The organism is Shewanella decolorationis S12 (assembly GCF_000485795.1).
Taxonomy (GTDB): Bacteria; Pseudomonadota; Gammaproteobacteria; order Enterobacterales; family Shewanellaceae; genus Shewanella; species Shewanella decolorationis.
In genome coordinates, this window is sequence record NZ_AXZL01000058.1 from 57,672 (window position 1) to 115,342 (window position 57,671).

57 protein-coding genes and 2 tRNA genes (1 of these 59 only partly in view) are annotated in these 57,671 nt (G+C 46.5%); 23 read left to right on the forward strand and 36 right to left on the reverse strand.

Annotated features, from left to right (window positions below):
- Positions 1-50: 50 nt before the first annotated feature.
- Both SHD_RS07290 and SHD_RS07295 read right to left on the reverse strand, forming a co-directional pair.
- A complete protein-coding gene (locus SHD_RS07290; RefSeq protein WP_039977794.1) occupies positions 51-1,163 on the reverse strand; it encodes a PilT/PilU family type 4a pilus ATPase in 1,113 nt (370 codons plus the stop codon).
- Between the two features lie 9 nt (positions 1,164-1,172).
- A complete protein-coding gene (locus tag SHD_RS07295) occupies positions 1,173-2,210 on the reverse strand; it encodes a type IV pilus twitching motility protein PilT (protein WP_023266515.1) in 1,038 nt (345 codons plus the stop codon).
- A 35-nt stretch (positions 2,211-2,245) separates the two neighbouring features.
- Here SHD_RS07295 and SHD_RS07300 point away from each other — a divergent pair, with 35 nt between their 5' ends.
- Complete coding sequence (locus tag SHD_RS07300; protein WP_023266516.1) at positions 2,246-2,962, forward strand: YggS family pyridoxal phosphate-dependent enzyme; 717 nt, start codon at positions 2,246-2,248, stop codon at positions 2,960-2,962.
- On the opposite strand, the gene SHD_RS22365 is transcribed toward SHD_RS07300, so the two are convergent.
- On the reverse strand, positions 2,959-3,090 hold the full coding sequence (locus SHD_RS22365) for a hypothetical protein (protein WP_023266517.1): 132 nt from the start codon (positions 3,088-3,090) through the stop codon (positions 2,959-2,961). The genes SHD_RS07300 and SHD_RS22365 overlap by 4 nt on opposite strands.
- A gap of 96 nt (positions 3,091-3,186) precedes the next feature.
- On the opposite strand from SHD_RS22365, the gene proC reads away from it, so the two are divergent.
- From proC to SHD_RS07335, 7 genes are all read left to right on the forward strand, one after another.
- Positions 3,187-4,005: a pyrroline-5-carboxylate reductase gene (gene proC / locus SHD_RS07305; protein ID WP_023266518.1), complete on the forward strand. Its 819-nt coding sequence runs from the start codon at positions 3,187-3,189 to the stop codon at positions 4,003-4,005.
- 85 nt (positions 4,006-4,090) lie between these two features.
- Positions 4,091-4,639, forward strand: coding sequence for a YggT family protein (locus SHD_RS07310; RefSeq protein WP_023266519.1), 549 nt, complete (start codon positions 4,091-4,093; stop codon positions 4,637-4,639).
- Positions 4,639-4,929, forward strand: coding sequence for a DUF167 family protein YggU (gene yggU / locus SHD_RS07315; protein ID WP_011621978.1), 291 nt, complete (start codon positions 4,639-4,641; stop codon positions 4,927-4,929). Before SHD_RS07310 ends, yggU begins: the two co-directional genes overlap by 1 nt.
- A gap of 68 nt (positions 4,930-4,997) precedes the next feature.
- Positions 4,998-5,432, forward strand: coding sequence for a DUF4426 domain-containing protein (locus SHD_RS07320; protein WP_039977795.1), 435 nt, complete (start codon positions 4,998-5,000; stop codon positions 5,430-5,432).
- 156 nt (positions 5,433-5,588) lie between these two features.
- The gene (rdgB, locus tag SHD_RS07325; RefSeq protein WP_011625625.1) at positions 5,589-6,206 is read left to right on the forward strand and encodes an RdgB/HAM1 family non-canonical purine NTP pyrophosphatase; all 618 of its coding nucleotides are present in this window, start codon (positions 5,589-5,591) and stop codon (positions 6,204-6,206) included.
- Entirely contained in the window at positions 6,206-7,363 is a 1,158-nt protein-coding gene (gene hemW / locus SHD_RS07330; protein WP_023266521.1) for a radical SAM family heme chaperone HemW, read from the forward strand. Before rdgB ends, hemW begins: the two co-directional genes overlap by 1 nt.
- 152 nt (positions 7,364-7,515) lie before the next feature.
- Positions 7,516-9,363: a DUF885 domain-containing protein gene (locus SHD_RS07335; RefSeq protein WP_023266522.1), complete on the forward strand. Its 1,848-nt coding sequence runs from the start codon at positions 7,516-7,518 to the stop codon at positions 9,361-9,363.
- Between the two features lie 624 nt (positions 9,364-9,987).
- On the opposite strand, the gene SHD_RS07340 is transcribed toward SHD_RS07335, so the two are convergent.
- The 5 genes from SHD_RS07340 to trmB all read right to left on the reverse strand — a co-directional run bounded on the left by SHD_RS07340 (position 9,988) and on the right by trmB (position 14,349).
- Positions 9,988-10,929, reverse strand: a complete 942-nt coding sequence (locus tag SHD_RS07340) for a LysR family transcriptional regulator (protein WP_023266523.1) — start codon at positions 10,927-10,929, stop codon at positions 9,988-9,990.
- 418 nt (positions 10,930-11,347) lie between these two features.
- Positions 11,348-12,169, reverse strand: coding sequence for a YggN family protein (locus SHD_RS07345; RefSeq protein ID WP_023266524.1), 822 nt, complete (start codon positions 12,167-12,169; stop codon positions 11,348-11,350).
- Positions 12,170-12,346: 177 nt separating this feature from the next.
- Positions 12,347-13,261, reverse strand: coding sequence for a glutaminase B (gene glsB, locus SHD_RS07350; protein WP_023266525.1), 915 nt, complete (start codon positions 13,259-13,261; stop codon positions 12,347-12,349).
- Positions 13,261-13,587 (reverse strand): YggL family protein, encoded by a 327-nt coding sequence (locus SHD_RS07355; protein WP_023266526.1) that lies wholly within the window; start codon positions 13,585-13,587, stop codon positions 13,261-13,263. The genes glsB and SHD_RS07355 overlap by 1 nt, the downstream gene beginning before the upstream one ends.
- Before the next feature lie 45 nt (positions 13,588-13,632).
- The gene (gene trmB, locus SHD_RS07360; RefSeq protein ID WP_023266527.1) at positions 13,633-14,349 is read right to left on the reverse strand and encodes a tRNA (guanosine(46)-N7)-methyltransferase TrmB; all 717 of its coding nucleotides are present in this window, start codon (positions 14,347-14,349) and stop codon (positions 13,633-13,635) included.
- Positions 14,350-14,528: 179 nt separating this feature from the next.
- On the opposite strand from trmB, the gene mutY reads away from it, so the two are divergent.
- Complete coding sequence (mutY, locus tag SHD_RS07365) at positions 14,529-15,641, forward strand: A/G-specific adenine glycosylase (protein ID WP_023266528.1); 1,113 nt, start codon at positions 14,529-14,531, stop codon at positions 15,639-15,641.
- A 9-nt stretch (positions 15,642-15,650) separates the two neighbouring features.
- Positions 15,651-15,929, forward strand: coding sequence for an oxidative damage protection protein (locus SHD_RS07370; protein WP_023266529.1), 279 nt, complete (start codon positions 15,651-15,653; stop codon positions 15,927-15,929).
- 83 nt (positions 15,930-16,012) lie between these two features.
- Here the strand turns inward: SHD_RS07370 and SHD_RS07375 are convergent, their stop codons facing one another.
- Complete coding sequence (locus tag SHD_RS07375) at positions 16,013-16,588, reverse strand: YceI family protein (RefSeq protein ID WP_023266530.1); 576 nt, start codon at positions 16,586-16,588, stop codon at positions 16,013-16,015.
- Between the two features lie 4 nt (positions 16,589-16,592).
- On the reverse strand, positions 16,593-17,144 hold the full coding sequence (locus tag SHD_RS07380; RefSeq protein ID WP_023266531.1) for a cytochrome b: 552 nt from the start codon (positions 17,142-17,144) through the stop codon (positions 16,593-16,595).
- Positions 17,145-17,531: 387 nt separating this feature from the next.
- Here SHD_RS07380 and SHD_RS07385 point away from each other — a divergent pair.
- Both SHD_RS07385 and SHD_RS07390 read left to right on the forward strand, forming a co-directional pair.
- Positions 17,532-17,607 (forward strand) — tRNA-Phe (locus tag SHD_RS07385).
- Positions 17,608-17,613: 6 nt separating this feature from the next.
- Positions 17,614-17,689, forward strand: a tRNA-Thr gene (locus SHD_RS07390).
- 56 nt (positions 17,690-17,745) lie between these two features.
- Here the strand turns inward: SHD_RS07390 and SHD_RS07395 are convergent.
- Positions 17,746-17,931, reverse strand: coding sequence for a hypothetical protein (locus SHD_RS07395; RefSeq protein ID WP_039977797.1), 186 nt, complete (start codon positions 17,929-17,931; stop codon positions 17,746-17,748).
- 153 nt (positions 17,932-18,084) lie between these two features.
- Between SHD_RS07395 and SHD_RS07400 the strand changes: the two genes are divergently transcribed.
- Positions 18,085-18,429: a DUF3634 family protein gene (locus tag SHD_RS07400; RefSeq protein ID WP_023266532.1), complete on the forward strand. Its 345-nt coding sequence runs from the start codon at positions 18,085-18,087 to the stop codon at positions 18,427-18,429.
- Positions 18,430-18,505: 76 nt separating this feature from the next.
- On the opposite strand, the gene SHD_RS07405 is transcribed toward SHD_RS07400, so the two are convergent.
- From SHD_RS07405 to SHD_RS07460, 12 genes are all read right to left on the reverse strand, one after another.
- On the reverse strand, positions 18,506-18,787 hold the full coding sequence (locus SHD_RS07405; RefSeq protein ID WP_023266533.1) for a hypothetical protein: 282 nt from the start codon (positions 18,785-18,787) through the stop codon (positions 18,506-18,508).
- A 29-nt stretch (positions 18,788-18,816) separates the two neighbouring features.
- Positions 18,817-19,365, reverse strand: coding sequence for a DUF3833 domain-containing protein (locus SHD_RS07410; protein WP_023266534.1), 549 nt, complete (start codon positions 19,363-19,365; stop codon positions 18,817-18,819).
- Complete coding sequence (locus SHD_RS07415) at positions 19,353-19,925, reverse strand: chalcone isomerase family protein (RefSeq protein ID WP_039977799.1); 573 nt, start codon at positions 19,923-19,925, stop codon at positions 19,353-19,355. The genes SHD_RS07410 and SHD_RS07415 overlap by 13 nt, the downstream gene beginning before the upstream one ends.
- A gap of 24 nt (positions 19,926-19,949) precedes the next feature.
- A complete protein-coding gene (locus tag SHD_RS07420) occupies positions 19,950-20,516 on the reverse strand; it encodes a DUF2878 domain-containing protein (RefSeq protein ID WP_235056955.1) in 567 nt (188 codons plus the stop codon).
- Between the two features lie 20 nt (positions 20,517-20,536).
- The gene (locus tag SHD_RS07425; protein WP_023266537.1) at positions 20,537-21,793 is read right to left on the reverse strand and encodes an SAM-dependent methyltransferase; all 1,257 of its coding nucleotides are present in this window, start codon (positions 21,791-21,793) and stop codon (positions 20,537-20,539) included.
- A 1-nt stretch (position 21,794) separates the two neighbouring features.
- A complete protein-coding gene (locus tag SHD_RS07430; RefSeq protein WP_023266538.1) occupies positions 21,795-22,586 on the reverse strand; it encodes a DUF1365 domain-containing protein in 792 nt (263 codons plus the stop codon).
- Positions 22,583-23,833, reverse strand: coding sequence for an NAD(P)/FAD-dependent oxidoreductase (locus SHD_RS07435; protein WP_023266539.1), 1,251 nt, complete (start codon positions 23,831-23,833; stop codon positions 22,583-22,585). Before SHD_RS07435 ends, SHD_RS07430 begins: the two co-directional genes overlap by 4 nt.
- Entirely contained in the window at positions 23,830-24,630 is an 801-nt protein-coding gene (locus tag SHD_RS07440) for an SDR family NAD(P)-dependent oxidoreductase (RefSeq protein ID WP_023266540.1), read from the reverse strand. Before SHD_RS07440 ends, SHD_RS07435 begins: the two co-directional genes overlap by 4 nt.
- Positions 24,630-25,076 carry a nuclear transport factor 2 family protein gene (locus tag SHD_RS07445; RefSeq protein ID WP_023266541.1) on the reverse strand — a complete coding sequence of 149 codons (447 nt, stop codon included), beginning with the start codon at positions 25,074-25,076 and terminating at the stop codon, positions 24,630-24,632. Before SHD_RS07445 ends, SHD_RS07440 begins: the two co-directional genes overlap by 1 nt.
- 45 nt (positions 25,077-25,121) lie before the next feature.
- A complete protein-coding gene (gene phrB, locus SHD_RS07450) occupies positions 25,122-26,603 on the reverse strand; it encodes a deoxyribodipyrimidine photo-lyase (protein ID WP_023266542.1) in 1,482 nt (493 codons plus the stop codon).
- On the reverse strand, positions 26,593-27,651 hold the full coding sequence (locus SHD_RS07455) for a MerR family transcriptional regulator (RefSeq protein ID WP_023266543.1): 1,059 nt from the start codon (positions 27,649-27,651) through the stop codon (positions 26,593-26,595). The genes phrB and SHD_RS07455 overlap by 11 nt, the downstream gene beginning before the upstream one ends.
- Positions 27,652-27,727: 76 nt before the next feature.
- Positions 27,728-28,681, reverse strand: coding sequence for a YbgA family protein (locus SHD_RS07460; RefSeq protein ID WP_023266544.1), 954 nt, complete (start codon positions 28,679-28,681; stop codon positions 27,728-27,730).
- A 202-nt stretch (positions 28,682-28,883) separates the two neighbouring features.
- Here SHD_RS07460 and SHD_RS07465 point away from each other — a divergent pair, with 202 nt between their 5' ends.
- Positions 28,884-29,393: a hypothetical protein gene (locus tag SHD_RS07465; RefSeq protein WP_023266545.1), complete on the forward strand. Its 510-nt coding sequence runs from the start codon at positions 28,884-28,886 to the stop codon at positions 29,391-29,393.
- A 128-nt stretch (positions 29,394-29,521) separates the two neighbouring features.
- Here the strand turns inward: SHD_RS07465 and SHD_RS07470 are convergent, their stop codons facing one another.
- Positions 29,522-30,751 carry a DEAD/DEAH box helicase gene (locus tag SHD_RS07470; RefSeq protein WP_023266546.1) on the reverse strand — a complete coding sequence of 410 codons (1,230 nt, stop codon included), beginning with the start codon at positions 30,749-30,751 and terminating at the stop codon, positions 29,522-29,524.
- A 127-nt stretch (positions 30,752-30,878) separates the two neighbouring features.
- Entirely contained in the window at positions 30,879-33,515 is a 2,637-nt protein-coding gene (locus SHD_RS07475; RefSeq protein ID WP_023266547.1) for a bifunctional diguanylate cyclase/phosphodiesterase, read from the reverse strand.
- Between the two features lie 433 nt (positions 33,516-33,948).
- On the opposite strand from SHD_RS07475, the gene SHD_RS07480 reads away from it, so the two are divergent.
- Positions 33,949-36,360, forward strand: coding sequence for a Lon protease family protein (locus SHD_RS07480; RefSeq protein WP_023266548.1), 2,412 nt, complete (start codon positions 33,949-33,951; stop codon positions 36,358-36,360).
- A gap of 70 nt (positions 36,361-36,430) precedes the next feature.
- On the opposite strand, the gene SHD_RS07485 is transcribed toward SHD_RS07480, so the two are convergent.
- A complete protein-coding gene (locus SHD_RS07485) occupies positions 36,431-37,498 on the reverse strand; it encodes an alkene reductase (RefSeq protein WP_023266549.1) in 1,068 nt (355 codons plus the stop codon).
- Between the two features lie 129 nt (positions 37,499-37,627).
- On the opposite strand from SHD_RS07485, the gene SHD_RS07490 reads away from it, so the two are divergent.
- Entirely contained in the window at positions 37,628-38,209 is a 582-nt protein-coding gene (locus SHD_RS07490) for a TetR/AcrR family transcriptional regulator (protein ID WP_023266550.1), read from the forward strand.
- Positions 38,210-38,330: 121 nt separating this feature from the next.
- Here the strand turns inward: SHD_RS07490 and SHD_RS07495 are convergent, their stop codons facing one another.
- Both SHD_RS07495 and SHD_RS07500 read right to left on the reverse strand, forming a co-directional pair.
- Positions 38,331-38,555, reverse strand: a complete 225-nt coding sequence (locus tag SHD_RS07495) for a TIGR02922 family protein (RefSeq protein ID WP_023266551.1) — start codon at positions 38,553-38,555, stop codon at positions 38,331-38,333.
- Positions 38,556-38,895: 340 nt separating this feature from the next.
- Entirely contained in the window at positions 38,896-40,464 is a 1,569-nt protein-coding gene (locus tag SHD_RS07500) for a methyl-accepting chemotaxis protein (protein WP_023266552.1), read from the reverse strand.
- Positions 40,465-41,098: 634 nt separating this feature from the next.
- On the opposite strand from SHD_RS07500, the gene SHD_RS07505 reads away from it, so the two are divergent.
- Complete coding sequence (locus SHD_RS07505) at positions 41,099-41,821, forward strand: YebC/PmpR family DNA-binding transcriptional regulator (protein ID WP_023266553.1); 723 nt, start codon at positions 41,099-41,101, stop codon at positions 41,819-41,821.
- Between the two features lie 55 nt (positions 41,822-41,876).
- On the opposite strand, the gene SHD_RS07510 is transcribed toward SHD_RS07505, so the two are convergent.
- Positions 41,877-42,422: a cysteine hydrolase family protein gene (locus tag SHD_RS07510; protein ID WP_039977803.1), complete on the reverse strand. Its 546-nt coding sequence runs from the start codon at positions 42,420-42,422 to the stop codon at positions 41,877-41,879.
- Positions 42,423-42,796: 374 nt separating this feature from the next.
- Here SHD_RS07510 and SHD_RS07515 point away from each other — a divergent pair, with 374 nt between their 5' ends.
- Together SHD_RS07515 and SHD_RS07520 are read left to right on the forward strand one after the other, a co-directional pair.
- On the forward strand, positions 42,797-43,924 hold the full coding sequence (locus SHD_RS07515) for a sensor histidine kinase (RefSeq protein ID WP_023266555.1): 1,128 nt from the start codon (positions 42,797-42,799) through the stop codon (positions 43,922-43,924).
- 46 nt (positions 43,925-43,970) lie between these two features.
- Positions 43,971-44,648 carry a response regulator transcription factor gene (locus tag SHD_RS07520; RefSeq protein WP_023266556.1) on the forward strand — a complete coding sequence of 226 codons (678 nt, stop codon included), beginning with the start codon at positions 43,971-43,973 and terminating at the stop codon, positions 44,646-44,648.
- A 112-nt stretch (positions 44,649-44,760) separates the two neighbouring features.
- On the opposite strand, the gene hpf is transcribed toward SHD_RS07520, so the two are convergent.
- Positions 44,761-45,117, reverse strand: coding sequence for a ribosome hibernation-promoting factor, HPF/YfiA family (gene hpf, locus SHD_RS07525; RefSeq protein WP_023266557.1), 357 nt, complete (start codon positions 45,115-45,117; stop codon positions 44,761-44,763).
- Between the two features lie 230 nt (positions 45,118-45,347).
- A complete protein-coding gene (locus SHD_RS07530) occupies positions 45,348-46,916 on the reverse strand; it encodes a methyl-accepting chemotaxis protein (RefSeq protein ID WP_023266558.1) in 1,569 nt (522 codons plus the stop codon).
- 394 nt (positions 46,917-47,310) lie between these two features.
- Here SHD_RS07530 and SHD_RS07535 point away from each other — a divergent pair, with 394 nt between their 5' ends.
- The 4 genes from SHD_RS07535 to SHD_RS07550 all read left to right on the forward strand — a co-directional run bounded on the left by SHD_RS07535 (position 47,311) and on the right by SHD_RS07550 (position 50,253).
- Positions 47,311-47,685 (forward strand): DUF3649 domain-containing protein, encoded by a 375-nt coding sequence (locus SHD_RS07535; RefSeq protein ID WP_023266559.1) that lies wholly within the window; start codon positions 47,311-47,313, stop codon positions 47,683-47,685.
- A gap of 1 nt (position 47,686) precedes the next feature.
- Positions 47,687-49,369 carry a PepSY-associated TM helix domain-containing protein gene (locus SHD_RS07540; RefSeq protein WP_023266560.1) on the forward strand — a complete coding sequence of 561 codons (1,683 nt, stop codon included), beginning with the start codon at positions 47,687-47,689 and terminating at the stop codon, positions 49,367-49,369.
- Positions 49,366-49,716 carry a DUF3325 domain-containing protein gene (locus tag SHD_RS07545; RefSeq protein ID WP_023266561.1) on the forward strand — a complete coding sequence of 117 codons (351 nt, stop codon included), beginning with the start codon at positions 49,366-49,368 and terminating at the stop codon, positions 49,714-49,716. The genes SHD_RS07540 and SHD_RS07545 overlap by 4 nt, the downstream gene beginning before the upstream one ends.
- 99 nt (positions 49,717-49,815) lie before the next feature.
- Positions 49,816-50,253 carry an OsmC family protein gene (locus SHD_RS07550; RefSeq protein ID WP_039977806.1) on the forward strand — a complete coding sequence of 146 codons (438 nt, stop codon included), beginning with the start codon at positions 49,816-49,818 and terminating at the stop codon, positions 50,251-50,253.
- Positions 50,254-50,482: 229 nt separating this feature from the next.
- On the opposite strand, the gene SHD_RS07555 is transcribed toward SHD_RS07550, so the two are convergent.
- From SHD_RS07555 to thrB, 5 genes are all read right to left on the reverse strand, one after another.
- On the reverse strand, positions 50,483-53,767 hold the full coding sequence (locus tag SHD_RS07555; RefSeq protein WP_023266563.1) for a S41 family peptidase: 3,285 nt from the start codon (positions 53,765-53,767) through the stop codon (positions 50,483-50,485).
- Positions 53,768-53,956: 189 nt separating this feature from the next.
- Positions 53,957-54,841, reverse strand: a complete 885-nt coding sequence (locus SHD_RS07560) for a substrate-binding periplasmic protein (RefSeq protein WP_023266564.1) — start codon at positions 54,839-54,841, stop codon at positions 53,957-53,959.
- 141 nt (positions 54,842-54,982) lie between these two features.
- The gene (locus SHD_RS07565; RefSeq protein WP_084294856.1) at positions 54,983-55,276 is read right to left on the reverse strand and encodes a hypothetical protein; all 294 of its coding nucleotides are present in this window, start codon (positions 55,274-55,276) and stop codon (positions 54,983-54,985) included.
- Positions 55,277-55,540: 264 nt separating this feature from the next.
- Entirely contained in the window at positions 55,541-56,824 is a 1,284-nt protein-coding gene (thrC, locus tag SHD_RS07570; RefSeq protein ID WP_023266566.1) for a threonine synthase, read from the reverse strand.
- 66 nt (positions 56,825-56,890) lie between these two features.
- A protein-coding gene (thrB, locus tag SHD_RS07575) for a homoserine kinase (protein ID WP_023266567.1) crosses the window boundary here: on the reverse strand, positions 56,891-57,671 show its 3' portion. It continues 158 nt past the right edge of the window; only the last 781 of its 939 coding nucleotides appear in the window; its start codon lies beyond the right edge, outside the window — the gene reads right to left on this strand; it ends in the stop codon at positions 56,891-56,893.

Genomic DNA, 57,671 nt, shown 5'->3' on the forward strand with positions numbered 1-57,671 from the left:
GATAAAAAAAGCAGCTCAAGGGAGCTGCTTTAACATCACCGCGGACAGGATTAATCCATATCCAAGGTCACGCCTTCCATAAAGCTTGAACTGGCGGGCTCTTTATTTTGCAATTTGATCATTAAACGTAAGTCGTTTGGCGAGTCAGCATGGTGAAGCGCATCGGCATAGCTGATTTCCCCATCGATATAGAGTTGCAGCAAAGCTTGGTCGAAGGTCTGCATCCCCTGCTCATTCGATTTAGCCATGGTTTCTTTAAGCAAATGCAGCTCGTTTTTAGCAATCAAACTCGCGACACGTGGCGTATTGATCAAGACTTCAATCGCCGCCCGTCGTCCTGTGCCATCAACCTTAGGCACCAGTTGCTGCGCCACAATGCCGCGCAGGTTGAGTGACAAGTCGAATAACAACTGCTGGTGTTTACTCTCAGGCACTAAGTGCATGATCCGGTCTAACGCTTGGTTAGCGTTGTTCGCGTGCAATGTCGCCATACAGAGGTGACCCGTTTCGGCGAAAGAAAGCGCAAACTCCATGGTTTCTTGAGTACGGATCTCACCAATCAAAATCACATCGGGCGCCTGACGCAGCGAACTCTTCAGCGCCGCATCAAAGGACTCTGTATCAATTCCGACTTCTCGTTGGGTAATGATACTTTTGCGATGGTCATGCACAAATTCCACCGGGTCTTCGATGGTGAGGATATGACCACGGGCATGGGCATTACGATAACCCACTAATGCCGCCAAGGAGGTCGACTTACCAGTTCCCGTTCCCCCAACCATGATGATAAGACCCCGTTTACTCATCACCAGATCTTTTAAAATCGGTGGCAGTTTTAAGTCTTCCACCTCAGGGATTTTGGTCTCAATCCGGCGCATCACGCATCCTGGAGATTCACGCTGCCAGAATGCACTCACGCGAAAACGACCTAACTCCTTCACTGCAAAAGCAAAGTTACACTCGCGAGTGGTGTGAAACTCCTTCTTTTGCGCCTCAGTCATCACGGATTCAACAAAATCCAAAGACTGCGCGGGCGTGAAGGCACTCTCGGCTAATGGGCGTAACTCACCATCGATTTTGGCGCTCGGCGGAAAACCTGCGGTAATAAACAAGTCCGAGGCTTTACGCTCCACCATGACTTTTAAAAACGGACGGACATCCATCATAAATCCTTAAAAGGTCGCTTGTTTGTTTGAGCTCTTCGCCATGGCATCCTCACGGGTGATGAGACCACGGTTGACTAAGTTTTGCAGGCACTGTTCAAGCGTTTGCATGCCATGGGCCATCCCCGTTTGAATAGCTGAGTACATCTGCGCCACTTTATCTTCACGGATAAGGTTACGGATGGCGGGCGTTCCCATCATGATTTCGTGAGCTGCCACACGGCCACCACCGATTTTCTTAATCAGAGTTTGCGAAATAACCGCCTGTAATGATTCAGACAACATGGTACGCACCATGTCCTTTTCACCGGCAGGGAACACGTCAACCACACGGTCGATGGTCTTAGCCGCCGAGGTGGTGTGCAAGGTACCAAAAACTAAGTGACCCGTTTCGGCCGCCGTCATCGCCAGACGAATGGTTTCAAGGTCACGCATCTCACCGACGAGGATAACGTCAGGGTCTTCACGCAGTGCACTACGTAGCGCAGCGTTAAAGCTGTGGGTATGACGATGCACTTCCCGTTGGTTAATCAAACATTGCTTATTCTGGTGAACGAATTCGATAGGATCTTCAATGGTTAAGATATGGTCGTGGCGGTTCTCATTGATGTAATCCACCATGGCCGCAAGTGTGGTACTCTTACCAGAACCAGTAGGGCCAGTGACTAACACTAAGCCACGGGGAAAACTGGCGATTTTTTTAAAAATTTCAGGCGCACCTAGCTGCTCAAGTGACAATATATCACTAGGAATGGTACGAAATACCGCCGCCGCACCGCGGGATTGGTTAAAGGCGTTCACACGGAAACGCGCTAAATTAGGGACTTCGAACGAAAAGTCGATTTCTAAATGCTCTTCAAAGTCCTTACGCTGTTTATCATTCATAATGTCGTACACAAGGCTGTGTACCCCCTGATGATCGAGCGCGGGCAGGTTAATTTTTCTCACTTCACCGTCGACACGGATCATGGGAGATATCCCTGCAGAGAGGTGTAGATCCGAGGCTTTGTGTTTTACACTAAAGGCTAATAACTCAGTGATTTCCATAGTTTGGGATATCCTTGCAACCAGATAATTACATCATGACAACAATAGCAGACAGACTCGCCCTCGCCCAGAGCAGGATCGCGCAAGCGGCGCAAAAATGCGCACGCCTACCTCACAGTATTCGCTTACTTGCCGTCAGTAAGACTAAACCGATTGAAGATATTATAGCAGCCTATGATGCGGGCCAGCGTTGCTTTGGCGAGAACTATGTTCAAGAAGGTGTGACAAAAATTGAGGCGCTAAAGGGCACGCACCCTGATATTGAATGGCATTTTATTGGGCCACTGCAATCCAATAAAACCGCCTTAGTCGCCCAACATTTCGATTGGATGCACACCCTCTCGCGGGAGAAAATTGCCCAGCGCCTCAATGAGCAGCGCCCAGCGCACCTTACGCCGTTAAATGTCTGTATTCAAATCAATATCAGTGATGAAGATACAAAATCCGGTATCGATGCCGAGCAGATGCTGCCGCTGGCCCATAGCATCAGCCAATTACCCCATTTACAACTGCGGGGCTTAATGGCCATTCCCAGTGCCACCAATGACATTGCGCAGCAGACACGCGAACTCAGCGAGCTTAAGCAGTTATTCGATACGCTAAAGCAGCATTATCCCGAGGTAGATACTCTCTCCATGGGCATGAGCAATGATTTAGACGTCGCAATTGAGTGCGGCTCAACCATGGTGCGTATCGGCAGCGCCATCTTTGGTGAACGGGATTACGGTGCAAAAGAGACCACCAGCAATTAAGCGGTACGGGTTAATGCATCGGCATCACAAACGACAAAGGAAATGATACAGATAGCCAAAGGTGCGCCAGCAAAATCGGCTTTAGCCTTGTTTTTAGTGACTAAAGCCCAAATACTGTTAGAGAACATTAAATAGAAATTTTTATCCGGCCTAATAACGCTAATTCAATGATATTAATGCTGAATGTTATCCACTCAGCCTAGGCCAGACATTATGGGGTACACATGAGTCAACAAAAAATCTGCTTTATCGGTGCGGGCAATATGACCCGTAGTATTATCAGCGGCTTAATTCGCAGCGGCTACCCTGCTGCGCTAGTGCAAGCCACCAATCCTAGCCAAGGTAAACTCGATGCCCTCGCCGCCAACTTTGGTGTGCGTGTATCCCAAGACAATGTTAGCGCCGCCCAAGATGCCGATGTCATCGTATTATCCGTTAAACCGCAGTTGATGGAACAAGTCTGCCAAGCACTGCAAGGCATTGATATGTCTAACAAGCTTGTGATTACCATTGCTGCGGGCATCAAAGCAAGCCGCTATAGCGAATATCTGGCTCAACCCATCACGCTGGTTCGTACTATGCCAAACACGCCAATGCAAATCGGTGTCGGTATGACAGGTCTCTACGCGCCGCAGCCCCTCTCTGATGCCCAACAAGCCATTGCCGAGCGCTTGATGTCTAGCGGTGGTGAAATTGTGTGGGTGAATGACGAGTCAGAAATTAATCAAGTTATTGCCCTTGCTGGTAGCTCACCTGCCTATTTCTTCCTGCTCATGGAGTCTATGATTGATGCAGGCAAGCAAATGGGTATGGATGAAGCCAAAGCCAGAAGCTTAGTACAGCAAGCGGCCCTCGGTGCTGCTATGATGGCAAAGCAAAATCCTGAGCTTACGCTGGGTAATTTACGGGAGAATGTCACCTCTAAGGGCGGCACAACGGCGCAAGCTATCGCCACATTCGAAGCGGCGGATCTTCGTGGTGTGGTCAAAAATGCAATGGAAAACTGCATCAAACGTGCAGAAGAAATGGCCAATACTTTTTGATCCAGCTTGATCCAGCAATTGCTGGGTGACTTGCTAACTTTTAACGCGGGCGTTTTTAATCGGACTCATATAGGCAGAAATCTCGATGAATGCATTAACCTTTTTGATCAGCACACTCTTCGATTTGTATTTGATGGTGGTGATATTACGGATCTGGCTCCCCTTGGCCCGTGCCGATTTTTATAATCCCTTCAGTCAATTTGTGGTCAAAGCCACACACCCGTTGATCGCACCTATGCGTCGATTAATTCCTTCAATGGGAAGATTCGATACCTCTTCTTTTGTGCTCGCCCTATTAGTGGTGATGGTTAAAGTGCTGCTGTTAAGCCTTATCGCTGGCGGCGGTATTGATTTAGTGCTGTTCTTTGTGTTTGCACTTGTCACTGTCATCAAACAGGCGGGCATTTTACTCTTTTGGATGCTGATTATTCGCGCCATCTTAAGCTGGTTCAACCAAGGCTATAACCCAATTGTGATGATCATGGGACAACTGACAGAGCCCATTTTGGCCCCAGTGCGCCGCATCATTCCGCCCATTGGTGGCTTAGATTTGTCGGTAATGTTGGTGATTATCGGCATGAACTTTATCAACATGCTGTTGGCGCAATACGTACCATTTTGGGCCGTGATTTAATGAGCGCAGTCATAATGCAGCAAGGCGACTTGCTGCTTAATTTGTATATTCAACCTAAAGCGAGTCGAGATCAGATAGTCGGGCTACACGGCGATGAGTTAAAGGTCGCCATAACCGCCCCGCCGATTGATGGCAAGGCCAATGCTCATTTAAGCAAATATTTAGCCAAGGCCTTTAAAGTCCCTAAAAGCGATGTTCACATCCTTAAGGGCGAATTAGGACGCCATAAACAGGTACGCATCAGTGCCCCCAAAAACGTCCCCGCAGAAATCGCGACCCTGCTCGAATAAACACAGCGTTGGAAGTCTAGGTTCAGATACATATAATCAAGCAATCCCTCATACTAAGGTACAACATCATGTTACGTAATCTCCTTATTATGCTCGCCTTAACCGCAAGCCTGTGTGGCGCAGCTAATGCCGAGCAAAAAGAAACTGTCGGTAATTTCGATATTCATTACATGGCGCTGGGCAGCACCTTTTTAACACCCAGTATTGCGAAAACCTATGGCATCGAACGTAGTAGCTACAGAGGCATCATTAACATTGCCGTATTAGATACAAGTGAAGCAGGCTCTCCCGCAGTGCCCGTTGAAATCACCGGCGTGGCCAATAACCTACTCGATGCGCGTATCGATCTGAAATTTAGAGAAATCCGTGAAGGTGAGGCTATTTACTACATCGCAGAAGTGCCTTACCGCGACGATCAAGAAATCAATTTCAACATCGCCATCAAACACGGCAACCAACTCAACACCAATCTTCAGTTTAAGCAAAAGTTCTACGTCGAATAATTCCAACCTCATAGGCAGGATGATGTAATATCGTCCTGCCTTTTCTGTCCTTTACCGCCAAGCTTGGGTATCATTGCCGCATACAGTCCAATGACATCGCTCAATGTTCACACTCAGTGACATACAGCCAAGAGCGCCCAATCCAATAGGTATTCCATGCAACAAATCGTCCTCGCCAGTGGCAATAAAGGTAAACTTGCCGAATTCGATCAAATGCTCGCCGCCTATGGCGTAAAAGTGCTGCCACAAAGCCAATTTAATGTTAGCGAAGTGGCCGAAACGGGCACCACCTTTGTCGAAAACGCCATTATCAAAGCCAGACATGCGGCGCAAATTACCGGACTTGCCGCCATTGCCGATGACTCGGGATTAGAAGTCGATTTACTCCAAGGTGCACCGGGGATTTACTCTGCGCGCTATGCAGGGGAAAATGCCAAGGATCAAGATAATGTGTTAAAACTCTTAGACACATTAAAGGATAATCCTGCGCCACGTACGGCCAGATTCCAATGCGTATTAGTCTATATGCGCCATGCGAAGGACCCAACTCCCATCATTTGCCAAGCCTCGTGGGAAGGCCAAATCGATTTCGTGCAACGTGGTGATAACGGCCATGGTTACGATCCGATTTTTATCCCAGAACACCATGATTGCAGCGCCGCCCAAATGAGCAGTGACGAAAAAAATGCCTTGAGTCACCGTGGTAAAGCTTTAGTGCAACTGATTGCTGCCATGCAGGAAAAAGGCGTATTTACCGACGGGAACGCCCAATAATGTCAGTGAATGCGTCACCTCAGTTAACCCTGCCGCCGTTGAGCCTGTACATCCATATCCCTTGGTGTGTACAAAAATGCCCTTACTGCGACTTTAACTCCCATGGGCAAAATGGCGAATTACCCCAAAAGGCCTATGTGGATGCGCTGCTAGCGGACTTACGCCAAGATTTGCACTTAGTACAAGGCCGTAAGCTACACACTATTTTTATTGGTGGTGGAACGCCATCTCTGTTTGATGCCAATCAAATCAAACGGATATTGGATGGCGCCAATGCGCTCATTCCCTTCAGTGACGATATTGAAATCACCATGGAGGCCAACCCTGGCACCCTAGAGCACGATGACTTTAGTGCCTACCGCGCCGCAGGGGTCACCCGATTATCAATTGGTGTACAGAGTTTCTCTAAGGATAAGCTCAATCTGCTGGGACGGATCCACAATCAAAACGAAGCTCAAACCGCCGCCCAAAAAGCCAGCCAAGCGGGTTATTTAAGTTTTAACTTGGATTTGATGCACGGACTTCCGAATCAAAGTTTTGCTGAGGCCATGGCGGATATAGATACAGCTGCGGCGCTCAATCCGCCGCATTTGTCTTGGTATCAACTGACGATTGAGCCTAATACCCTGTTCTACTCAAAACCGCCGCAGTTGCCCGACGATGAAGATCTCTGGCAGATCTACGAACAAGGGCAACAAAAGTTAGCGGCACTCGGTTATGAGCAGTATGAAATCTCGGCCTATGCCAAACCCGGTTATCAATGCAGGCATAACCTTAACTATTGGCAGTTTGGCGATTATTTAGGTATTGGCTGCGGCGCCCATGGCAAAGTAACCTTGCCCGAAGAAAACCGTATTATTCGCACTGTCAAAATTAAGCACCCTAAGGGTTATTTAGCTGCCGATAGCTATCACTTCGAGCAGACTGAGGTCGCCGAAGAAGATCGCGCCCTCGAATACTTGATGAATCGTCTGCGCTTAATGACGCCTATCCCTAAGCAAGAGTTTGAAGACAGAACCGGTTTACACCGAGATACGTTGAAAGAGGGAATGGAAAAGGCCAAACAACGGGGTTTACTGACCGAATCGGCTGAACATTGGCAATTAACCAGTAAAGGTCACATGTTTGTGAACGATTTACTGACGCAATTTTGTTGATTCACTAATTAAATTTCCCATATAAATAATGTGTTAGCTTAGATTTCTCGATGAGACATCTTTTATAGCTAACACATTTTCTAACATTTATATTCATACATTTCTCCCCTGCTTCTTTAGAATTGCCTGAACATTGTTAAGGAAGCCTGATCATGCCAATAAAAACGAACATCAGCTTAGTCGCATTTACCCTCTCCGCCTTGCTAGCACTGCCCTCCTATGCAGTGCCGACCTTAAGTGACTCACATAATGTGGCCAGTGCAAGTGTTGCCGCCCAAAGCGAGTCAGAAAAAGCCAACGCCTTGTTTGAAGCCATCTTTATGGAAAACATCATGGCAAGCCCCATTGCGCAAACCTATATGGGTATAAAGCAGGACTATGATAAGTGGGACGACATTGGCGATGAGGCGGATGCCCGTGAGTTGGCACGCACCAAGAAACAGCTAGCCGAAGTGAATCAACTGGATGCGAGTAAGCTTGACCCACAAACTCGCCTAAGCCTGACATTACTCACCCAAAACCTGAATAACGATATCAAAGATTACCAGTGGCGTTACCATAACTACCCAGTTAATCAGATGTATGGCGGCCACTCGATGATCGCCTCCTTCCTGATTAATCAACACCAAATCACCGATGTCAGCGATGCTAAGGCCTATATCAGCCGCTTAAATGGCGTGCCCAAACGCCTAAGCCAACTGCAACAGGCGCTAGAAGTGCGCGCTGATAAAGGCATTATTGCCCCTAAATTTGTGTTTGGTTACGTGATTTCTGACAGCCAGAACATCATTAAAGGCGCCCCCTTCGATAAAAGCGAAGACAGTGCCTTGTTAGCGGATTTTCGCAAAAAAGTGAACGCACTCAGTATCACTGAAGCAGAAAAAGCCCAACTTATTGCCGATGCAGAAAAAGCACTAGTCTCGCAAGTTGAGCCTGCATACAAGACGCTTATCGCCTATATCAAAACCTTAGAAGCCAAGGCCGATACCCGCGATGGGGTTTGGAAACTCCCCGACGGCGAGGCGTTTTATAACAATGCCCTTGCGCGCACCACGACTACCCAGATGACGGCGGATGAAATCCATCAACTTGGTCTTGCCGAAGTGGAGCGCATCCATAATGAAATGCGCGCCATTATGAAAAAGGTGAATTTTAACGGCACCTTGCAAGAGTTCTTCGCCTTTATGCGCGATGATCCACAGTTCTATTATCCAAATACCACCGAAGGCAAGGCGGCATATTTAGCCGATGCAACCAAGCTTATCGATAATATGCGCTCACGCTTGGATGAAGTCTTTAAGGTCAAACCTAAGGCGGCCATGATAGTCAAACAGGTTGAGGGCTTTAGGGAAAAATCCGCGGGTAAAGCTTTCTATGAGCAACCGGCGCCCGATGGCTCTCGCCCTGGTAGCTACTATGCCAACCTCTACGATATGAAAGCCATGCCCAAATACCAGATGGAAGCACTGGCTTACCATGAGGGGATCCCTGGCCACCATATGCAAATCGCTATCTCGCAGGAGCTAAAGGATATTCCTAAGTTCCGTAAGTTTGGTGGCTATACCGCCTATATCGAAGGTTGGGGGCTCTACAGTGAGTCTTTCCCGAAGGAGATGGGCTTATATGCTGACCCTTACTCCGATTTTGGTCGACTGGCGATGGAGTTATGGCGAGCTTGCCGTTTAGTGGTCGATACCGGGATCCACGCCAAAAAATGGACCCGCGAACAAGGGATAGCTTATTACGTCGATAATACCCCTAACGCAAAATCCGATGCGAAGAAAATGGTCGAACGTCATATCGTTATGCCATCTCAAGCTACTGCCTATAAAGTTGGGATGATTAAGTTACTCGAACTGAGACACAAGGCGGAAAAACAACTGGGTGATAAGTTTGATATCCGGGATTTCCATACTTTAGTCTTGGCAAATGGTGCTTTGCCTTTAGATGTGCTGGAAGAGCAAGTCGATCAATGGATTGCTAGTGTTAACAAAGCCTAAGCTTGGAACCGTGGGAGGCTAACGCTAGCCTCCCTTAAAAACCGTTGCGAATAACATCCTTAAACCGCGGCCAATAAAAAAGCCACTTTTGAAGTGGCCTTTTTATTGGATTTATCACCGGCTTGGTCATAAAACCCTATCTCACTGTGGGTCACTATATTTGATGTATTAAGCAAGTAGCTAACACTCGGTGTGACTTTAGGGTACAGAGAGACAAAACTCGTTTCCCGCACTCAACCATCAGAAAAAAATTACCTCAGCCTAATGAGCTGAGGTAAACCAAAAACTAGGATGATGGTTTAAAAGCCAACATTGTTTTAGTTCGCAAACTTCTGCTGGCTGTGATCCGAAACTGCATTGCTGCCAACCTGTACGCTAATACCAAAAGGGGTCATTTCCAGTAAAAGTGTAGGACTCAGGTCATTCCGAATCATCTGATATCCATTGTATTCATTTAAGAACAGACTTCAATACAGGCTTCAAAAACTTGTTTCAGACAATGCTAAAAAATCAAACTGAAATGCAAAACAAAAACAACGCAACCTATTGATTAATAAAAATTAAAAATATCAACAAACGCTCCCAAAACGCATTAAACGCATTTTAAGAACAATGTTTCCAACATTACTGACGTTCACTGAAGAGTTCCGCATAGGGAATGTCCCAATAAGGCGGATTGCCAATATGGTCTTTAATAAACTCAATGAAGGCGCTCACCTTAGGCGCTAAGTGTTTACGGCGAGGATAAACGGCCTGTAACGGTAAATGATGAGTCAATTGCCAATCCCTCAGCAGCGGCACTAAGGTCCCCTTAGCGATTTCATCCTCCATCAAGTAACTAGCAAGATATACAACCCCTAAGCCACTAACCGCCGCTGATTTTAAAGCCGGAGCATTATCCACCCTAAAGTTACCAGAGACACCAATCTCACAGTAATCATCGCCTTTTTTAAACTGCCACATTCTGTGCTCATGCCACTCACCTTGATACACCAAGCAGTTATGGTCGACTAATTGTTCAGGGCGTGACGGTGCACCATGTTTAGCAATGTAATCGGGGGAGGCAACGAGGAGGAACTGACATTTCATCAAAGGACGCGCCACCATACCAAGCGGTAATTGCTCTGACATAGTCAGCAATAAGTCTAAACCTTCGCTGACCACATCAACTTTATGATCAAGCAAACTGACTTGTAGTTCGAGTTCAGGATGTTTAGCCATAAAAGAGGGTAAAGCAGGAATGATATGCATAGCGCCAAAGGACTGGGAAATCCCTACCTTTAACACGCCGCGGGTTGCGTCGTTTAAGTTATGCACGCTAGCAATGGCCTGTTCGGCATCGCGGAGTAACTCTTCACCTTGCAGATATAATAAATGCCCAGCTTCAGTCAAACTTAAGCTACGAGTAGTACGCTGGATCAATTGAACACCGAGTCTATGCTCGAGATCGGCGACCTGCGTACTGACCTTAGATTTAGAGATCCCAAGCCTTCTTGCAGCGGCACTAAAACTTCCGGCTCTAGCCACATGAGTAAAAATCGCAATAGGTTCTAATAGTTCTAACATGGAAAGTCGCCTTAAGCAGTTTCGACAGTGATTTAAACTTTCGGAATAGCATAGGAATGCGGCACAAATGCCATAGAGCATCCCCTAATGCCTTAATATCTCACAGCAAATGGGTTCGTTGTAGAGATTTAGCCCGAAAAAGTCCGCTAAAGTAGAGTTTTTTATCTGACTGAATTGCCAGCTTTTCATTATATTTTAAGAGTATACCAAACATTAGTCTTTAGACTGTAACATTCCATACTAAATAGCTGCAAGCATTGAGATTAATATCAATCTGCTTAATAAAAATTGTTCATTAAAAAGCCCCAGACACTTAACGTGCTGAGGCTTTATCATTTATATCACGGTATTTATGGTGTCAGTTAGGTTGGCTTAACCTGGCTCAAACCCGTTTAGACCTTAACTATCCTTGCGAGCATTATTCACGTAATTCGCGGTGAGTGTTTTGCGTCAACACATAGGGGGCTAATTCAGGTACTTCTTTACGCAGTTGATTTTCAAGCACTAGCAGGTTTTCAAAACGGTCACATAAACGGTCGGCTTTCGCTTCAATCCCCTTAGACTGGGACTCAATTTGCTGCTCAATATCATCGCCTAGCTTATCCATTTTTTGTGAAAATGCTTCCATCTTGGCTTCGAAGGATTCACCGTCGCCCGCAAGAATTTGGCCGCCGATATTCATCATCAAGGTGCCAATGGAGTTTTGCACGATTTGCTCCATTTCCCGTTCAAATTCATCGTTAAATGTGTTTTGCATCGACTCTTCAGTCGCACCAAGGTAAAAACTATCGCCCTGTTTGTAGGCTACGGCATCGACACGCTTCTGCACGCCCGCCATCATCTCATCAAACTTAGCACCTGCGGCATCGCCCATCAGCGGCGTTAATGCCATTCCCACAGCTTGAGACGCCAGTGCAACCGCTTCATTGACTAATTCAATCACCTCAGGCACCTGAGTAGACACCTCATCGGCATATTGGCTCACGAGCTTTTTCTGTTTATCGGTTAAGGTGACCTGCTTGCCTTCAACATATAACTTGTCGACCTCGATGCGATACTTCTCGGTGCCCTTCTCGCTCATCACTAATTTTTTAGGCTCGACTCTCACATCATAATTAAGGGAAACCTCACAGCGCTCATCAATTTGCGGCTCGGTTTTCGCTTGTACTGATTGCAAGCCAGAAGCGCCTAAAATAACGCCCGATAATGCCACTCCAGTTAATAGCGTATTTATCTTCATTGTTGTTCATCCTTTAATCTGAGGGATTCGACTAAGCTACATGCTAAAAGACGAACAGCAGAAGACATGCCAACTTTGTAACAATATGATTAGTATGGAGTTATAAAAATTAGCACCGATAGCAGATTAGTGAATTTCGCTAATAGTTAGCCTAACAGTGCTAATAGAAGAGTTAAATCAGAAGATTGAACGTCCGAGGCGCTGGCTAAGATGCTCAAGCATTGCCGTCCCCGCGAGGGAGTTGCCTTGGTTATCTAATTCGGGGGACCAAACACAGACCGAGAGTTCCCCGGGGATCACCGCAATAATACCGCCGCCAACACCGCTTTTACCCGGCATACCAACACGATAGGCAAACTCACCGGCACCGTCATATAAGCCAGAGGTTGCTAACAGGGCATTTAACTGCCGAGTCTGCACCTGCGAAATAAGCTCGGTACCATCTAAGGTTTTACCGCGATTGGCTAAATACAACATCGCCCGTGAGAGGTCGGCGCAATTCATTTTTAAGGCGCAATAATGAAAATAAGTGCGCAGTACTGTATCGACGTCACCTTGAAAATTACCGAAGGATTTCATCAGATAAGCGATGGCCGCATTACGTGCACTGTGCTGATATTCAGAATCAGCCACTTGCTTGTCGAAACAGACTTTATCGTTTTGACTCAGCGCCCTGACCAATTCCAACATCCGATGCTTAGGTGCCCCTAAACGGCTCTGCAATAAGTCGGCGATGACTAACGCGCCAGCATTAATAAAGGGATTGCGAGGTTTACCCCGCTCGAGCTCAACTTGGACTAATGAATTGAAGGAGTGTCCCGAGGGTTCTTTGCCGACGCGACTCCAAATTTCGGTTTCTTCATATAAAGTTAGCGCTAAGGTTAAGCTGAAAACTTTAGAAATACTTTGAATTGAAAATGGCTCAAGGTAATCGCCTGCGCCTATGGTTTCACCGTCGATAGTGGTCATGGCAATGCCCAATTTACCGGCATCAACATTGGCGAGCGCAGGGATATAATTAGCAACCTTTCCTTGGCCGAGCAAGGGTCGAACTTTGTCGACCACTTCCTCTAATAACGCCTGTTCTGGCATTAACTCCACCAGATATCGTACAGATCGCTAACTTCGAGTTGAGTCACTTTTTGACCCGCCCAGAATGCCTTCACAGCAGCGATATCTTCCTCGGTGCACTTACCGATAGTTTGGGTCGCAATAATACCTTCCCACTCGATATGACCACCACCGTGGAAACCTAACTTACGGGCTTCAATGACTTCATCGATAAACTTATCGACCGTTGCATCAATATCGGCTTCAGAGACAGATGCATCGAAGGTCCAAGTAATGTCAAAACCTAACTCTTGGAATTCATCAACGCGCATTTTCTTACGTAAACGACGGCTACGATTCTTTGCCATAGTGATTTTCCCCGTTGTGTTAAAAAATAAAATCAATAAAAGATGTTAAGCAATACGCTCAAACATCAGATCCCACACGCCATGGCCGAGCCGATGGCCGCGGGCTTCAAATTTAGTCAGTGGACGATGATCTGGGCGCGGCACCACGGTACCATCGGCGGATTGGTTTTTGTAACCATTTGCCGCATTCATGACTTCCAGCATATGCTCGCTGTAGTTTTCCCAATCGGTTGCCATATGGAACACGCCGCCAATCTTTAGTTTGCGACGGATAAGCTCAGCAAATTCCGCCTGCACGATGCGGCGCTTGTGGTGACGCTTTTTATGCCAAGGGTCGGGGAAGAACAATTGCACGCGCGCAAGGCTGCCATCGGCGATAGCATGTTCTAACACTTCCATTGCATCATGGTGATACACGCGAAGATTAGTCACCCCAGCAGCGGCGGCGTCACTTAGGCATGAACCAACGCCAGGCTTATGGACTTCTATACCAATAAAGTTAAGCTCAGGAGCTTCTTGAGCCATTTGTACTAAAGAGGCACCCATGCCGAAACCGATTTCGAGTACAGTATCGGCTTCGCGACCAAACACTTCGGTCAAGTTTAATGGTGTTGGGCTGTAATCTAAGCCCATTGTTGGCCACTGAGTCTCAATGGCTTGCGCTTGACCTTTGGTCAAACGACCTTCTCTTAGGACAAAGCTTCTGATCTTACGCAGATACTTGCCTTCTTCATTAAATTCAGCGGTAGTGACTTCGCTCATTTTTGCCTCGTCTCGTGGACAACACCATCTAAAAAGAAGGGCATTATCCAAAGTTCAACTTACAGTGCAAGCACTAATGGAGGCGAAGTATAACAAGATTATCCTAGAGAGCGAATCTAGGCCGATTTTTCGATAGTCTGTTACTTGTTTGCCAACCAATCTCCCGCTACACTGCGCCGATGAAATCTACAGCCTCCTTTGCTACACGTATCGTTAATTGGTACGACAACCACGGTCGTAAAACCCTCCCTTGGCAGCAAGATAAAACCCCATATCGCGTATGGGTTTCAGAGATTATGCTGCAACAAACTCAGGTAGCGACTGTTATCCCCTATTACCAGCGTTTTATGGCACGTTTCCCCGATGTCTTAGCCCTCGCTAACGCGCCGGATGATGAAGTTCTGCATCATTGGACTGGCCTGGGTTATTACGCCAGAGCTCGCAATCTGCATAAAGCCGCTAAGATGATTCGCGATTTGTATCAGGGGCAATTTCCAACAGACTTTGAGCAAGTGTTAGCGCTACCAGGTATTGGCCGCTCGACCGCGGGTGCAGTGTTATCCCTATCACTTGGGCAACATCATCCGATCCTCGATGGCAATGTTAAGCGTGTATTAGCACGCCACGGTGCGATTGCGGGCTGGCCCGGTCAAAAGCCAGTGGAAGAACAACTCTGGCAACTCACCGAGCAGTTAACGCCAGAGCAGGATATTCAAAAATATAACCAAGCCATGATGGATATTGGTGCCAGTATTTGTACTCGCAGCAAACCCAATTGTGCTGCTTGTCCTGTGGCTGTCGATTGCAAAGCCCAACTTATGGGAAGGCAGACCGATTTCCCGGGTAAGAAACCGAAGAAGACTATCCCAGAGAAAGCCGCTTGGATGTTGGTTTTGCTTAAAGATAACCAAGTCTTCTTGGCTAAGCGCCAGCCTGCTGGTATTTGGGGCGGACTCTGGTGCTTCCCCGAGTTTAGTACTCAAGCCGCACTCAATGCAGCGCTTGAAGCCCAGGGTTATCACGCTGCGCAACTCGAACCATTAATCGGTTTTAGGCATACCTTTAGCCATTTCCATTTAGATATTCAGCCCATGCTACTGAATTTAGATAGCCACGCGAATGGCTACAACAAGCAAACCTTGGGTAAGCAGAGCGTGGGCGCAGTCATGGAACAAAACCAGTCTCTCTGGTATAACATCAATCAACCTTCCAAAGTGGGGCTCGCCGCCGCAACCGAGCGTGTGCTAGCCAATTTGGAGTCACTCATAACCGCTACAGTCAGTAAGCAGTAAGGAATAATCATGGCGCGTACAGTCAATTGCGTATATTTAAATAAAGAAGCCGACGGCCTAGACTTTCAACTGTATCCAGGTGATTTAGGTAAACGCATTTTTGATAACATCAGTAAAGAAGCTTGGGGCCTATGGCAGAAGAAGCAGACCATGCTGATTAACGAAAAGAAACTCAACATGATGAATGTTGATGATCGTAAGTTTTTGGAAGAGCAAATGACCTCTTTCCTCTTCGAAGGAAAAGAAGTGGAAATTGAAGGCTTTGTGCCCGAAAAAGATCAGGAATAAACCTAAGTGACTATCTCTTAAAGTAAAAAAGCGCCGTTGGCGCTTTTTTATTCGCTGATAAATGCAGCTCAGTAACCTTAAGGTTACTTACGCACACCTTCTACCACTAAATCTAACTCAACATTGGCAGACGCTGGGCCTAAGTCCATCTTGATACCGTAATCTTTCATCGCAAACGTGGTAGTACCGGTAAAGCCTGCACGGTATCCGCCCCAAGGATCTTGACCTTCACCCACAGCATGCGCTTGGATTGCCAGCGGTTTAGTCACTCCGTTTAGCGTGAAGTTACCAGTGATAACCAGATCACCATTGCCTTTGTCTTCAACCGAGGTCGAAACGAAAGTCGCTTCTGCAAATTTAGCCGTATTTAAAAAGTCAGCACTACGGATGTGTTTATCACGCTCGGCATGGTTAGAGTCCACGCTTAAGGTGTTCACTTTAACATTCACTTTAGCTGCCGTTGGATTTTTAGCGTCGTAGCTGAAATCACCACTGAAATCATTAAAACGGCCAACTACATAGCTATAACCTAAGTGACTTACTTTAAAGGTAATAGAGGCATGGGCGCCTTCACGGTCAATCACATAATCGGCGGCAGATGCAGCCATAGGAGCCAGTAAAGACGCGCCAATCAAAGCAGCTAATAGTTGTTTTTTCATTATATTATCCTCGGTTAAATTTAATCATCTTGAGTAGTGTTGAATCTTTATCGATAAAATGGTGCTTTAACGCACCTAACGCATGCAGTAAAACCAGAGCAATCAAGCTGTAAGCGGCATATTGGTGAATATCCCCTGCTATATCAGCCTGATTTTCAATCAGTGGCGTTAGGCCGGGTAACTCAAACCAGTCAAAAACCATAATTCCACGGCCCTCTGCCGTCGAAATCAAAATACCAGCGGCCATAATCACCAGTAATAAGAGGTAAATCGCGCCATGGGCAATCTGGGCGCTAACCTTTTCCCATGTCTGGTGATTTGGCTCTGAAGCGGGCTTTGGATTAACCAAACGCCAAACTAAACGAAACAGGGTTACCCCCAGCAGCAAAATCCCAACGCTTTTGTGCCAATGTGGCGCCGTTTTGTACCATGGGCTGTAGTAGGTCAGTTCCACCATCCACACACCAACGGCAAAGAGTCCAATCACGACAACCGCACTCAGCCAATGGCAGGCAATAGCAATAAGTCCATAATTCAACTTTGTATTTCTAAACATATAGCGAGTTTAAACCTCTGCACTTAGTCGTATAATCAAATAATAGTCATTATCATAGAACGAAAAATAAAAACTAAAATCAGTAAAAATAGCTCATATCTTTCTAAAATATAGAAATATTAGCGCAATTATGGTGTTAACGCTGATTACGGGGATTAAACAGGTTACTCACGCGGCAGGAAAAACAACTTTGCGGCATCAAATAATCCCGTTCCCAATGGGTTTATTGATAAAAAACAGCCAAAGTGCACATTAAACAGTCGAACACATCATTTATCAGGAAAAAGCGCTTGCAGAGGATAAACACCCTCGCTAATATAGCCGCACTTCGAACGAGACAGCATTAAGTTGTCAGTTTAAAGTAGTAAACTAACGCTTAGTTTAGTTGCCCGAATAGCTCAGTCGGTAGAGCAGAGGATTGAAAATCCTCGTGTCCCTGGTTCGATTCCGGGTTCGGGCACCACCATTCGCCGGCATAGCTCAGTTGGTAGAGCAACTGACTTGTAATCAGTAGGTCCCGAGTTCGACTCTTGGTGCCGGCACCATAAAAAACAAAAAAGCCACTCACTGAGTGGCTTTTTTGTATCTGTGATTTAGCAATTTACTTTATCAGCTCATGCGCTATCGGCCTATCTCCCGCTTGGACTTGATGCTGTAAATGTCGCCAGCCATGAGTTAACTCATTAAGCGGCTCTTTTCGCTCAGGAAAGTGAGAAGATAATTTGTCAATCACATCAATTTGTTTTTTGCACAGTAAAGACCAACGGTCTGCATTTGATAGGTACATGGCGTCTTCCTTAACTAAAGGGGATAATTCCTTAACAATTTTAAGATTAGGATAGAATCGCTAATTTGCCAAATTAAAATTGCGTGTTAGAGCACTGTTAAAAGCCCTGCCTCCAGAGTATCTTTGTCCTATAAACATAAGAGAGGAGGCACTATGACAGCCACTGTTTTTAAGCTCGTTTTCATCGCAATTGGTTTGTTTCTGGTTTATAAGTTGATTTTTGGTGGTAAGAAGGGACTGACTATTTTTGAAATGCATTTTAAAGATGGCAGGATGACTCAACATAAAGGCAAGATCCCCGAGCGCTTCGAGCGAGACTGTCGCCAATTAGCAAAGGCTGAAAAGCTCACTTGTACAATCCGAGCAGAGAAAAGCTCAGACGTACGTCTGCATATTTCAGCGAATGTGAATGACAACCTACAGCAAAGGATCCGTAATCAATTTCCCTTTGAGTATTACGATAAGAAGACAGAGGATAATAGTCGCCAAGCGGGTTAATTTTCCGTATCAGCAGCCCTTATGCCAAAGTAAGGGCTGCACAATTCAATCAAGCTCTGATCAGATTGAACCAATCTTAGAATTTAATCGGATCCTTTGGCTCTAGCTTTCCATCTTCGCGCGCATCACGAACACGACGCTCATTATCCTGCACCATAGGATCGCTAATGGGTTGATTGGGATCTGCTTGCTTTTCTGAAGTATCTTCAAAGCGAAAATCAATATTTGAGCAAGCGGTTAAAGAAAGGTTTGCGAGTACCGCCAATAATATCCAATGCTTTTTCATCGTGAAGCCCATATAAGATTGATTGATTGATTTCACCCAGTCTAAAGCATGAAACGCTGGATTATTAGCCAAGCTATACCGTTAACTCTGCAGCAAAAATCCTAGCGCTTTTGGATCACTAAGGTCACTTTGGCAACTGTGATGCCCCATTTAATAATATCGCTTTTGTTAATGATGGTTTTGTCATTAACTAGGTACATCCAATCATCAAAGTGTACTTGGTATTCGTCACCATCAACAGGCAATAACATATCATAACGCCAACGCAGCGCGCTTCCCCTCGCCTCCCCTTGCGCTGTACCGAGAATATCGTCAGCCGTGCCAGTGTATTGCCCTCCACCTTGGGATTGAATACGCCAAATGCGAGTTTGGGTTTCACCATCATCATAAACAAACCACTCTTTGATAATGCCTTCCGTCCCCTGCCAACTCGCCTCCATGGTGACATTAAACCGACGGATCACTTTGCCACTGAAATCCTCAACAATACCCGATGCCTCAAGTGGACCATTAAAGAAGCTTTCTAACACTAAGGGGGGATTGGTGCCTTGATAATCACTCACATCGACACTAGAACAGCTAGACAAAAGGCTGACCATCAATAACCCTAAGATAAAAGGCTTACCCCAATGCAGTTTTAGCAATCGCATGATTTTTCTCCTAGTAATTGCGCACGTAAGCTTGGACGACTGGTGTTAGTCGACAACCAAATCGCCAGAAATGCTTCGGCTAATTTGGGTTCGTCGATAATCTTCAACGGCTGGCCATTAAAAAAGAACTGACTATGTTGAGTATCGATAATCTTAAAACTTAAGTGATCACCAGGCATCACATTAGGCCAAATCCCCTTGAGTAATTGCAGCCAATTGGCTATCTCATCCTTGCTATAGCCTAAGTGTCGCCACTGATCTGCTGTCGCTTCTAACAGATCATCCGCCTCAATATCACGATAATATTCAATGTCTAATAACTGTGGATAAACGCCACTCTGGTACTTGCCTGTGCTGGTCATGAGTTTGGCTTTATAGACATTAAACCAAAGCCAATCCATTTCGCCCCGACCTACCTCAATAAGCCCAGAGTGCATAGGATTTTCGATTACCTGAGTCGTGGTAGCATGTCCAGCTAATGGCAGCAGTAATCCACACAGGGCACTGAGATATCGCTTTTTTGAACATATAACTAACTGGATTGATGAAATATGAAGCATCAGATTTCTCCACCAATACAAGGATTAACTCCCATATAAACGGGCATCAGCGGTTTGACGATTTAGCCTATGGTTGCGGGAGAGATAGATGAAAACAGGTAATAAAATAGCCCAAATAACGGCTAGGATAATAACTGATATCCCCTCGCCAAAGGGAAGGTTCACAGCATAAAGTCTTGCTCCAGCTAAGTAACTGAGACAACCAAATACTCCGCCTAAAATGGCTTGTAGAACAATCGCAAAGGTACGGATAAAACTAAGACTATGGTGCAAACTCACAGCAAAGTGCAACCAGAGACAAGCCAACCAACCGGGAAAAACCGGAAACTCAAAAATGCCCATCCAAATCAGCAAGCCATCAATCGCCATACCCAGTAACCCAACTTTAAGCATTGTGCTCAAATCACGGGGGATTGCACGAGCGGTTTCCACCCACGGCAGTAACATAAAATGCACTACTAACAGCGGAATACTCAATAACAGCGTACTATTGCCAAATAGTACGCTAGTCCACCAAACACACTGAAAACTCAAGGCGTTGTAGAGTATAAAGCCCTGACGTTTGGAGATATTTAAAGAGGATCTCGCCATAAAATACATCTCACTAAACCTTAACCATTGCTCACAGCGCTCGGTAGACGATAGCTTGGACGTACCGCAACTAAATGCACTGTACTGGTGGTCCGCTCTAAAAAGCCTCCTTCGCAATAGCTTAAATAAAACTTCCACATGCGGATAAAGTCGTCGCCATAGCCAAGGGCTTGCACTTGCTCGATGGCACGATCGAAGTTGTTATGCCAGTCCCTCAGCGTCTTGGCGTAATCGAGTCCCATATCATCAATCGACCACACCTGCATATCGGTGCGCTTGGCCAAGTGCCCAACCATTTGGTGCACCGAAGGCAAGCAACCGCCCGGGAAAATATATCGCTGAATAAAATCAACACCTTTGCGATAACTATCGTAACGTTGGTCGGCGATGGTGATAGCCTGCAACAACATGCGGCCATTGGGTTTAAGTAAGGATTCGAGCTTTTTAAAGAATCCGGGCAGGTACTCATGGCCAACGGCTTCTATCATCTCGATAGACACTAATCTATCGTAAGTGCCGCCGAGATTACGGTAATCCTCAGTCAATAGGGTAATGTGATCGCTTAAGCCTTCCCGTTCGACTCGCGCTTTCGCGTAGGCATATTGCGCATCTGAAATCGTTGTGGTCGTCACGTGCACACCATAATGTTTGGCAGCATAAATGGCTAAGGCGCCCCACCCCGTACCGATTTCGAGTAAGGTCTGCCCAGGTTGTAAGTCGAGCCGCTCACAAATGGTTTTCAGTTTATGCAGTTGCGCCTGTTCAAGACTCGCGGCGCTATCGGGATAGAGGGCGCTGGAGTACAACATTTCGCGATCTAAAAACTGCTCATACAAGGCATTGCCTAAGTCGTAATGGGCCAAGATATTACGTTTAGAACCCTGCTGAGAGTTTCGATTCAGCAAATGTTTCATACGGTTAACCGACCCCGTCAACCAACCGAATTTCGCCTCAATTTTATCGAGCAAGGGCAGATTGCGCGCAAACAGTTGCACAACCTTAGTGAGATCTGGGCTAGTCCAATGACCTTGGATATAGCTTTCACCGGCGCCAATAGAGCCAGAAAACATCGCTTGGCGATAGAAGCTCGGATGCTTTACCACCAGCGTGGCATGTAAATCACTGTGATGCTCACCAAAGCGATAGCTCTTGTCGCCCTCCACTATCGTTAAACAGCCATGGGGGAGATTTTCTAATGCTTTGAGCAATAGCTTACGGGCAAGGCTATCTGGCAATGTTGCCGAAATAACAGAAGATTGCGATGCAGTATTTTCCATCTTATTTCTCCACTTGAGCAGGATGTGGCACAAAAGGTACGCGCTTAAAGAACAGCTTTAATGCCTGCCAATAAATCCCGCCGAAAATTTTCAACGTCATAAACGGAAAGCGAAACAACAAGGCGCGAAGGGATTGCGTATTGATCGACTGACGAGTCATCGACAGGCTAGCATTGAACAATCGCTTACCCGACTGATTCGGTAGATTCTCAATACCGATATTTAAACGTTCAGCAGGTGGTTCAACATGCCACTTATAGCGCATATCGAGATTCATAAAAGGCGAAACATGGAACACTTTATCCGTTGCTGCTGGCGCGGATAAATCCACTAAATAACAGTGGCGCTGATCCCACGGTGTGTTACTCACTTCAGCGAGCATATATAAATGCTTTTGATTTTGATAACAAAAATAGAAGTTTACTGGGCTAAAATACACGCCAAAGTGGCGAATCTGCCCAACAAATAACACTCTGTCACAAGGCTGGTGACCGCCCAACTCAGCAACTTGCTCAAGCACCCTCTGCTTAAGGGCAAAGCTGCTGGGCTCATTTATCTCAAGTTGGCGACTCTGGTTGTCCCTTGTCGTAAAAGTGCGGAGGTAATCCTTAGGATTAAATCTGAGTAGCGCGCGCTGCTGGCTGGCAAAACACTTCCCCATAGCACTGATGCTATCGACCTCATCTAAGTCAATCGCAAGCAACGCCATTTGATAGCTAAAGTGGTGTTTTACTGGCGTATAGCGAGTATGGTTTACCTTGCCATAATAAATGCCGCTATTGAGCTCATTCATAAATCAATCCCAAAGTGAGCACATACGTCTAAGGCACTGCGGACGCCGTCCTCATGGAAGCCATTGTGCCAATAGGCGCCCGCAAAATGCGTATGGTTTTGACCCGATATCTCTTCCCGACGTGCCTGCGCCTGCAAACTCAGCTCATTAAACACAGGGTGCGCATAATTAAAACGACGCAAGATTTTGGATTCGTCAATCAGTTCAGTCTGGTTGAGCGTTACGCAAAAGGTTGGTGCGTCGCTAGGCAGGCGCTGCAGAATATTCATATTGTAAGTCACCGAGGCGGGACGTTTTTGATTGCCATCCAAACGATAATTCCAGCTGGCCCACGCCGCCTTTCGCTTAGGTAAAAGACGGGTATCGGTATGCAAAACCACCTCATTATCTTGATACTGCAAATCACCCAGAATCGCTTTTTCGGCCGAGGTGGCATCGGTTAGCATCTTAAGCGCCTGATCGCTATGACACGCAAGGATCACCTCATCGAATACCTGCCACTCGCCATTTACATAGAGTTTGACGCCATCTGCATAGCGTTCGATGGCTCTCACCGGGCTGTTTAAATGGAGGTTGTCTTTAAAAGGAGCAATCAAATCAGGAATATAACTCCGAGAGCCGCCCTTGAGCACATACCATTGCGGTCTATTGCTGACGTTTAATAAGCCATGGTGCTCAAAGAAACGGATAAAGAAGCGCAGCGAAAAGGCGCGCATATCCTCGATGCTCGATGACCAAATAGCCGCCCCCATGGGCAAAATATAATGTTCTGCAAAAAATCGAGAAAACTGCTCGCGGTCGAGGAATTCCCCTAAGTTACCAGCGGGATAATTATCCTGTTGATAAATCGCCTTACAGCTTTTATTGAAACGCACAATTTCGTTTAAAAAAGCCCAAAAGCGTGGATTTAGGAGGTTACGCTTCTGGGCAAACAAACTGGCAAAATTATGGCCATTATACTCAAGCCCCGTCAGGGCGTTGTGCACGCTAAAACTCATTTCAGTCGGTAAAATACTAACGTTTAAACGGGCTAACAGCCGCTCGAAACGGGGATAAGTCCGATCGTTAAACACGATAAAGCCAGTATCTATCGCATAGTGTTTTCCATGATGCTCTACATCCACGGTCGCGGTATGGCCACCTATATAGTCATTGGCCTCAAACACAGTAACCTTGTGAGCTTGGCTGAGTAGGTAACCACAGGTTAGGCCTGAAATACCTGTCCCTACAATGGCAATATTTTTCATCGTCCTGCATCCTTAAGCGCCCTTGGCTGGCTATCCCGTTGGATCATTTTTTGCCATACAAAGGCAGGTAAAAATGACATTAATTTCAATAAATAAGTAAATCGTTTAGGGAAATGGATCTCGGTTTCACGGCGCAAAAGTCCGCGACGAATTGCCGTTGACGCCGATTGAGTATCGACTTGCATCGGCATGGCAAAATCATTCTTAGCCGTCAAAGGCGTCGCCACAAATCCTGGGCAAATCACACTCACAGATATCCCGTGTTGAGCAAGATCGAGCCTCAGACTGGCGGCTAAGTACTGCACGCCCGCCTTTGAAGCCCCGTAGGCCTCCGCGCGGGGGAAGGCTAAGTAAGTCGCGCTCGAACTCATCAACGCTAAGTGCGAGCCTTTCGCCATTAGAGGCAAAAACGCACCTAGGCAGTAGCCCATGGCAATCAGGTTGGTGTGCACAACACGCTCAAACAATCTGTCGTCAAAGTGTTTAGCGTCATCGATATACTCGCAGCCACCAGCATTGAGGATCACTAAATCCAGCTGACATGCACTAGACGACAACAAATCCCCCACTTGAGTCGCAACCTGCTGAACTTGGCTGCGCTCGGTAATATCGAAATTGAAGCAAGTTGCGCCAACTAAGACAGTGTCGGCAAGGGCATCGAGCTTGGCTTTATCTCTCCCGCAGGCAATGACATGCCAACCCGCGGCGAGATAATCCTGTGCTAATTGCAGCCCAATACCTGAGCTTGCCCCAGTGATCAGCACAGTGTTGATTTTGTGGATCTGCACTGAGGTCATCACTTAGCCGCCCTGTCTTTAAGCAAGCGAATGAGTCCGCCCATACAAGGCAAATGCTCGTATAGCATTTGCCCTAAGTCGAAATAATCCCGGTGAAAGTAAATCCGCTGATGAAACTTAAGCTGGCTCATGCCATCGACACGGATGAGTTCGCCCTTGTTTAGCTTGGGATGGCGATATTGCATCTGCCAAAATAGCGAAGCTTGGAAGTCATCCTGCAATACTTCTTTGATTTCAAAGTGAATGTAGCCAATGTTTTTGTAGAGTTTGGCAAAATACTCAGTCAAGGCAGTTAAACCATTCACTTGATGCATAGGATCGATAAAACAAATATTGTCATCGTAGACCTGAGCCAACAGATGCAGATTGTCCTTGTTTAATGCTTGATAGAGCGCGATAAACTCATCAACCACACCGCTCTGTTCAATCTTCGCTTGGTTTATCATCCAGATAACTCCCTAAGGGATAAGTTGCAAGGTTAAGCATATGGGCTAAGCCTTTTTCAGCACCCCAAGTACTGCTAGCGCCCTCGCCCTTGCCGCATTGTGATCCACAATTGCACAGGGATAAGCCGAGTCAGACGGTTGCGATGGTGCATCAAATAAAGAAGGCGTTTTTTGCATATTGGGTTGGTGCAAGCGTTTAACACCCCAAGATGCTAGCTCTGGTAAGTACTTACGGATAAAGCGGCCATCTGGATCAAACTTTTCGCTTTGGCTGATTGGATTAAAAATGCGGAAATAGGGCTGAGCATCGCAGCCACAGCCCGCCGACCATTGCCAGCCACCGTTATTGGCCGCCAGATCGCCGTCGATAAGATGCTGGCGGAAATAGCGTTCACCCCAACGCCAGTCGATAAGCAAGTGTTTAGTTAAAAAGCTCGCCACCACCATGCGCAGTCGATTGTGCATCCAGCCGGTTTGATTGAGCTGGCGCATCGCCGCATCCACAATCGGGTAACCTGTTTTGCCCTCGCACCATGCTAAAAACTCAGCTTGGTTGTTACGCCACTGCACATGGTCAGCCTGACGATTAAAATTGTGCCCCTTGGATAAATCCGGAAAAGCCACTAATAAATGGCGATAAAACTCCCGCCAGATAAGCTCATTCAACCAGGTTCGCCCAGGGCTAGTGTCATCGACAATAACCTCGGGAAAACGCCCAAGCAGCGCTGCGATACATTGCCTTGGGCTCAGCACGCCCAGCGCCAAATAAGGGGAGATAACACTAGTGCCGTCGAGAGCGGGAAAATCCCTATCCTGCTTATATTCTTGGGCCTTTTGCTCAATAAATGTGGTCAGAATACGTTTTGCCTGCCCCTCTCCCGCCGCCCATTGTTCGCTCGAGGTTAGCTTGCTTGTTGATTGAAAACGTTCTTTAAAACTGATTGGCTTGGGTTCAGGTAACATAGGGCCAAGCGGCGCAGGCACCCCAAGCGGCAAAATGGCGCGCTTGGCGGCAACTTCTCGCCACTTGCGGCTAAAGGGCGTGAATACCTTATACATATCACCGCTTAAGTTAAGCACTGTGCCCGGCGGCAATAGGCAATGCTCGTCGCTAAGCACTAAGGGGATACCGGCATCGAGACAGGCTTGGTCGCGCTTTTGCTCGTTTATTTCGGGTTCTCGCCCCGCAAACACCCGCTCAACCCCCAGCTTTTCACAGTAACTCGCTAAAAAGGCAGGAACCTCTTTAAAGCTATCGAGTTGAATAAGCTCAAATTCAATCCCTAGGCTTGCGAGTCCTTGGGCGAGCAAATTCACATGCCGCTGGATAAAATCAATCTGGATCGGCGCCATATCATGGCTGAGCCATTGGCTCGGAGTCGCAATATAAATCGCCCTAAGTTTTGCACTAGGCGCTTGCCGCACCCAATCACAGGCAGCCGTCAGCGCTTGGTTATCCGTTAGGCGCAGGTCTTGGCGAAACCACATTAACGCATGCTTTGTCGCTGGAGTTTGATTATCGCTCATCGGCTTGCCCTCCTTGCTGCGCTTCGGCCGCGTTTTTCTGCTTGCGCTGCTGTTTCCTATGTTGCTCTTTTGCCGCAGATACTTGGTTAACCCATTCAGCCAAGTCTGGCGCCATAAACGCCGATAAGGCTGTTAAGGTTGGAGCAAAGGGACCAATGAGATAACAGGTCTCTTGCATTTGCTCGAGCACGCTTTGCAGCTCGAAGATTTTCGATGGTGGATGATTCGCCTCGGGCAGTAGCAAGAGTGCATCTACCTTGAGTCGATTATTGATAAGTCCAAGGCTTGTGATGTCGAGCACGCCAAGATTAATGACTGACACTCTTAACTCGGCAAGCTCCAAGCGTAAAACCAGGCTATACAAGCGATTAGTGATACTCGAATTCATTATATTAGAATGAGTCATGTTCGACTGACCGCTCTGCTGCTCGGCCGTTTTAGGCCCTAGGACAGATGGCAAACACACGACACCGATTTGCGCCAAACTGGCCTGCCCGGCAAAACTGGCGCGACCTCCGATGCGACTGGCTAACTCGCTTTCTAACCATGCAAGCAACAGCTCGGCATCTAAACGAGGCTCAAGCAACGCAGGTAACTGTGCCATCCAAGCCTGCAGCAATTTTTGCTTAACCAATTGAAAGGGATATAAACCTAGGGCTTCATCAAAGATTTGGTGCAGCTTTTGTTGGTCTAGCTCAAACAGTGCGCCATTTAACCCAGTGATCTGCTCATGCCACAAATCCCCTTCTTGCAGTGCAGTGCTGTCGACCTCGGTCGCAAGCGCCGAACTCATCAGTAAGGGTTTGACCTTACTGATGGCGACCCCCTTGGCTAACCATGCATTGATCTCATGAATTTGTTGAATATTTTCAGGCGTGTATAACCTATGCCCCTTAGGCGTACGCGCAGGGATCACCAGCCCAAAGCGGCGCTGCCAGGCTCTTAGCGTTACCGCATTAACCCCTGTGAGTAACGACACTTCCCCTATAGGGAGCAGCTCGCGACTCTCGAGATGTTCGGCCTCAACCTTTGGATCATGTTGTTTCATGTCTATCACTTAACTCGTTTTTTTCTTAATAGGTTATCTAATCGTTCAAACACACCATTCCGACAGCGGCCTATGATTAATAGGCATAGCGCAGCTTTAATTCCTCAGGGTGAGGATTTAAGTACACTTGGTCCTCAATATAAGGGGTGGGGAATTGGCGCAAGTAGTGGTTAATCAAGGTGATAGGCACCAGCAAAGGGAGGAGTCCTTGACGATATTTCATTATCATTTCAGACAGTTCTGACTTTTGCTCCTTATTCAAATGCTTTTTAAAATAGCCCTGAATATGCTGTAAGGTGCTGGTATGGTTTCGACGAGTCGCATTGATTTTTAAGGCTGTCATAAAGCCAGCAAAATAGCGCTCGGCGGTTTGCTCTAAATCTTCAATATTAGCCACTATCGGCCCAAGCTCGCGGTACCATTTAGGGCTATGGGCCATCAACAGATACTTATAGCGGGAGTGAAACTTCACTAGCTTATGCTTAGTTATGCCTTCATGACACATCTTGTGCCAGTCGTGATAGGCATAGACTCGGGTAAAAAAGTTTTCCCGCAGCACCATATCGTGCAGACGGCCTTCTTCCTCAACCGGTAGATAGGGGTAACGCTCCATTAACTTACGGGCAAATACTCCAATGCCCGTTTTTGAGCCATTATTAGTGCCAATTTTGTACTCAGTCACCCGCTCCATACCGCAGGTGGGCGATTTAGCGCAGAGCAAGTAACCGCCTAAAAAGCCTAATTCTTCAACCTTTTGCTCGCTAAAGCGATTGAGTTTGTCGGTGACATCTAAAGTACCATCACCACTCTGTACGCGTATTATTTCACCATCACGCACCAATCGAATGCTTTTACGGGGGGCACCTAGGCCAATCGCCATTTCAGGACACAAGGGAACATAATCAAAAAAGGGGGCAATCTCTTGATTACAATAGGAGGAATTTTTATGCCCACCGTCAAAGCGCACCTTCTCCCCTAATAGGCAGGCACTGATCCCGATTTGAATTCGCTGCGGATTAAACTTGTACATAATGCTATTCCTTGTATCAATTTGAATAGTATTACGGACTATTCTTGTACAAGGATCAAGTTTTTGTACAAATTTCTTATAAAAATTTTCCGACGCTAAAAATCCAACTAAAGGCGCAAGAGTTTGGCCCTGATATTGCTTAGTTTATTAGCACGATTGGCGCAGCATCGGAAAGTCAACATCGACGAGGGAGAATAAGGAAATGTCAGTCATCAATCCCAATAGCTATGCGGCCATTGCATTAAGCCAGCTAAAATCGGTTCAGACTCAACAAGCCCAAGGCGTACCAAGCACTGTGGCCAGTTCGAGCGCTCAAATGGCAGTCCCGCAAGATACAGTCACTCTATCGGGCGGCGTAAATCGAGGCGCTGAAACGAGTAATACCTATAGCCAACTCGCGCCCAATGCCAAGCAAAATTACACCACCAATGTACAAACTATTGCCGGTACAGAAGAAAGCGCAAAACCCGAAGACAGATTAGCGGAAGCCATGCAGGCTATCCTCGATAAACGCACCGGAGTTGACCGGGAAAAACTGAAGCAGTTAGATGCAGAAATGGCGAAAATTGCCGCCAATGACAACTTATCAGAGGAAGAAAAGGCCAAGCAGATTGCGCTACTTGAAGCCCAAAAAGCCGAACTAATTAAAGAAGCCACTGAGAAGAATGAAGAGCGGCAACGTAATAATCAAGCTGAAGTCTATTTTAGCTAATGCTTAACATCCAAATCGTGAACTATTGATAAACAAAAACCCCCCCATTTCTGGGGCGGTCCAGTATCCAATGCAGGAATTTTTATCACGCTTTGCATCTGTAAGCTATGCCGATAAGCAGGCTATGGTTACCGCTTCTTACCGCCTAGGGCACGTTTTTTAGCTCGCTGTTTTTGCGCTGCTTTACTATTGCGTCTTGGTTCAGGTGCCATTTTATTAAAATCAGGCTCAAAACCGGGATACCATTGCTGCGGCAGGCGTTTATCAAGCAATGCTTCGACCTCTTCGAGTAGCAGTGCATCCTCTTGGCTAAAAAGCGTAATCGCCAAACCAGCGCTCCCCGCCCGTCCAGTGCGACCAATACGGTGGATATAATCTTCGGCAATAAAGGGCAACTCAAAGTTAATCACATACTGTAAGTCGGCAATATCAAGCCCACGAGCGGCGACATCGGTCGCCACTAAAACCTGCACCAGTCCTTGTTTAAAATCCTTTAAAACCTTTTCCCTTGCACCTTGGGATAAGTCACCGTGGAATGCCTGCGTCGCCACCCCGAGTTGATTAAGCTGAGTGGTGAGCTTATCGACCCCCTGCTTAGTACGGCTGAAGATCAGCACTTGTTGCCAATTTTTGCTTCGTACTAAATGGCTGACAAACTCGGTTTTACGGTCACTGTCGATGGCATAAACCCGCTGCTCCACCTGTGCGGCCGTGGTATTGCGTTTCGCCACCTCGATAAGCTTAGGCTCACGCAAAAGGTTTTTACTGAAACCGAAAATCGAATCATCTAAGGTAGCCGAGAACAGCAGTGTCTGTCGCTGCGCCGGCACTTGCTTGAGTACGGCTTTGATTTCATCCAGAAATCCCATATCGAGCATCCGGTCAGCTTCGTCAAATACCAGCACACTCAAACGTTTAAGATTAAGCGCACCTTGACGCAGATGATCGAGCAAGCGGCCAGGCGTCGCGATAAGCACATCGATGCCAGCCTTAAATTCGGCTTGCTGGGCCTCAATACTCACGCCGCCGTAAGCAATCCCGATACGAATGTCCGTGCCTTTAGCATATTTCACAAAACTCTGCTGCACTTGCACCGCTAACTCACGAGTGGGCACCAGCACTAAGGCTCGAATATTTTTGGGTGCATCGAGGTTTTGGTTATCAAGGAGCAATTGCTGCAAAATGGGGAGAGCAAAGGCTGCGGTTTTTCCCGTTCCCGTTTGTGCGCCTGCCATCACATCCTGTTTTGCCAAAATAGCGGGAATGGCTTCAATTTGGATGGGCGTGGGTTGCTGATAGCCAAGTTCGGCTAAGGTATTCACTAACTGAGAATCTAAGGAAAGCGCGCTAAAAGACATGAAAGATCACCAAAAACAATAATGGCGCCATGTTAACAGACCGCCGCTATAGCGACCAGTTGCATTGTATCTGCCAGTTCACGGCGTTAATCGTGCCCAATCACGCTTAGATTTTCGCTAGACACGCTTAGGTTTTCGCTAAAAACGCCTCAACATCCGCGGGTAATAGCGGACGGCTAAAGAGATAGCCCTGCGCCTGATCGCACAGGTTTTGGGTTAAAAACTCGGCCTGCTCTTGGGTCTCAACCCCTTCTGCCACTATCTCTAACTTGAGTGCGTGCCCCAGAGCAATGACGGCTTTGGCGATAGCGGTATTGTTGGTGTCGAAGGGAATATCCCGCACAAAGGATTGGTCAATTTTAAGCTTATGAATAGGTAATTTTTTAAGGTAATTTAAGGATGAATAACCAGTTCCAAAATCATCGACCGAGAGCTCAATACCCAGATCCCCCAATAGTTTTAGATCACGAATTGCCGTATCGGGATTGTGCATCATCACGCTTTCCGTCACTTCGAGCTCAAGACAGGTGGCAGGTAAGCCCGTTTCAGCCAAGATACGCTTAACATCCTCCACAAAGGAGCTACGCTGTAACTGTTGTCCGGCAACGTTAACGGCGATTCGGCCAAAGGGTTTTCCCTCGGCGAGCCAACGCACACCTTGAAGACAAGCGGTTTCGAGTACCCATAAACCTATGTCGTAAATCAGCCCTATTTTCTCGGCGACCGGAATAAACACCCCGGGTGAAATTTGCCCTAATACGGGGTCGTTCCAACGTAGTAGCGCTTCAACTCCGATTGTTTTGCGGCTGACTAAATCCAATTTAGGCTGATACATCAGATACAAAGCATTCTGCTCAAGCGCGCCATAGAGAGCACTTTGCAGCTTTAAATGTTCAATCGACTCTTTAGTCAGTGATTCGGTGTAGAAGGCATAGTTATTTCGTCCTTCACTTTTGGCACGATACATAGCGGCATCGGCATTGCGCAGCAGAGTATCGGCATTAGCCCCATCGCTAGGATAAATAGAGACGCCCATGCTGGCAGTCAAACGCAGATGATCGCCCGTGCTTACCACAAAAGGCTGCTCAAACACTTGGCGTAATTGTTCGATGACTAAGTTAGCGTCTTCTAACTGTTGAATACCGGAAACCAAGGCCACAAATTCATCGCCACCGATGCGAGACAACACATCTTGCTCCCGTAGCTGGCTACGCAAACGTTTAGCCAGTTCCACCAGCATCTCATCGCCAATACTGTGGCCGAAACTGTCGTTGATATGTTTAAACAAATCCACATCGATAAACACTGTTGCCAGTTGGGCATTGAGCCTTTTCGCATGTTTGATTTCTTGCTTAAGCTGCATCATCAACTTCATGCGATTTGGTAGATGGGTTAGCGGATCAAAATAGGCCAAATGGGCCAGTTTAGCTTCGCTCTGCTTTTGAGCTGATATATCGGCAAATACCGCCACAAAATATCGAATCTCACCGACTTCATCAAAGATGGTACTGATTGTAATATTTTGTGGAAAAATAGTCCCATCCTTGCGGCGGTTCCAAATTTCACCATTCCACTTGCCCGTTTCGAGTAAGTTATTCCACATGGTTTCGAAAAAGACTTTTTCGTGTCGACCCGAGTTAAATAATCGTGGATTTTGACCGAGTAACTCTTCCCGCGAGTAACCAGTGATCTCATAGAAGGCGCCATTCACATCGGTGATATTGCCGTGTCTATCGGTGACGACAACGCCCTCGAGGGAATGTTTAAACACATTGGTTGCTAGCGTTAGCTGCTCTTCAACCTCTTTGTGTTTGGAAATATTGCGGGTCATACCAATCACTCCCGCCAGTGTTCCTTCAGGCGTTAATGCAGGTACTTTAAGGGTTTCTAACCATAGGTGCTTATTTTGGCTTTGACCATCCAAACATTCGGCAACAATAATGGGGGCTCCCGCATCAATAGCCCGCTTGTCCCCATGCAGGAAAATCTCTGCGATATCTTTACCAAAGAGTTCTTCATCCGTCTTGCCAACAATTTCACGGCTGGGCAACTCCCATGCTTTTTCAACACTTTGGTTGCAGATGGTGTAAACACCTTCAGCATTTTTTACCCAAATATGCTCTTCAAAACTATCGATAAAGGTTTGTAAACTAATCACATCCATCGACTTTGACTCGCCGCGCAAAACCATTTGAGCTTGTTGCTTTAATTTGAGTAACTCACTCAAATTGAGTTGCACACTATTCACGGTCAGCGATGCCAACTGCAATGCTCTTTGGTCTAAATGCAAAGCTGTCTTATGGAATAGGCACAAGACCCCAAAGTGCGCTCCAGAACTCCAAATAATAGGTAAATAAATCAAGCTACCAAGCGCAGTATCACGCCACTTGGGAGATGATTTTACATCCTGAATCAATGCTTGTTGGTAGGCATTGATATGGCGAATATCCACCGGAAGATTGACTTGATAGTGACTGAAGGTTTCTGACTGATGGAAGAAATTATCTGAAGTTGCTGATGATGAAGAAGTTTTAACTTTAGGGATGGCATTTTGTTGGAGATTAAGGTGTGTTTTGAGATTAAAATGCCGCAGAAGCGCTTCGATATCCGATGGTGAACAGTGTTCAGATCGCACAAGTAGGCTGTATTCCCCCACTTCACTGGCTTTTAAAATCACCGCATTTGCTTGAGTTAAGTCGGCAACCAATTGCAAATCGTTTGCCCAATCTAATAACTGCTTTTGTGAAATTGCGACATCAATCATAAGCTTGCTAACTGTAGCCTCTACAATTCCATTTTGACCGAGGGAAAAAATCCCCTCATGAAAAACACACCCAAAACGAGATGATTGATATTACCGCAGGCACTTAACCATCGTCATTCACTAATACAAAAATATTCGACTTATTAACAGATTACTTTGTTTCAGATAATGTATCTGAAACGCTTTTCTGACTCACTCCAATCATAGTCGATCAATCTTAAGCTCATCTTTTATACAAGCAAGCTACACAATCAGAAAACGTAAGCATCTTACCCTAAGACTCAAGCATAAATCCCCAAAATGAATTAAATCTCATCATCAAACATCCTCGCCCCTAACAAGCGGAATTTAATTCCAATTCCCGTTTTCATTGACAATCACAGTATCTTATTGTCTACAATGGAAATAATCAGGATGAAAAACAAGGATCTCTATGCCTACCGTGCCCACAGCCGCCATCCCGTTAACGAGTCAACAGCTTTATCGGAAATCCGACCTTAAACAGCTTAGTCCCGAGTGCCAGTCTACTGCCCAGCTTACGCCGCTCGATGATATTGTTGGTCAGGAACGTGCCCAACAGGCGGTGGAATTCGCCATGGGGATTAAGGAAAAAGGCTATAACATTTATGCCATTGGCCAAAACGGCTTAGGTAAACGCACTATGATGCTGCGTTACCTGAATCGCCATGAGCCTATCGAGCCTGCACTGTTTGACTGGTGCTATGTGGTTAACTTTGACGATACCCGCAGCCCTAAAGTGCTCAAACTCACCGCAGGAACGGGGCTAGAGTTTAAGAAATCCATCGAAAAACTCATGCTCAAACTCGTTAAAGCACTGCCCTTAGCCTTTGATAACGAAATGTATTATGCCCGAGCAGAAAAGCTCAAAAACCAGCTGACACAAAAACAAGAAGCCGCGTTAACTGAGCTAAGTGAAGAAGCCAAACAGAAAAACATTAGTCTCAGTTTAACTCTGCAGGGCGACTATCAAATGGTTGCCCTCAATGGCGAAGAGCCCCATGACGAAATCTCCTTTGGCGCATTGACCGAGGCGGAGCGAGCTCAGTTTGAAAGTAATATCAATGGACTCGAAGTAAAACTTCGCGGCATCATTCGACAAAATACCGAATGGGAAGAAGAGTTTAGTGATACCCAGCAGGAACACGACGAACAAGTCGCTAAAGATGTATTAGTGCACTTTTTCAAACCCTTGAAGGACAAATACAAACATCAGCCCGAAGTCAGAGCCTTCTTAACGGGTATGCAGGCGGATATCTTAAGCAATTTAGATATTTTCCTTGAGGAGAGTGAGGAACAACTCGCCCTCGCCTACGCCTCCCTTGAGAAAAAAATGCCGCGCCGCTATCAGGTCAACGTCATCGTATGCCAAGGCGAGCAAACATTCCCCATCGTGGTGGAAGAAAGCCCAAGCTATCACAGCCTGTTTGGTTATGTCGAAAATGCCACCTTTAGGGGCACAGTGTTTACCGACTTCTCACTCATCCGTGCCGGAAGTTTACATAAGGCAAACGGTGGCGTGCTGTTGATGGATGCCATCAAAGTACTGGAGCGCCCCTATGTCTGGGACGGTTTGAAACGTGCACTGCGTTCGCGCAAGTTAGATTTAAGCTCATTAGAGCGTGAAGTATCACTGTCTGGCACTATCTCTCTGGCGCCGGAACCTATTCCCCTAGATGTAAAGATCATTTTGTTTGGCGATCACGAAACCTATCAGTTATTACAACTCTATGATCCTGATTTCAGTGAGTTATTCAGAGTCACCGCCGACTTTGAAGATGTGATGGACAGAACCGATGTATCTGAGGCCCAATATGCACGATTTATTTCCAGCATAGTCCATGATAACAATATGTTGCACTGTGATCGCAGCGCTATCGCACGGATCATCGAGTACAGTTCCCGTGAGGCGCAGGACCAACAAAAGCTCTCACTTCATTCAGCCAATATTGCCAATCTGCTGCGGGAATCTAACTTCTGCGCCAAGGCAGCTGCAAGTCTGCGTATTGAAAAGCAGCATGTAGAGCAGGCCTTGAAAAACCAAGAGCAGCGGGTCTCCCGCTTGCGCGATAATATTATGGAAAGCTTTATCAACGGCACCACATTGATCAACACCCACGATAAAGTTGTAGGCCAAATCAATGCCTTATCCGTTATTTCCACTTCAGACCACCAATTTGGTATTCCAAATCGCATCACGGCAATCACAGCTTTTGGTAAGGGCGAAGTATTGGATATTGAGCACAGGGTTAAACTGGGAGGCCGAATCCATTCTAAAGGGGTATTAATCCTCACCGCCTATTTGGCTTCGGTATTAGGGAAAACCGCACAAATTCCTCTCACCACTTATCTCACCTTCGAGCAATCCTACAGCGGCGTCGATGGTGATAGTGCTTCAATGGCAGAATGCTGTGCCATTATCTCTGCCATCAGTGAATTGCCGCTAAGGCAAGATATTGCGATCACGGGTTCAATGAATCAGTTTGGCGAGGCGCAGCCCATCGGCGGCGTGAATGAGAAAATTGAAGGCTTTTTCGATGTGTGTAAGATTAAGGGCCGCTCATCGAGCCAAGGGGTAATTATTCCCGAGTCGAATATCGCTAACCTTATGTTACGCCAAGATATTGTAGAAGCAGTTGAGCACGGTGAATTCCATATTTGGGCGATTAGTCATGTCACCCAGGCCATGACCTTGCTACTGGGCAAAGCAGCAGCGACCTTGCAGACGCATAATAGCAAGACTACGGATAACTATGACCCAGAATGCGTTTTTGGCATTGCCCAACAAAAACTCAATGCTTTGAGAGCATTAGCAAAAACCAATTGATTCTTAAACACTAAATATGCAAAAAGGGTTAGCTTAGCTAACCCTTTATCTCATAACAATCTTGAAAGCCTTAGATTAATGTTGCCAACATTTCATCGCTATAGGCCACGACTTCCTGACCTTGACGCACTCTTGTTACATAATCTGGGTTGGCAATAAAGGGGCGACCAATGGCAATTAAATCAAACTTATTGGCAGCAATCGCTTCACTTGCAGATTGCGCGCTGTAACCACCTACACCCACTAAGGTTTTGCCATAGTGAGCGCGAACATAACTAGAAACACGGCCATCTAAGTAATCGAACTCCATACTGTCGTCGAAGATACCGATATGCACAAAGGCCAGTTCACGTTTTTCAAGCTCAGGCAATAAATAGTCAAATACAGCACGGTCACGATTATCTACTGCAATATTGAAATAGGCGCCGGGAGAAATACGCAGACCCGTTCTGTCTTTACCAATACTCGCCGCAACGGCATCAACAACTTCTAAGGCAAAGCGTGACATATTGGCAGGCGTGCTTCCGTATTCATCGGTACGACGGTTACTATCATGGTGTAAGAATTCATCAATCAAATAACCATTTGCACCGTGGATCTCCACACCATCGAATCCAGCTTCAATCGCGTTTTCAGCCGCTTTCGCGTAATCACGTACTAAGCCCTGAATATCTTCAAGAGTTGCCGCTTTCGGGGTAACGTAGGTTAGCTCGCGCATTCTGGGCACACTGCCCTCCACTTTTTGCGCTGAAGGTGCCAGAACATCACCACCGCCAAAGAAATGTGGATGCGCCACGCGGCCTGTATGCCATAACTGCACAAAAATCTTGCCACCATTGGCATGTACAGCATCAGTCACTTTACGCCAACCTGCGATCTGCGCTTGATTAAAAATGCCAGGGGTATTTGGGTAACCCTGAGCATCAGGGCGAATGATTGTCGCTTCAGAGATAATCAATCCCGCTTCAGCACGGCGAGCATAATAAGCCACCATATCATCGGTAGGCACTAAATCCGCATCGGCCATACAACGGGTTAATGGCGCCATTAAGATGCGGTTTTTTAAAGTAATAGTGTCATTAAGCTTGTAGGTATCAAATAGATTAGATACCGAGTTTACAGTATTTTCAATTGACATTGGCTTAGCCTCATTCTTGAATGTGCATTCAAGATATTCTTATTTGAACGATCATTCAAGAACTTTTTTGAATGTTTGTTCAAAATTAGGTAGAATCATCTGCAAGTATCGATGAGAGGTTAGATAGTCATGCGAAATGCAGAGTTTGATAGGGCACAAGTGCTCAGGGGCGCCATGTCCGCCTTTATGCATAAAGGATATACCAAAACCAGCATGCAGGATCTCACCCAAGCAACGGGATTGCACCCCGGTTCCATCTATTGCGCCTTCAGTAATAAGCGCGGCTTACTCATCGCCGCCATCGAGCAATATCAGCAGGACAGAAACGAGCAATTTAAACTTATCTTCTCCGATAGCCGGCCAGTATTAGGTAATTTAAAGACTTACTTAGACAATATCGTGGTTGAATGTGTCAGCTGTGATAGCCAGCAAGCCTGTTTGCTCACCAAGGCATTAAATGAGATTGCTGCGCAGGATGATGAAATTCAAGGGATTATCAGCCAAAATCTCAAGCTTTGGCAAAATGCGCTAACGGCACAATTTGAATTAGCGACCACCCAAGGATTATTGCAAGGCGATCTTAATAGTGAACAACGGGCACAATACTTAATGATGGGCATTTATGGTTTAAGAACATTTGCTCACACCCATCCGCAAGCGGAAATTCTGCAACAGTTAGCCGATAAACTGTTTACAGATGTCTGTAGATAACCGCCAAATTTAAAACAATATTTCTTGGCTTATTAATGCGTTACCCTAAAAGTAAAAGGACGATAAATCAACTTTATCGTCCTTTCATTTTATGCTTTGCTAGGGCAATTTTTCGTTTTTGTTAACCTATATTAGCCTGTGCAAACACCCGCTCACCAAGTGAGTTTAATATCTTACATTCGCCTTCTAGTACAGCGATAATGGATTTTCCTTTACGAAAACTCGCAGGGATCATCACACGGCCAGAGTCGCTGACGGGTAAATCTTCTAACACCGCATTGTGCATAATTAACCCGACGGGCGCGTCATAGTACAAAACGGTAACAGTCGCTTGTGTTGCTTGCATAACTTTTAACTCACATTAAGCAGAAACTACTGCTATCGATTAAAGTGGCAAGAGTCTCCCTTCATCTCTTATTACAACAAAACTCTAAGATACTTTTTACCATTTAAAATCAATCAACTATAAATCCAAAGCGACGTTAACGTTCAACAAAGATAAAACACATTTGCGCGATGAATATTCACCTATTTAAGCACTTCGGCAAATAGATGCCAATCTATTTCTAGTTTGTTAATCAAATCCGCGTAATCGATCACATCTAAACAACATTGATTGATGAGTATTTATTCACAAAATAGAATAAAAGCACTAAACATAATCACTTAGCAAAGTTTTAGATAAGTTACTGCGCTTTAAACCCTACTCTAAATCCGCCCCAATGCTTACCATTTACATAAATAGGTACTGATAAGTCATGCATAATTTCCCCCGTGTCCCTTTTATAGGTTTGCAGCAACACAGGTTCGGTATGAGTACCACAACGGCTCCCCGTGGGGTCATTAAACAATCGCTTGGTTCGGTTATTGACCATATCGATTTCCACCTTACCCGTTAATGCTTGGCTAAAGCGTTTATTGTGAGTAGGGAAATAGCCTTTTTTATCTACCGCACCAGCGTAAATAATTTCACTATGTTTCGCGAGGATAGGTTCTTGAATGGCAGGAAAATGTTGGTCAGTGAAGCGGTCAAAAGCAGTCGTATATTTTTGCGGCTGAGTATTCGCGATTGGCTGATATTTAGGATTAAATAATTCAGCTTCGGTAAAACTGCCATTGGCGAGTCCCTGCGAAAGTTTTTCACCACAGGCTTTAGCCGCTTCATTCGCGAGTAATAACACTTGTTGGTCAAATGTTTGAGTATCCCAGTAAGATAAGGCTTTAAAGATACCTTCAGTTGTTAATGATAAGGTAAACGCCTGCTCAGAAACTTTGTGACTTTGCTTTCCCGTTATGCTTAGTGAATCGCGGATCTGCGATACCGATGTACTAATTTCGTTGGTAGTACTGTTGTACTGTTTTAGGGAATCTTCCATATCTCCAAGGGCATGTGCAGAGTGAGTTACTGAGGTCGAAATATCGGTAAAGTGGCCATCTAACTCACCCATTGCAGCAACGACATCGGCCGTTTGGGCAACAACCCGCTCCATTAGCGCAGACGTTTTATCCGTTTCACCACGGATCTCCAATAACATTTTGCCGATATCCTGAGTCGCTCCCGCGGTTTTTCCTGCAAGGCTTCGCACTTCGTCGGCGACAACGGCAAAGCCACGGCCTTGCTCTCCCGCCCGTGCTGCTTCAATCGCAGCATTTAGCGCCAACAAGTTAGTTTGTTCGGCTACAGAGTTAATAACTTCAGTAATTTTTTGAATTTGTTCAGCTTTAGACTTTAAGGCCTGAACTTGTAATGCTGCAGTGTTGATATCCGAACTCAAAGACTCAATTGCAGCAACCCCCTTCTGCGCTTGAGTTCTTCCCTGCACGCTCAAACGCTCCGCCTCTTGGGTTTGCGCTAAAATACTGGTGGCGTTATCCCCAAGATGCGCCGTGGTATGACTCAATTGTGAAGCAGCAACCGCAATTGCACTGGCATGCTCACCATTTGATTCAATAGATTTATTCAACAAATCAATAAAATGTGACACTTCTGCCGAGCCAATAGCAATTTTACTCGTTTGTACACTGATCAAATGCTCAGGAGACGTTAAGTTTTTAAACTGAGTCTGATTTTGGTTATGTTCTTGAGCTTTAGCATTCAAAAAATGCGATACAACCCACAGGACCCAACCGCAAACTATGACGCCTAAAATTAAGGCTTGCACAAAACCAGATAAGGTTGCAGCGCTAAGCAAAAGGCTGCTAAACACAGTTAACACAAAACTGAGGGCTATAACGACTTTATGTTTTAATTCCATATTCTTTCTCACAGAGAAAACGCACAAGGCAAGCCAGAGAAGCGAGATTCACGTGCTATCCATAGCTATTTGTTCGCCGCGGCAAGTTAAATAGATAAGTAAAGAGCGGATAGTGAATCTATCTATCTGACTAAATTGAACTATTCACCCACTCATAATAGTAGACCTATAGTCTATATTCCGTGCTCTATCGAGCATATGGCATTAGACCTTAGTATAGATTTACTGTGGCAGGTTGGCGTGTAGAGATTAAATTTTGTTCGTTCAGGCAAGCTCAGAAAAAGGAACATGGGGTGTAGTTATCATCTAATTCTAATGGTAATACATAGGCTAACAGCGACTAGCGGCAGCGTCTGACTAGCGTATCCGCTACATTAGCGTCCATTTATATATTACTGCGACAGATCACAAACTGTGCATTGCATAAACGCCGACTAAATCGCAGAAAATATCCCTTAAGCCTCAACAGGTCCGATAAACTGCTGTCAAATTACCTCGAAATCTCCCTATTATTTTTTGAAGATAAAATGTGTTATTCATCGCTTTATTAACAATAATTCCGAGCCGAGTGACTGCACAACAGGACTGAAAACTGCTAATATCGGCGCAATTTTTTTGAGCTAACGAGATCAAGATGGGCAGAGCATATCAAAACCGTAAAGAATCCATGGCGAAAACAGCTGGCCAGAAAACCCGCCTTTACTCGCGCTACGGTAAAGAAATTTACGTAGTCGCCAAACAAGGTGGCGTTGAGCCAGACGGCAACTTATCACTTCGCCGTTTAATCGAACGCGCTAAGAAAGACCAAGTGCCAGCACACGTTATCGAACGTGCAATCGAGAAAGCCAAAGGTGGTGGCGGTGAAGATTATGATACTGCACGCTATGAAGGTTTCGGCCCAGGTAACTGCATGGTTATCGTGGACTGCTTAACTGACAACGTAAAACGTACCTTCACCGAAGTGCGTCAAGCCTTTGTGAAGAACGATGCCAAACTCGGCACCCCAGGCACTGTAGGCCATATGTTTGACCAATCTGCCGTTTTCGTATTCCCAGGTGAAGACGAAGATGCCATCCTCGAGATCCTAATGATGGCCGATGTCGACGTGAACGACGTTGAAGTGGAAAACGGCATGATCAGCGTTATCGCGCCGCACACTGAATTCTTCAAAGTCAAAACCGCACTGACTGATGCGATGCCTGACATCAACTTCGAAGTGGAAAACATCACCTTCGTACCGCAAAATATGACGCCAGTATCTGGCGAAGATGTGGCCACATTCGATAAGTTTATCGCCGCATTAGAAGATTGTGACGACGTACAAAACGTGTATCACAACGCAGATATTCAAGAATAAGTTGATTCTGATATCAAAAAACGCAGCCTAAGGGCTGCGTTTTTGTTTGCGAGCATTAATGAAATTCAATATCCGCGCTTTTGGCTAAACGCACAAAGGCGCCTTGGAGCGTGGCATTATGGTGGGCAATAATCGCCTCTGCCGAGAGCTGCGCCGTATCCATACAAGTGTGCGCATCGGCGGCTAACACCACCTGCCAGCCAAGTTCCGCCGCAATTCGGCAAGTAGTATCAATACAATACTGGGTTTTCATCCCCACTATCACCAGCTCACTTATCCCCTCATGGGTTAACGCCTCTGCCAATCCAGTTTGATAAAAACAACTTGGCTTGGTTTTATCAAAGATATTATCCAGCTGCGGATTAATCGCTAAGGATTCAATCAATTGCCAATTTGCCGTTCCCGCAGCAATCGGGGAAGCTTCAGGCCCAGTATGGCGAACCGCCCAAATGGGTGCCCCAACCTCACGGGCGTTGGCAATTAACAGATTGATATTATTAAGCACCTGTTCCCGATTAAAGGGCGGCGCATCGGCGTAAAATAGTCCCTGCTGCATATCAATAATTAACAGTGCAGTTTTAGGCAAGCTCATGTTATCCATCACATTCTCCAGCGTTATTGCCCAAAAGACGGAAAAAACAACCCCGCCACTTTGGGCGGGGTTGAGTAATCGATTTTTAGGCACAAATCGCTACGCACGCACCGCCGAAGCAGTAGTGGTCGTAGTGTGGGTTAAGTAAACGGCAAATTTGTGCATAAGGCCAAAATATGCCAGCCGCTTAAGAAGTTCAAGCCAAGTTTGATGACAATTTAATGAAATAAATCAAACTACTGATGAGCTAACTGATGTTGAAAATGAGTCACCTTTGCCATAGTGGTTTAGTGACTTATTACATTCTTGCCGTAGAATGGATGGCAGCATGAATAATAGGAATCTAATCAGTGCGGGGAAATCGATTCATCAGAGCAGAAACAATGCTGATTGGCGCAGGCAGCCTCACTTGGGCGCTTGTCACTTGGCTAGGGTTCAATCAGGATATGCAATCAAAGCTCCCCACACTCGCGACCTTTAGCCATCTCGCCCTGTATACCTTATTTATTCTGCTCTTCTTGTTATTAACAACGCAGGATTTCCCCCGAAAAAACCTCAATCTGAGCAAGCTGTTAAGCGGTGCACTCGTCGGCAGCGTCTTCGGATTGATGCTGTTGAGTCAACATCCATTGCTGCCCATTCTACTGGTGATCTGGGCTTCGCTCTTACCTGAGTTTTTTAGCCGCCGCGCCGCAATAGCACAGATCCTGTTAGCTAATCTTGGTTATTACCTGCTCCTCCACACCCAAACCTCAAGCAGTGTGATGATTAATGTGCTTATTTACATGGGGTTTCAACTGTTTGCCTACAGCAGTAGCCAAGCGAGATTGTCGGAGCGCGAGTCTCGCCGAATACAGGAACAGCTTAATCAACAACTTATCGCCACGAGAGCCTTGCTGAGCCAAACCAGCGAGCAGCAAGAAAGATTGAGGATCTCACGGGATTTGCACGATATTCTCGGCCACCAGCTCACGGCATTATCACTGCAACTTGAGCTCTTAAGTCATCAGGCGCCTGCGGAGCTCAAAACCACAGTCAATCAGAGTAAATCGCTTGCCAAGGAATTATTAGAGAGTATCCGCGCCGTGGTTCGGGCGCAGCGGGTGAATATTGGTCTCGATTTAACGCCGCCGCTTAATGCCATTGCAAGCCGTTTGCCCAATGTTAGCCTGCGGTATGAATCATTAATGCCGCTCCAGTCGACTGAACTGGCTCAGGCCTTATTGCTGGTGTTGCAGGAAGGGATCAGTAACGCCGTGCGCCATGGCAAGGCCAATCAACTCACGCTGTCGATGCAAGAGGAGCAATCAGAGCTTATCATTCGCCTTAAAGATAATGGCCAAGGGATAAGCCAAAGCGCCTCACAAGGCGTTGGCCTAAACAGTATGCAGGAAAGATTATCGCCTTTTCACGGCAGCGCGCGTTTGCAACCCAATGACACAGGTGAAGATGGTTCGCACGCCCAAGGCTGCTCGCTAATGATTCGTCTGCCGCGCGGCAACGCAGCGTAAAATGGCATTAATAATGAAACAGTTAACCAAGGAATAAGTCACATTCATGGAAAGTCATCAAATAATGACCGAAGATTATCCGCCAGCGCCTCGCCCGATTAGAGTGGGATTAGTGGAAGACCAACAATTGGTGCGTCAGGGCATCGCCAGCCTAATTGCTATCTCACAACATATCAAAGTAGTTTGGCAGGCCGAGAATGGTCAAGAAGCACTTAAACTGCTGCAAACCGAAGCCGTTGACTTGCTGTTAAGCGATATACGCATGCCAGTGCTCGATGGTATCAGTCTGCTAAAACAGCTTCGCGCCGCACAAAACTCCTTACCTGTGATTATGTTAACCACCTTTGATGACAGCGAATTGTTTTTAAATAGCCTTCAGGCAGGCGCAAATGGTTTCTTATTGAAGGATGTGTCACTGGATAAGTTACTGCATGCCATTGAAACCGTCGCTCAGGGCGGGCACTTGATAGAGCCTTCAGTACTTGAACAGATGCAGCAATCCTCTGTAACGGCGCAAAGCGGGCCGACTCACGGCCTATTATCCGATCGCGAGCGGGAGATCTTAGGCTTTATGGCGGGGGGATTCTCCAATAAAGAAATTGCCAATGCGGTGTTTTTGGCCGAAGGCACGGTCAAAAATCACGTCTCCACCATACTAGCTAAACTCGATTGCCGTGACCGCACCCAAGCCGTGCTAAAGGGATTACAGCTTTCCCTGATTTAAAACATTGAATGTGGGGATGAGATTTAGTGTGTTAACTGCTAGGTTAAAGACAAATTAAATTCAACGAAAAAGGGCCTCATAGGCCCTTTCATTACATGCTTAGGATTAAAATCTATCGCAAATCCATCTCTTGGATAATTTCATGGGCAATAGGCGGCGTAGTACAGGTCGGCTTTTCATGTAAGTCCGCCTTTAACTGGCCTTTACGGTGTTTAAGTGCAGCATCGAGTTTTTTCGCTGCGGCGGCAATCGCGGGATACATGATTTCATCCGTACCCGAGGCAGAGATGCGACTGCCCTCATAATTCGTTCTAATTTCAACCTGAAACTCGCCATGCTCCTTAGCAATAATGATATCGAGGCCGATCAATGTGGGGAAATGAGTGGCGATTTTAGAAAACTTTTCGTTTACGTGTTCTTTAACAGAATCAGTAACATCGACATGGTGACCAGAAAGATTAATTTTCATAGGTTGTCCCTTTTAGTGTCTTTACTTTTTTTCGCTTCACTATTAGAGCTTGGGGCATGGCAAATAAAACACAAGCCCCCTAGACAAATATTTCGACTGAAACGGGTATTAGCCGTCGCTAAATGTGAGACCAATCAAAGAAATAACAATTGAAGGGAACTTTAAAAATGAGTAACTGGTTGATTTATAATCGACTATAAATATAAACCAACCAGTCCTATATTCGAGGATTAATACTTACGTTGCACACTCTGTTGCCAGAATTGCTGCGATAGGTGGTGAGTTTTCGTCGATAAGCGCGATACCTGCTCTCCCCTCGCCGCTGCATCCTGTGTCTGTTGTAAGCTCTGCTGGGCCAGATCGCTAATCACATGGATAGCACGGCTAATTTCCGCCGCCACAGACGTCTGTTGCGTCATTGCCGCCGCATTGTCATCGCTTAAGGAGTTGATCCTGGCAATAGAGGATAACAACTCGCCAAAGGCGACACTGGCATCCTGCGCCAAGGAGACTGAGCGTTTTACTTGCTCCTGTCCGGCCGTCATGGTCGATGTGGCCCTTTGGGTGCTGTCTTTAAAGCGACTGACTATCTGCTCAATTTGCGAGGTCGACTGGCTGGTTCGACTAGATAACTGCCGCACCTCGTCGGCAACAACGGCAAAGCCGCGGCCACTTTCCCCCGCCCTCGCCGCTTCAATCGCCGCATTGAGTGCTAACAGGTTAGTTTGATCGGCAATGGAGCGGATGACTTCTAACACTTGATGAATCGCTTGGCTATCCTGCTCAATCGTTTGCACCACATCGGAGAAATGGCTCACCTGCACACTCAGTTGATGTATCGCCTCGATAACAGTTTCAAGCCGTGAATGACCGCGCTGAGCCGCCTGATGACTAGAAACCATCTCGGATGCGGTGCGGTGGATATTGTCCGTCACTTCCGCAAAGCTAGCACTCATTTGCTCCATCGCGGTGGCCGCCTGCGTGGTCTGTGCGCTCTGGCTATCGGCGTGCTCCCAGGTATTGGTGATGGTTTGTTTAAGATTGACACTCTGCTCTTGGATCTCACTGGCAGAATCCGCCATTCGGCCGACTACACCGCCAATTTCGGTAATTAAAAATCGCAGGGCAAGGTCAATTTTACCAATCTCGTCCTGTCTGCCGGTATACACGCCCATGGCCACTGGATCGTCAATAATATTTGTCGCCACCTTTACCAAGGCTTGCAATGGCTGCATCAATTTGAACCATAAAAGCCAAGCAACAATGCCACCCGCAAGCGCAGCTAATAAAGGTGAATAACACGCCAATGATGCTGTTGCTGCAATCGCAACAAACATCGCGAGCAAAATTTTCCCCTGAAATCCCAAGACATCCTTTTTTAATGCCTTAGGCTGCTTACCTTGATTAATTCCTTGATAGATGTCCTCTGCTGCCCTAATTTGCTCAGGGGTTGCTTGACGTCGAACAGATTGATACTCATGAATTTTGCCATCCTCATAGACAGGGGCAACGTAAGCATTAACCCAATAGTAACTACCACTTTTGGTTTTATTTTTGACTATTCCCATCCATGGTTTGCCACTTTTAATCCGATCCCAGAGCATTTTAAACGCGGCAGCAGGCATATCCTCATGACGCACTATGTTATGTGGGCTCCCCTGCAATTCAGCAACACTATATTCACTTATCTGCGAAAAAGTCTGATTAACATACTTAATATTTCCTTTCAGGTCGGTCGTAGAGAGGAGAATCGCGTTTTCAGATAGGTGTTTTTCACCCTTTTTAGAATGTGTTTGCATAGGGATATCGAACTGACTCCAAGTGAAAGTTGCAGGGGATTTTGACAAAATGGCAGAACACCTACTTTGATTAAGCTCACACTGGAAGCAGAAAATTTAACCAAATACTAAACAAGCAAGATCAAACTCATTAATAAAACCAAACATTTGTGACATATTGCACAGGCTTAAGTATAACGCGATCCATCCCCCAAAATATTTCACCACCCCACAAATACAAATGATATTGTTTATCATTTAAATAAACTAAGTTATACTCCAAAACGATTAGCAACTCTCCTTTGCGCATGCACCCAAGTGAATAGGGTTAGGCATAAATCAATCAATGGAGTGGTATGCGTGATATGGCAGGTTGCCATTATGGTTCTTATATTGATTGAAATAAGCAGCACTTATGTCTCATATCCCAGTATCCAATACACCTTCACCAACATCAGCGACAAATGTTCACGCTGCTTGGGGTCATTTTCATGCTGTCATACGCTGGATTAAACAGGATCAAACTCAGTTTGGCTTGCAGGTGTTTGTTCGTGCTAGTGCCGCTTTGTTAGCGGGCTATATTGCGGCAGCAACACTAGCCTGTTTACTGACTCAAATACTGCCAATGTCTCGTTTTGAGAACACATTAACGGCCAATATGCTGGCATTCTTGTTTTATGCCATCGCGATAATTTATGCCTTCTGCGTGCGTAAAACCTGGCATGCGTGGCGGGATCTCACGCTATTTAGTCTCCTGTGTTTTGCTCTGCTTAAGGTGTGTGGACAGTAAGATGAAAGAAACCTTTTTTAGAACCCTATCTTGGCTGCATACTTGGGCGGGTTTACTCGTTTGCTGGGTATTATTGCTGATCTTTTTTGCTGGTAGCCTGAGTTATTTCCGCCACGAGATGAGCCTGTGGGCCGAACCTGAGCTCCACCGCGGGGCTTTTCAGGACTATCAAGTTGACCAAGTCGCTAACCAGCTCGAGAAGGGTCAAAGCTATATTGAAACGCATTCAGCCCCTAACACACAGCGTTGGTTAATAAATTTCCCAACAGATCGCAGCCCAATGCTCAGTTTTGCTTGGCAACTGCCGCCTGAAAAGGGGCAACGCCGTGGCAAAATCGAGCAACATACCGCACTGGCCGATGGTAGTGGCGTCATTACTGATGTCCGTGATAGCCGCGGTGGTGACTTCTTCTATCGTTTACATTTCGACCTGCACTATATGTCCGCCATTACGGCGCGTTACATTGTGGGTGTCTGCACCATGTTGATGCTGATTGCCCTTATCAGCGGCATCGTTATCCATAAGCGTATCTTTAAAGACCTATTTAGCTTTCGCCAGAACAAGGGCGCGCGCTCTTGGTTAGATGCCCATAATGTCAGCTCAGTGATTGCCCTGCCCTATCATTTGATGATCACTTATACTGGCCTCATTACCTTAATGTTGATGTATATTCCATGGACGGTGAGCACAGCTTATCCTGAGGATAATCAAGCCTTTTTAAAAGAACTCAATCCGGCGAGACAAACCGAAAAAGCCTCGGGTATTCAGGCAGAGCAAGTGCGCTTAAGCCGACTGCTACCCCAAGTTCAGGCAGAATGGGGCGATGCGCCTATTAAGCAGGTGATTGTTTCTTATCCTAAAGATCAAAATAGCCAAGTCACCTTCTACCAAAATACTGGCAAAGAGGTCACCGACGAGTCGACAATCTTAGTCTTTAACGGTGTGACTGGTGAACTCAAATACGCCAGCCCCCATGAAGTGTCTGCCACGGTTGCCACCTACGACACTATGATGTCGCTACATACAGCGCGTTTTGCCGCGCCACTGCTACGTATTTTGTTCTTCTTCTGCGGCTTACTCGGCTGTGCCATGGTGGCCACTGGCACCTTAATGTGGGCGATTCGTCTGCGCCAAAAGCAGCAAAAAGCTATCGATAAAGGTGAAAAAGCAAGCCGTGGTCTGCGCTTAGTCGAAGGCTTAAACTTCATGTTTATCTTAGGCTTGCCCCTGGGCGCGGCAGCGTTTTTCTATGCCAATCGCCTGTTACCCGTCGATTTTGCCACCCGCTCTGCTTGGGAGGTTCACAGCTTCTTTATCGCCCTAGCGGCAATGGGCGTTTGGGCATTTTTCGGTAGAAGCAGACGCCATTGGCAATTGGCCTTAATGCTCATCGGAGTACTTTATTGTGCGCTGCCGATACTGAACGCATTTACCTCACCAAGCCACTTTATTGATAATATCCGCAGCCAACAATGGGCACTGGTGGGGTTTGATATAGTCGCTCTACTACTAGGCAGTGCGATGTTATTTGCCAGTACACGACTCTCAGCGGTGGTCAAAACACTGCAAAAACCGAGTCGAAAAAATACGGCTACTTCTGAAAAAGTCAGAAGAAAACAGCCAGATCCGAGTTATGCTAACGAACTTGCCTCGTCGTCTCCCTTGGAGGAAGCAAAATCATGATGCCAGAATTTATCCCTATGCTCGGCATTCTCGGGCTTAGTTATCTCTCCCTTGCGCTGTTTGCGTTAGCCAAGTTTGGCCATTTTAAGGATGTGTTTAAACGCCCACCGTCACAATGGCAGAGCCGCCTGTTAACCCTGTTTGCTTGGCTGTTATTAATCATCAGCTTAAGCACCTGTGCCCACGGGCAAGGCTGGGCCTATGGCAGTATTCTGTTTATGGGGATCATCTCGCTAGCCGCCATGTTAGTGATTTTGACCCTAAGCTACAGCCCACGCCATCTTCCCATTGGCATAGTCACCGGCAGTGTATTGACTGGCAGCTTGCTGTTAAGTGGTGGGATCTAAGCCGTTTCACAGGTGGCGCACTAAACTGTGCGCCCCATGCTGGAGAAGTCTTTTTAGCTAAGCTATAGTGCCCTGATGTCCTGCAATGAGGAGAAAAACATGGGCTTTAACTTAACGGTGAATTGGCAAACCTCTCCAGCCGAAGAAGGTGAATTCTGCCGTGACCACAGTATTACGTTTGGCAGCGGTCAAACGATTCAGGCGTCTTCTGCCCCCGAATATAAGGGTAATGAACATTTGGTGAACCCAGAGGAAAGCCTGCTCGCGGCGCTATCCTCATGCCATATGCTTACCTTCCTCGCCATTGCACACCTCAAACGCCTCCCCGTCGCCTCTTATGTCGACGAGGCGTCGGCTGAGTTGGGGAAAAACGAGGCAGGCAAGCTTGCTGTCACCAAAATGATTTTAAATCCTAAGGTGGTGTTTGCCGAAGGTGTCGAGGTGTCAGCTGAGACTCTTGAGAAAATTCATGAAAAAGCACACGCAAACTGCTTTATCGCCAATACGTTAGCAACGGATATCCAAATCAAGTATTGACACTAGCGGATACCACCATGTCAATAAACGTGTCTTTCAACCTCACTAGGGCGTGTTGATTAAATACTTTTACCGAGGTTGAAAGCATTGATTGATTTGTAGGTAACTCAATCAATGGGCATAAAAATGGGTGTTGTCTCGGGAACCACAAGACAACACCCTAACATTGAACTCAATTAGCTTAACTCAGCTAACTTAAACCTCGGTTAAATTTTTATATTAAGGCCAATTACTTAGCCTTAATATCTTCCGCCATACCTTTAGCAGGCATTGGTTGCGCCTTCAACGCAGGGATAGGTTGCTTGATCAACTCATCCTTAAGATAGCTGATGGCAGTTTCGAGCTGCGCATCGTGGCCGTTAAAGGTCGCAAAGGGTAGGTTATCCACCTCAATATCCGGTGTCACCCCATGTCCTTCGAGTACCCAGCGGCCATCCATCGCATATTGCGGATATTCGGCGACCCGCGCCATGCCTTTATCTGTGAGTGAGTTACGACCCGATAACCACACGCCTGCACCCGCAGTTTGCTTACCTATCAGCGGAGCAATGCCCAGCGCCTTAATCCCCGCAGAGAAGGTTTCACCATCTGAGTACGTTAGCTCGTCGGTTAACACCACTAAATGGCCACGGAAGGTTTGCTGCATATTGGTATTCGGTGTGCCATGGGTTGGCTGCCAGAAGGCCCAAGCGCGGCGCAACAGTTTTTCGATGATCCAACTATCAATATTGCCGCCGCGGTTACGGCGCACGTCGATAATCAAACCGTCCTTATCGTAATTGGTGTAAAACTCACGGGCAAAATTCTCAATATCACCGCCGCCCATGGCATATAAGTGCAAGTAACCAATCTTGCCCTTACTCGACTCAGTCACGACGCCCGCGTTGTGGTTAACCCAATCTAAGTAACGTAATTGGCTATCGACCTGAGTGCTGACCGGCATCACCACGGTTTTATGGTTTTGGCCGCCGCGTTTAAGCTCAAGCAGAACCTGTTTATCCTGCTGATTACGCAATAAACGAGCCACATCGGCCACATTGCTCACAGGCGTGCCATTGATGGCGAGTAGCATGTCGCCTTCTTTCGCATCGACTTCGATACGGCTTAAGGGCGATGCCTGGCTAGGTAGCTCAGGATCATTACGATAAATATGGGCAATCTTCACCCCATCTTTGGTTTGTTGTAGCCGCGCGCCTAAACTCGCGCCTTTTGCTGCGTCAGGGTCTTTTGGAAGATCGCCACCACGCACCTGCGAGTGTAATGAGTCTAGCTCGCCCATCATCTGCATAAAGATATCGTTTAACTCGTTACGGTCGGTCAAACGCTCAAGTAATGGTTGGTACTTGGCCTTGGTCGCCTGCCAATCGAGGCCACGCATCTTCTTATCGAAGAAGGAGTCTCTGTGCATTAACCAGGCATCTTCAAACATTTGTTGCCATTCTAGGGTGGGTGAAATCGCTAATTGCCACTGGTCCGTTTGCACCTTGGCGTTTTCGGTATCCCCCAACTTGTCGCCCGCATCGACGATCAGCAGCGACTTTTCATTGCTATTTTTGCGCAGTAACAACTTGCTACCATCGGCGGACACACTGTAGTTCGCCACATCTTCAGCAAACACTTCGACTTTTGGGCGCTGCTCACTAAACTTAATCGTCATCAAGCTGGGCTCAGCGTCATCGCCAATGGCTTGGTCAAGCACATAGAGACGACCGTCAATGGCACTTAGCTGGCTGTAATTACCTGAATCAACAGGAACTTGCCATAAACGCTCGCCAATGCCCGCCCAATCAATTTTTACTGGCGTCGGTTTATCTTTGGAGTCTGCGTTTTCAGCCGCTTTAGTCGTCAGCTCTGTGGGTTTACTGAAGGGGAACTTAGCATTTTTTACTAAGGCAATCGCAAAAATCTGGCTGCGTTTATCAAACACTGGCCCCATATTGCGGTCGCCCCAAGGTGAGCTTGGTGTTGCAGTAAACTGGCGATTGGAGAGGAAATATAACCACTGGCCATCGCTGCTAAAGGTCGGCGAATAGGACTCATACTTGTCACTGGTGAGCGCTTGGGCCTTATTTTCGTCCACTGAATACAGCACGATTTGTGGCCTTTGCTTGCCGATTTCGGATTTAGTTAACGCGATAAAACGACTGTCACCCGACCAGCGAATATCGGCATAGGGGCCAAGCCCCTCACCGTTGCTGATGATTTTTTGATTGGAATTTTTCTTAAGGTCCAGCAACCACACATTGCCGTCGTTATCGTCGTGGGCAAGGTAGCGGCCATCGTTTGACAGACTCAGCGTCATTCTTAAGGTATGGCCATCTTTGGTGAGTTGCTTCGCGCCGCTGCTACCATCGGCAGGAAATTGCCAAATTTCCTGTTGGCCACTCATGTCGCTGATGGCATAAACCGATTTACCATCCTGACTCATAATCGCATTGCGCACGCGATAGGTGCCAGGCAGCGCCACTTGCACTAAACGTGAACCGTCAATTCCCGCAATCACCACATGGCTGCGGGCGGTGATCACCACTTTATCCCCCGCCAGAGCAAGGTTCGCTGAGGTTGCATAATCCATAGGATCTTTTACCCAATGCTCGCGGCGCTGGGCAAAATCTGACGTTAATTCAATATCCAATAATGAGTCTTTGGCGGAAGCGATATCAAAAACATGAATATCAGCACCCTGCTGGAACACGACTTTGCCTTGGTCCATGCGAGCACCGCGCACCTGCCAATCTTTATATTGGGTCAACTGTTTAGCATCACTACCATCAAGCGCCATGGACCAGAGATTGTCGTTACCATCGCTGTCGCTGATAAAGTAGAGTCTGTCTTGCCATAGCATAGGCTGACGCACTGAACCTTGATGCTCACCACTGAGTAACTGTGCCTCATCCTTGCCGCCGAGTTTAAAGCGCCATAACTCACCCTTAGCGCCGCCGCGATAAACTTTAGCGTTATCCCCAGTCACCTGCAGGCCGAAACGGGTAAAATAGACATACTGATTATTGGCATCGATCACCCCTTCCACCGCATCGGCAAGTGGTAAGTCGGTCGTCGCCAAGGTTTCAGGGTTCACCAGTCGCAGCATCCAATTATTTGCAGGGCCAAAGCCACTGTCGGTGGAATAAAGCACTTCGCCCTTTGCGGTCCAGCCTTGCACCCGCACTCGGCTGTTTTCGAAACTTACTCGTTTGGCCACACCGCCTGCCACAGGAATAACATAGACCTCACTCGCGCCCTCATAATTGGCCACGTAGGCCACCCATTTACCATCGGCAGAGATGGCGGCGCCTAGCTCTTCTGCGGGTAGAGTGGTCAGGCGTGTCGCCGCTTTTTGCCCGAGCGTTTGAGTCCAAAGATCGCCTTCGGCCGTGAAAACTAAAGTTTGATCATGCAAGGCGGGGGCACGGTAATAACCTTGATTACTAGTCGATTGTGCTGCAAATACTGGGGCTGCAGACAAAGTGCCAAGGGCGAGCATGCAGCAGGCAACTGAATGACGAAGTTTCATGTGAAGTCTCTATCCTATTGTTATTGTTAGCAATGAACTTTCAAGCGGGCAAACTTTGTAACATTAAGCTCAAAGTCAGGCAAACTAGCACATCAAGCTAACAGAATTTTTGATAGAGGGCAGTAACTTAAGGGAAGAGAAGTTTTAGCAAATGTGTCATAGGCTTACCATTTGCCATGTCTAATAAAGCTACTTTGAAAACATTAGGCTGGATAAACCAGCATATTGGCGATCGATAGGACTTTGCTGATTGCTTATTTTCGTTTGCTTCGCCAGTGATAGTTGCTGCCATTTATGGATAATCCGCGCAACCTCCCCATTATTAGTTAACACTTTGATAGCTTTATTAAATTGCTTCAATTGTTCAACAGACATGCTTTGCTTGCTGAGCATTAAATGGATTTGGTTATGGTCTAGGATAGGATTAAGTACCGATAGCCTAATACCTTGATGTTGGCTGGCAATATAAGGCATCGCCATGGCATCACCAATGATCAAATCAGCTCGACCATAAGTGAGCATTTGCACCGATTTGTCGACATCAGGACTCAATACTAGTAAGTTTTCCTGCGCTAAACGCTCTCTGGTCTGCTCATAGTCTGCGCCATACCAGCCACTAATAGGTACAAGCAGCCTTAATTTTTGACTAAATATATCTTGCCACTGGCTTAACTTAATGCTGTCCTTTTTTTCATCCAACACAAACAGGCGAACCTCCTCATGACGATATGGTGAAGAAAATAAAGCGTATTCTTCACGCTCGAAGGTTTTAGTTGCGCCCATCATCATATCTAAAGTGCCACTTTTGAGCATTTGATGGGACCGCTTAGCAGGCACATTGATAAAGTTAATCTCACATCCCAGATATTCGGCAAAGCTACGAAGCAATTCAACATCAAGCCCTTGTGCTACACCTTGCCGGTCTTGCCATGCATAGGGAGGCCAATCGTTATAACCGGCACTAAGGGGATGGGCACAAATAGGGGAAGCGGCCTTAGATGTCGCACCCAAAGCAGGGAAAGTAAAAACGCATAACAGCAGGATATGGCAAAACTGAAAAACGCCCTTTGGCACTGTAATTGCCTCGTTGCTAGTTGTTTTTAAATGATTTTACAGCCTCTTATTTCATAAGATTCGAACGCATCGCATTGCTAAGCTTAGTCGGCATCCAAACAAGCCGCCATTAACTTAATCACTAAGTCATTTAACCTGAAATTAAAGTAAACATTTATACACAATCGCCACTACTTTTGTCGGCTCCCCCATATCGGTTTGTAACCACACAATATGAGTGCCCCCCAACTCCTCCCCTTGCAAGGCTGCAGAACGTTTTGCCTCGGCGAGATTATCAGCATGACGGCTCACACCTGTGACTAAGGCAAAACTGTCACAGTGAGTCACTTCAAAATCATAGGCTTCGTTAATGCGCCGTGGTAATTGCGGAGGTTCTAAGGCGCAACTTGAGAGAAAAAAGATAAGGCAAGCTCCTGATAAAACATATTTAAACAAAATCATTGATCCAATTGTTAAATCCTAAATAGACGGGTGAACATATCGAATTCGATTCAACTTAATCGTGAAGCAACTCACATCCCTTTAACGACAACCAATACACTAAGTTACAAATATGAATTTGAATTCATATAGTTATATAAAGGTTTGATAATCGCTCCGGATGCAAAGCTTTAATTAATTCTCTTAAGGTTCATTTACAGATGTAAAAAGGGAGTCAATCGACTCCCTTGATATTTTACTTAACAGTAATTTTCAAGATCAGCTTAACACCGCAAATAAATGTGACTTTAACTGAGAAAAATCGGCGGCTAATTCTGCCGAGAGTATGGGTTTATGCTCCACCGCTTTAAGTTCTGCTGGCAAAGGTAAATCCAGGTTAAGCTCTCTATCTACGACATCCTTAAACTTGGCAGGATGCGCCGTGCCTAAAAATATCCCCACTTCATCAGGCACTAAGTTAAGCGTTAACGCTCTCGCTGCAATCGCCGCATGAGGTTCGGACACATAACCTTTGGCATGCAACTCTGCTAGCGCCTCCGAAGTTTGCGCCTCTGATAAACGAATACCCACTAGGTCCGCCAATGGCCAACCGAGTTTCTCGCAAATGGCCTCGACGCGCGGCCAGTTACTTGGCTCGCTCACATCCATCGCATTGGACATAGTCGCTTGAGTGGGATTAGGTTGCCAAACGCCAGTCTCTAAATAACGTGGCACAGTGTCATTCGCGTTGGTGGCGGCAATAAAACGTTTAACTGGTAAGCCCATGGCTTTGGCAAATAATCCCGCGGTGAGATTACCAAAATTACCACTGGGCACAGCAATTACAGGGTCGGCCTCATGGCGCTGTTTCGATTGGGCGACTGCTTCGAAGTAATAACAAATCTGTGCCAGTAAGCGACTGATATTGATTGAGTTGGCCGAGTTTAAATGCAAGCCATCACGCACATCGCTATCTTCAAAAGCCTGTTTGACTAAGTGCTGGCAAGCATCGAAATCGGACGCTACTGCCACAGTGTGAATGTTCTTGCCTAAGGTGGTGAACATTTTTTCCTGTAGTTCACTGATCTTGCCCTTAGGATAAAGCACCACGACATTCACTTTATCTAGGCCGTAAAAGGCATCGGCCACCGCTGCCCCAGTGTCACCCGAGGTTGCTGTTAAAATGGTTAAGCGCGAGTCTTGGGCAAAGGCATTGATGCATTGCGCCATAAAGCGCGCGCCAAAATCCTTGAATGCTAAGGTTGGTCCGTGGAAAAGCTCGAGGCACGAGCGCTGCTCATCGACTGCAACCAAGGGCAAATCGAAATTAAAGGCACGCTCGACCAGTTTATCTACCGCGTCTTGCCCAAGCTCTGAGGCAAGCCAAGCGCCGAGCACTTTTTTACTGCGCTCTACAAAAGGCATCGCCAGCAGCGCCTCAATGTCGTGCAACACTGGGATTTGAGTAGGAAAAAACAGCCCTCTGTCTTTACCGAGTCCTAATTGCACCGCTTCCTTAAAGCTCACTTTCTGCGAAGGGTGTTTTAAATTATATAGTTCCATGCTCACTCGACCTTATCAGTGCCAAGCCTTTAGACTTGGACTTAATGCTTTTAAAAGTAAGAAAAATTAATCGACTCGACGCGTGCCTTGCTCATCGAGGCGGCACACATGGGCAAAGCCCCCCACTTCGGTCAAATAATGAGCCTCTAACCACGCCTTGGCCGCATTAGCAGTCGCGAGATCATCAGTCACCGAAAACAGCGTTGGCCCACTGCCCGAAATGCCAGTGGTTAACATGCCTAATTCGGCGAGCGCCGCTCTGGCGTTGTCATAACCCGGTATCGCCGCCGCGCGGTAAGGTTCGGCCAACACATCCTTCAAGACTTGAATCGCAAGCTTGGCGTTTTGCTGATAAGAGGCGTGCACAAAGGCACTCAAATAACGCCCAAAATCGATGGCCACGGACTTATCGTATTGTTCTGGCATGAGTTTACGCATCATGGCCGTTGAGAGTGAAATCCCAGGATACGCCACCACCCAATACCATTGTTTAAAACTGGGAATCGGCTCACAGATAGCACCGGGCACATTGAGCATCAGCTGCATGCCGCCCAAATAACAGGGCGCGACGTTGTCATAATGCACGCTTCCGCTGATCTTGCCCTCAAACTCGCCCATGAGTTCGAGTAGAGCTTGTTTATCGTACGGTCGTTCGAAATGCTCATTTAACGCGTAAAGAGCAGCAACCACAGAACTGGCGCTCGAGCCTAAGCCACTGCCGACGGGCAAGTTTTTCTCTAGGGTTAATGCCACACCTTGGTTTTCTTTTCCAAGGGCTTTTAAGAAAAATACCGCACATTGATGGACAATATTCTCCTCGGGATTGCTGGGTAACTTATGCGCCCAA

Excerpts from the sequence above, each read along its gene's own strand:
- SHD_RS07495 (WP_023266551.1), bottom strand. The coding sequence starts at position 38,555 with ATGCAAGCAACACAAGCGACTGTTACCGTTTTGTACTATGACGCGCCC.
- SHD_RS07355 (WP_023266526.1), bottom strand. The coding sequence starts at position 13,587 with ATGGCAAAGAATCGTAGCCGTCGTTTACGTAAGAAAATGCGCGTTGAT.
- SHD_RS07550 (WP_039977806.1), top strand. The coding sequence starts at position 49,816 with ATGGGCTTTAACTTAACGGTGAATTGGCAAACCTCTCCAGCCGAAGAA.
- SHD_RS07370 (WP_023266529.1), top strand. The coding sequence starts at position 15,651 with ATGGCGCGTACAGTCAATTGCGTATATTTAAATAAAGAAGCCGACGGC.
- SHD_RS07445 (WP_023266541.1), bottom strand. The coding sequence starts at position 25,076 with ATGATAAACCAAGCGAAGATTGAACAGAGCGGTGTGGTTGATGAGTTT.
- SHD_RS07320 (WP_039977795.1), top strand. The coding sequence starts at position 4,998 with ATGTTACGTAATCTCCTTATTATGCTCGCCTTAACCGCAAGCCTGTGT.
- SHD_RS07310 (WP_023266519.1), top strand. The coding sequence starts at position 4,091 with ATGAATGCATTAACCTTTTTGATCAGCACACTCTTCGATTTGTATTTG.
- SHD_RS07555 (WP_023266563.1), bottom strand. The coding sequence starts at position 53,767 with ATGAAACTTCGTCATTCAGTTGCCTGCTGCATGCTCGCCCTTGGCACT.
- SHD_RS07415 (WP_039977799.1), bottom strand. The coding sequence starts at position 19,925 with ATGCTTCATATTTCATCAATCCAGTTAGTTATATGTTCAAAAAAGCGA.
- SHD_RS07545 (WP_023266561.1), top strand. The coding sequence starts at position 49,366 with ATGATGCCAGAATTTATCCCTATGCTCGGCATTCTCGGGCTTAGTTAT.
- SHD_RS07410 (WP_023266534.1), bottom strand. The coding sequence starts at position 19,365 with ATGCGATTGCTAAAACTGCATTGGGGTAAGCCTTTTATCTTAGGGTTA.
- SHD_RS07510 (WP_039977803.1), bottom strand. The coding sequence starts at position 42,422 with ATGGATAACATGAGCTTGCCTAAAACTGCACTGTTAATTATTGATATG.
- SHD_RS07425 (WP_023266537.1), bottom strand. The coding sequence starts at position 21,793 with ATGGAAAATACTGCATCGCAATCTTCTGTTATTTCGGCAACATTGCCA.
- SHD_RS07515 (WP_023266555.1), top strand. The coding sequence starts at position 42,797 with ATGCTGATTGGCGCAGGCAGCCTCACTTGGGCGCTTGTCACTTGGCTA.
- SHD_RS07475 (WP_023266547.1), bottom strand. The coding sequence starts at position 33,515 with ATGATTGATGTCGCAATTTCACAAAAGCAGTTATTAGATTGGGCAAAC.
- SHD_RS07300 (WP_023266516.1), top strand. The coding sequence starts at position 2,246 with ATGACAACAATAGCAGACAGACTCGCCCTCGCCCAGAGCAGGATCGCG.
- SHD_RS07535 (WP_023266559.1), top strand. The coding sequence starts at position 47,311 with ATGTCTCATATCCCAGTATCCAATACACCTTCACCAACATCAGCGACA.
- SHD_RS07500 (WP_023266552.1), bottom strand. The coding sequence starts at position 40,464 with ATGGAATTAAAACATAAAGTCGTTATAGCCCTCAGTTTTGTGTTAACT.
- mutY (WP_023266528.1), top strand. The coding sequence starts at position 14,529 with ATGAAATCTACAGCCTCCTTTGCTACACGTATCGTTAATTGGTACGAC.
- SHD_RS07395 (WP_039977797.1), bottom strand. The coding sequence starts at position 17,931 with ATGTACCTATCAAATGCAGACCGTTGGTCTTTACTGTGCAAAAAACAA.
- SHD_RS07420 (WP_235056955.1), bottom strand. The coding sequence starts at position 20,516 with ATGGCGAGATCCTCTTTAAATATCTCCAAACGTCAGGGCTTTATACTC.
- trmB (WP_023266527.1), bottom strand. The coding sequence starts at position 14,349 with ATGAGCGAAGTCACTACCGCTGAATTTAATGAAGAAGGCAAGTATCTG.
- SHD_RS22365 (WP_023266517.1), bottom strand. The coding sequence starts at position 3,090 with ATGTTCTCTAACAGTATTTGGGCTTTAGTCACTAAAAACAAGGCTAAA.
- SHD_RS07345 (WP_023266524.1), bottom strand. The coding sequence starts at position 12,169 with ATGAAGATAAATACGCTATTAACTGGAGTGGCATTATCGGGCGTTATT.
- rdgB (WP_011625625.1), top strand. The coding sequence starts at position 5,589 with ATGCAACAAATCGTCCTCGCCAGTGGCAATAAAGGTAAACTTGCCGAA.
- glsB (WP_023266525.1), bottom strand. The coding sequence starts at position 13,261 with ATGCCAGAACAGGCGTTATTAGAGGAAGTGGTCGACAAAGTTCGACCC.
- SHD_RS07440 (WP_023266540.1), bottom strand. The coding sequence starts at position 24,630 with ATGACCTCAGTGCAGATCCACAAAATCAACACTGTGCTGATCACTGGG.
- SHD_RS07485 (WP_023266549.1), bottom strand. The coding sequence starts at position 37,498 with ATGTCAATTGAAAATACTGTAAACTCGGTATCTAATCTATTTGATACC.
- SHD_RS07505 (WP_023266553.1), top strand. The coding sequence starts at position 41,099 with ATGGGCAGAGCATATCAAAACCGTAAAGAATCCATGGCGAAAACAGCT.
- SHD_RS07295 (WP_023266515.1), bottom strand. The coding sequence starts at position 2,210 with ATGGAAATCACTGAGTTATTAGCCTTTAGTGTAAAACACAAAGCCTCG.
- SHD_RS07520 (WP_023266556.1), top strand. The coding sequence starts at position 43,971 with ATGGAAAGTCATCAAATAATGACCGAAGATTATCCGCCAGCGCCTCGC.
- SHD_RS07335 (WP_023266522.1), top strand. The coding sequence starts at position 7,516 with ATGCCAATAAAAACGAACATCAGCTTAGTCGCATTTACCCTCTCCGCC.
- SHD_RS07480 (WP_023266548.1), top strand. The coding sequence starts at position 33,949 with ATGCCTACCGTGCCCACAGCCGCCATCCCGTTAACGAGTCAACAGCTT.
- SHD_RS07380 (WP_023266531.1), bottom strand. The coding sequence starts at position 17,144 with ATGTTTAGAAATACAAAGTTGAATTATGGACTTATTGCTATTGCCTGC.
- proC (WP_023266518.1), top strand. The coding sequence starts at position 3,187 with ATGAGTCAACAAAAAATCTGCTTTATCGGTGCGGGCAATATGACCCGT.
- SHD_RS07470 (WP_023266546.1), bottom strand. The coding sequence starts at position 30,751 with ATGTCTTTTAGCGCGCTTTCCTTAGATTCTCAGTTAGTGAATACCTTA.
- SHD_RS07435 (WP_023266539.1), bottom strand. The coding sequence starts at position 23,833 with ATGAAAAATATTGCCATTGTAGGGACAGGTATTTCAGGCCTAACCTGT.
- SHD_RS07375 (WP_023266530.1), bottom strand. The coding sequence starts at position 16,588 with ATGAAAAAACAACTATTAGCTGCTTTGATTGGCGCGTCTTTACTGGCT.
- SHD_RS07540 (WP_023266560.1), top strand. The coding sequence starts at position 47,687 with ATGAAAGAAACCTTTTTTAGAACCCTATCTTGGCTGCATACTTGGGCG.
- thrC (WP_023266566.1), bottom strand. The coding sequence starts at position 56,824 with ATGGAACTATATAATTTAAAACACCCTTCGCAGAAAGTGAGCTTTAAG.
- hpf (WP_023266557.1), bottom strand. The coding sequence starts at position 45,117 with ATGAAAATTAATCTTTCTGGTCACCATGTCGATGTTACTGATTCTGTT.
- SHD_RS07340 (WP_023266523.1), bottom strand. The coding sequence starts at position 10,929 with ATGTTAGAACTATTAGAACCTATTGCGATTTTTACTCATGTGGCTAGA.
- phrB (WP_023266542.1), bottom strand. The coding sequence starts at position 26,603 with ATGAGCGATAATCAAACTCCAGCGACAAAGCATGCGTTAATGTGGTTT.
- SHD_RS07460 (WP_023266544.1), bottom strand. The coding sequence starts at position 28,681 with ATGTACAAGTTTAATCCGCAGCGAATTCAAATCGGGATCAGTGCCTGC.
- SHD_RS07530 (WP_023266558.1), bottom strand. The coding sequence starts at position 46,916 with ATGCAAACACATTCTAAAAAGGGTGAAAAACACCTATCTGAAAACGCG.
- hemW (WP_023266521.1), top strand. The coding sequence starts at position 6,206 with ATGTCAGTGAATGCGTCACCTCAGTTAACCCTGCCGCCGTTGAGCCTG.
- SHD_RS07490 (WP_023266550.1), top strand. The coding sequence starts at position 37,628 with ATGCGAAATGCAGAGTTTGATAGGGCACAAGTGCTCAGGGGCGCCATG.
- SHD_RS07400 (WP_023266532.1), top strand. The coding sequence starts at position 18,085 with ATGACAGCCACTGTTTTTAAGCTCGTTTTCATCGCAATTGGTTTGTTT.
- SHD_RS07430 (WP_023266538.1), bottom strand. The coding sequence starts at position 22,586 with ATGAATGAGCTCAATAGCGGCATTTATTATGGCAAGGTAAACCATACT.
- SHD_RS07455 (WP_023266543.1), bottom strand. The coding sequence starts at position 27,651 with ATGAAACAACATGATCCAAAGGTTGAGGCCGAACATCTCGAGAGTCGC.
- SHD_RS07465 (WP_023266545.1), top strand. The coding sequence starts at position 28,884 with ATGTCAGTCATCAATCCCAATAGCTATGCGGCCATTGCATTAAGCCAG.
- yggU (WP_011621978.1), top strand. The coding sequence starts at position 4,639 with ATGAGCGCAGTCATAATGCAGCAAGGCGACTTGCTGCTTAATTTGTAT.
- SHD_RS07290 (WP_039977794.1), bottom strand. The coding sequence starts at position 1,163 with ATGGATGTCCGTCCGTTTTTAAAAGTCATGGTGGAGCGTAAAGCCTCG.